This is a genomic window from Paenibacillus sp. FSL H7-0323 (genome assembly GCF_038002725.1).
Classification (GTDB): Bacteria; Bacillota; Bacilli; order Paenibacillales; family Paenibacillaceae; genus Paenibacillus_AQ; species Paenibacillus_AQ odorifer.
Map to the genome: position 1 here is coordinate 1499027 of NZ_JBBODB010000001.1, position 57671 is coordinate 1556697.

Sequence of the window (57671 nt, forward strand, 5' to 3'; positions counted from 1 at the left end):
TTATGAATATTTCAACGGGAACACCTTCCCTTAGTGGCGCGGTCATTCGGCATGGCAGCTTGGAAACAAGAGCTTATTTTGTCTAACCGTATAAACACAGTTTCTTCCTCCCGCTAATATGTACTCCCCCCGTTCAATATGAACATTATTACCTAGAACAGTTTTAAATAGATGTAACTCATTTTTGCATAACCCGGTACATACAGCAGCAGCTTCACAGATCGGGCAATGTTTCTCAATGAATAAAAGACTGCCATCATCCTGCTCCTTAACCTCGGCCATATACCCTTCACTTGTTCGAATCTCAGCCAGTTTCTCCAGCTTCACTCTAACGTCTGCTGTATCACCAAGATGCTGAAGATATTGTTCTTGCATATTCTTATTTCGAACAGCCAGCAGCTTGTCCAGCCCCTCATTTCCGAAAGCTTCTTTCATGGAATGGATCAGACTGACGGATAAATCCGAATATCCACTTGGGAAAAACCGATCGGCCGCGGGGGTTAAGATCCATAGCTTGGTTGGCCGCCCCATGGGACGGGACTCTTCTATATTAGTAACCAGCCCTTCTTCTTTCAGCGCATTCAAATGTTGACGAATAGCCATTCCAGATAGCGAAAACTGGGAGGAGAGTGCCATAACATCCATTCCCCCTTGTTGCTTTAACAGATCAATGATCGCTCTTCGGGTCTTGGTTGAGACATCCTTTTTGGTTTGATTTCGGCTCATGTTGCACCTCCTACTGAAACAACTAAATCTACATCACAGACTACATTTTAAACAAAAATGTTGACAAAGTCAAAGCTGAACTGTAGCTTAGACATTATAAATAAAAATGTTTACTAAGTGTCCGGATACGATGTATACATACCAATTTTCTTGGAGGTCACATTTCATGTCGTCTAATCATCAAAGTATTTTCAGCCCACGTTATTTTGCACTATCCATAGGTATTATTCTGTCAGTGATGGCCGTTGGATTCGAAGGCCTGTCCGTAACCACCATTGCCCCTTCAATTGCTGGAGATTTGAACGGCCTTAGCCTGTTTGGCTGGATATTCAGTACTTATCTGCTTGCGCAGATTATCGGAACTCTGGTCGTCGGTCGAATCATAGATAGAAGAGGACCTGCAGTACCGTTCACTATCGCACTTCTTTTGTTTATCGTTGGGTTGATTGCTGCCGCAACATCAGGCGATATGTATACCATGATAGGATCACGGGCCATGCAGGGTTTGGGTGCCGGAGCTATGATGACTTGTGTCTACACAGCAATATCCTTAAGCTACCCGGATGAATTACGCGCCAAAATACTCGGAGCATTTGGTACGGCCTATGTTCTTCCGTCCATGCTCGGTCCATACGTTGCAGGTCTTATCGCAGATCAGTGGTCCTGGCGGTTTGTTTTCTGGGGAATATTACCGATCCTGATGATTTCAGCACTGCTTAGTTTACCTGCGTTCACGAAATTAAAAACACCGAAGACGCAAGGGGATATCGGAGCTTCATCAACTTGGAATGCGTTACTGTTAACGATGGGTACAGGGATTTTCTTAGTTGGTCTAAGCATGCTTCCGAGCATTATGGGATTTGTTTTAGTCATTATCGGCTTAGTACTTATGATATTTCCGCTCCGCAAACTGCTACCGAAGGGAACTCTTACGCTTCGAAGAGGCATGCCAGCTATTCTGGCAACACGTGGGCTGTTCTTCGCTGCCTATACCAGCACACAGAATTTCTTGGTATTGGCTCTAATCGATGTGAAAGGAATAACGCCTTCTCAGGCCGGATTGATTGTAGCGAGTGCTGCGTTGAGTTGGTGCGTCATAGCGTATCTGCAAGGACGGTGGGATTCGGCAGATCAGGGCCGTGGACGGCATACGCGAATTATTCTGGGTGTATTGCTGCTTGCCATAGGGATTACTATCGTATTTTGGATACCCGTTGTGACCGTTACCGTAGCAGTTATTGGACAGATCATCGCTGGAATCGGCATTGGATTGGCGCATCCGATTAGCGGTGTTGTGGCGTTTTCTCAGACAGGAGAAGGAGGTGTCGGCAACACCTCGGCAAATCTGCAATTCGCGGATTCTTTTACACCCGGTGTAGTTATCGGGATCGGCGGTTCCATCCTTGTGGTTTGTCAGGCTGGCGGAATGTCACTCCAATCCGGATTAATTGTAGCAATGGGTTTCCATCTCTTGTTGATTGTAATGAGTTTATTTGCGAGCACTCGGATCTCATCAGTAGCTGAACAAATAGGAACGGGTATCCAATCTTTAGGTTTGAAAAACAAATAAACGAAGGAGGAGTTCACAATGATCATCGAGGTCAGTGACAAAGCATCAGAAAAAATCGCCGAAATCTTATCAAGTGCGAATATCCGAAATCCATTTCTAAGAGTGGGTGTTGATGAAGGGGGATGCAGTGGACTATCCTATACCCTAGTCGTGGATGAGCAGCAAGCAGAAGAGGATATTATATTAAATAAACAAGATTTTAGTATATTGGTTCACCCGAATAGTATTCCATATATTGACGGTCTTGAAATTGACTATGAAGAGAGTGGAATGGTAGGCGGATTCACTATGAATAACCCTAATGCAAAAGCTTCATGTGGATGCGGAGCCAGTTTCAGAATGGCCAATTATCGTGGCGAAATAAAAAAATGTGATTAAACAGCAGGAAGGAGAGAAGAGGAATGATATCATTTGCAGTATCCGAAAAAGCATTGGATTCATTTAAGAATGAATGGGGTTTGGAAGAGGGGCAATATGTAAGAATTTATGCAAAATATGCCGGTGGAGGCTCTGATGCTTTCACTGTTGGAATTAATGCAAGTGCTACACCGATCGATCCCGCATGGGTTCAATCCATTGGCGGATTTCATTTCTTTGTTGAAAAAACTGATGTTTGGATTTTACAGGATGAACTTCTTCAAATTGATTGTAATGAAAACGGCATATTTTCAACCAAAATCTCCTGAGCATCTTCTTGGGTTGCAATTTACAGTAGAATATCTACTACACTTCTAGCAATTTCGCATACTATTGTCTATACTGTTTTAAATAAATATCAGAATTGGATCTGATTTTTATAAGAAGCATGGTGCTAGGAAGCAGGTGCAGAGCATTGATAAATTTGGACAAATTAGCAAAGGCATTTACTAAAGGTGTCTATGAAATAGAAGATAGAAGCCGCTTAGTCATCCAGCCCAAAAGCTTATTAAGTGAATTCACCACCGTTAAGCATGGATTTCTATTTATCATTCGCGGGGGAGCCAGAATATGTGTGAATGGAACGGTATATGAATTACGGCCAGGATCAGTTTTTCATGCTGCTCCGGGCATGCAGATGGATTCGCAGGTTATAGGACAATCTGAGCTCGAGTATTACTCCCTTTTTTATAAATTGGATATGCCGGAAGAAATGAATAGTACTCACGAATTTGACTCTCATTTCAAGCTGGAGCCGGGAGCGAATCTAAAAATTATTGAATTACTAATTATGCTCCATCAGAATGCCCATCCATCCGGAGAAATTGGGAAGCTGCGTATCAAGGAGTTGTTCTTAAGCCTGATGCACCAGGTTCTGATTGCGTGCAGTTACAGAGAGAACGATCGTTCTCCGAATCAAAGAATGGTAGACGAAGCCCTTGCGTATATTAAACTTCATTATATGAATTCACTTACACTCGGTGAGTTAGCGGAACTGCATGCAATGAGTGCCAACCGCTTCTCTTACCTCTTTCATAAATATACGGGACTACGACCCATCGACTATGTCGTTAATTATCGTTTGGAACGGGCCTGTGAATTACTCAAAGCAGGTAATTTTCCTATCCGCGAGATTGCTGACCGTGTCGGTTATGACAATCCACTATATTTCAGCCGATTATTCAAAAAGAAATTCGGTGTTTCTCCCTCTGCCTATAAATAATGTACATAATGAGCTTCTTGTACTTGAACTACGTCTGCAGCTACTGGTGATAAGCCAGAAGTGCAGACTTTTTTTATTTAGATTAAATAATGATGCATGCTGGATTTGAGATTTGTACATTTGAATTTATTTAAATTTTTGATAAACTCACCTTTGTAACTGAGAATCATTATCAGTAAATTGATTTATAAATGAAAGGCTGGTAGATATGACAGAAAAAAGACCCAACCAATTATGTATTGGCCTGTCCTTAAATGCAACCTGGATGAAAGGAGACGGCTGGCGGCACCCGGATAGCGGAGTAGAAAAGATGGATTCTATTGATTACTATATTGATTTGGCAAAAATGGCTGAGAATTCAAAGCTCGATTTTCTTTTCAGAGCTGATTATCTGTATGTTAGCCCGCAGATGTTAGGAGATTCCTCAAATTTCGGCAGCCCAGACCCTGCATTGTTTTTTGCAGCGATAGCTCGTGAAACCGAGCGGATCGGACTGGTAACGACGATTTCCACTACTTTTAATCCGCCGTATGTTGTTGCAAGGCAGCTGCAGTCCTTACACTGGCTGAGCAATGGACGAGCCGGCTGGAATATTGTCACTTCTATTGAAGGCGCCGATAATTTCAGCGACTCACCTATGCCGTCACCGGAAGAAAGATATGCCATGGCTATGGAATTCACGGATGTTGTATGCAAGCTTTGGGAGAGTTTTCCGAATGAAGCGATTGTTATCGACCGTCAGTCAGGTATGTTTTCGGATAAGGATAAAGTGGCTGCCATTAATCATTCCGGGAAATTTTTCAGTGTAAAAGGGCCGCTTACTTTGCCTGCTCACAAGTCAGGAACGCCGCCGCTATTCCAAGCTGGGGCTTCGGATATTGGACGGAATTTCGCCTCATCTGTAGCTGATGCTATTTTTGCCGCAATGCCGGATATCGAATCGGGAGTGGAACTAAGGAATGATCTGAGAAGAAGAGCGGCTGAGCAGGGCCGTGATCCGGATGCTATCAAAGTTTTGCCGGGCTTATATTTTTTCCTGGCCGATACGCGCGAAGAAGCACTTGAATTACATAAGGCTGCACATGCGAATTTAAGCCTTGAACGCAGACATGCTTCGCTTAAATCGGTGCTGGGTCTTGATTTAAGCGGTTATCCCTTAGATAAGCGAGTAACTGCCGATATGTTACCCGATTCCAGTCAGGCCGTCCGCAGCCGGACTCATGCTGAGTTGTTACGGCGTTATATTATTAAAAATCAGCCTACAGTGAAAGAAATCTTGGACAGGCCGGAGGTTGTCGGATCTGCACATTGGGTATCTGTCGGGACAGTCGAGGATGTGCTGAACGATATTATTGAACGGTTTGAAGCGGGGGCTATAGATGGCTTCATCGCCCTGCCAGGCGGTTCGGAACAATCTATGGAGCTGTTTTTTGAGAAGTTGGTACCGCAGCTGGTTGAAAGAGACTTATTCCGGAGCGAATATACGGGTAGCACTTTCCGTGAGCATTTAGGGATTTAAAAAAGAGAAATGAGGCGATTGAACGATGCATGAAGAGGAATTGTTTGATGTTACGATTATTGGCGGCGGTCCGGCTGGATTATTTGCTGCATTTTATAGCGGACTCCGTGAAATGAAAACCAAAATTATAGAATTCCAACCTGTGCTTGGCGGCAAGGTGCATGTCTATCCGGAAAAGATGATCTGGGACGTGGGAGGCTTACAGCCTATTCTTGGCTCACAGCTTATTGAACAAATGGTTGGTCAAGGGATGACTTTCCAACCGGAGGTTGCCTTTAATGAAAAGGTCACATCCATCTCGAAAGATGAAGCAGGTTACTTTATTTTACACACGGCCGCAAACCGGAAGCATTTCACTAAAACTGTCATATTGGCCATTGGAGGAGGCATTCTGAAGCCGGTCAAGCTCGAAATCGAAGGTGCCGAAAGATTCGAAATCACAAATTTGCATTATACGGTGAAGTCACTTGCCCGCTTTAAAGAGAAGACTATCCTAATATCGGGAGGCGGCCATTCTGCTGTTGACTGGGCGAATGAACTGGCTCCGATTGCCAAAAAGGTGTTTCTGACGTACCGGAAAGAGAACTTAAAGGGGCATGAAGCCGATATTTCACGCTTGGCAAACAATGGCGTAGAGTGCTTGTTTAATACTTCAATCGAAAAGTTGATTGCCACACCGGATCACGAAAGAATAGGGACTGTACTGCTAAAAAGTAATGACAACGGAGAGGGATTTGAGCTGTCTGTCGATGAGGTCATCATTAATCACGGTTATGAGCGCGACAAAGAACTGCTGGTGAACAGTGAAATTAAAATGGATCTGTGGGAACACCGGATTTCAGGATCAGTAATGAGCGGGACATCCGTGCCGGGTATTTATGCAGCAGGTGATGTTCTACATCATGATGGGAAACTGCACCTGATCGCGGGGGCATTTCAGGATGCTGCCAATGCGGTAAACCAAGCCAAACAATACATCACACCGGAGGCAAATTCATCCGGGATGGTGTCTTCACATAATGACCTGTTCACGCAGAAAAACCGTGATTTAATGAAGCATTTATATAGACAGTAATGATAACAACTCAAGGGGGAGCCAAATGAAAAGACTATATGGTTGGATTGCATCCTTAATTATACTAGCAGGATTACTGGCTGGGTGTTCCGAAACTTCAGTCACGCCTACACCAGAAGTTGGCAAGATCGAAGAAGCAGGATGGCCAAGAACAATTGCGGATGCCAGCGACAATGGAGTGGTGCTCAAGACACGACCTGAGCGTATAGCGGTTCTGCATCCCTTGTATTTAGATTACTTTTTTGCTCTTGATACGCCTCCAATCGCATCAACTAACGCAGCGGAAGCGATGAAGGATTTTGCTACTTTACAGCCTTACGCTGGAACTGCTGAAATTATTGATTTGGGCAGCAACAATGCGAATCTGGAAATGATCATGGATGCAAAGCCTGATGTGATTGTAACCTTCAAGGGTTCTGTTGATAGCAATTATGAAGAGTTGAATAAAATTGCACCAGTCATCTTAATTGACTACACCGATACCTGGGAAAAAACGACGATGCTGTGTGCTCAGATTGTTGGTAAAGAGACATTAGCGGAACAAACCATTAAGGAAACCCAAGAAATGATCGCAAAAACAAAAGAACAGCTTAGTAGTCTTGAGAATAAAACCTTTGCTTTACTACGGGTCGACGGAAAAGCTAATTTTAATGCTCAAGGCTCTAAAAACACAATGTACTACAATCAAACAGTAGGCTTTGGGTTGTTGCCACCGAAGGGATATCCTGAAGAGGGAGGGGCCCTTTCTCTGGAAGGGATATACAGCATGAATCCTGATTATATTATTATCCAGCATGATATGGATATCGCAAAGGCAGCCATCAAGGACAAGGAAACTTCGAACGTGTGGAACTCACTGGAAGCAGTGAAAAACAATCATGTTCTTATCTTTGATAACTCACTCAATAGCGCAAGTATCCTGGCTGTCCGTTTGGCTGCAGATCATTTTCTGCAATTGGCGTCTGAACAATAAATTTATTAGTAGATCCCATTTACGTTGAAAATTCATTAATAAAAACGAAATTCGCGCTGATAAACTTTATAGTTTCTTTATATTTAAAAAAAAGACACGCACGATTTCACATATCGTACGTGTCTTTCGTCTTATTTTAAACTACTAAACACTATATTGCGTAGCTTACGCGTGATCGACATAGTACCAGCATCTTTTTTCTGGACCATAAATAGTATTGATAAATCATCTTGAGGACTGTTAGTAAAATAGGCACCTAACCAACCATCCCAACCATATTCGCCAATGCTACCAATGAACCCGGCTTTCGCAGGGTCAGTCATAATACGCATCTGATTCCCGTAGCTGTGACCACACAAGGTATGCCAATTATCGAAACCTTTCTGTTGCCTATTTGTTAATGATGCTGAGGTCAAAAAGTCAATTGATCTAGGTTTCATGAGTTGAACCCCGTTAAAGGTCCCTTGATTTAACAGCATCATTGTAAATTTAGCTGTATCATCAATAGTTGATGCTAAGCCCGCACCTCCTGATTCAAACGCTGGCGTCCGATCCATCTGATGAATGATACCAAGATGATTTCCTGAGTATAGTTTCAATCGTCCTGCACCATCATCCTGATATGTTTTGGCTAAACGGTTTCTCTTATCCTCTGTCAACCAAAAATCTGTATCCTGCATATCCAAAGGAATAAATAGTTCCTTTTTCAAGAATTGCCCAAACCGCATTCCACTAACTGCCTCGATAATTGCACCTAGTATATCTGCCGAAGCTCCATATTGCCAGTTTGAGCCTGGATCAAACGATAGAGGACCTTGTCCCATTCGACTGGCAAATTCCAACGTACTCATTGGATTTCCACTTAACAAACGGGAGTCCAATTCTTGAAAAAGTTCATATGAATGTTGACCAGCTAAATCAGGACCATCATAAAGAATTCCCGATGTCATATTTAGTAAATCGTGAATATTGACATCACGGCTCGCCTGAACTAATTTACCATAACTAACGACCAACTGGTTCTTGAAAGTAGGTATGTACTTGCTGATTGGATCAAATAAGTCAATTTCTCCTCGTTCTAGCAACATCATAATAGCAGTGGCAGTGACCGGCTTTGTCATTGAATATAGTCTATAAATTGAATCCCTTGTAATAGGGCGTCCCGTCTCAAGATCAGCCAATCCATCATTGTGATAAAAAGCTTCTTTACCATTCTTAATTACCATAATGCTTGCACCTGCGATTTCATAATTGTTTATACTCGCTTTTAATGTTCCTTTTAATTGGGCGATTGTGTTTATATCCAGCATTCCCCGAACAACCTCTTTTCTAAATAAATTTCACTAGCCAAGTAATAGATTAATCCTGTATTTATTTGTTAACCATGAGTAAAAGAAATCTCATACAAATCAATATACAGAATTAAAAAATACAAATATATATAAAATTCCCGCAGTTCAATACAGAATTATTATTATATTGACTTATAGCAAAGAGACGATAACGGTTGACTACCGCATGTCGCTCCACCATCTACAATTGAAAGAGGAACGTAGTAGAGACAAATAAACGAAATAAGCTGTTATTGATAATGGTTATCATTTATGATGAGGATTAGACAGATAACGGAGGGGTAGTCATTATGTACAAAAGCAATGAAATATTGCTTTGGGACCAAGCGACGGTCAAGTTATTGGATGTGCGCCATATTGAAAGGGTTCAAGGCGAAATTCTTCATAAGTACAAGATTCCTGCCAGTATATTTTTACTTTCGGTACAAGGGAGCGCTCAAGTTCAGTTAGATCACTCTGAATTTTCTTTTACAGGATTTCAAGTCCTGCATAGCGGGAAAGGGGCGATACTTAATATTGTTCCGACAAGTAAGAATTTTGTTTACTATATCATTTATTACCGTGCATGGATTCAAGAGGAGGATCTGTTCCAATCACAATATTGTTTTTCCCCTGATGCACCCATTTTACTTTATAACAAAATGCAATTGATGTATCAAAAATGGAACGAGCAAGAAGAGAGACTCAACGTAAAATCACTTTTTTATCAATTCATTCATCAGGTTTTAAAAGAATTACATAGAAAAGAGACTGAGGTGAAACAGACCAGTGTTGCAGTCCAAGTAATCACCTACATTCAGGAGTACTATGCGGAGCCAATTACATTAGATTCTCTTGCGGAAGTATTTAATTTCAGTGCTTATCATTTGTCATCCTTGTTTAAAGAGTACACAGGTATGAGTCCGATTGATTACTTAATTCGGTTTCGGCTTGAACTTGCAACAGAGCTTTTAATGACAACAGATGCTTCGGTCGGGGAAATATCAGCAAGCGTTGGTTATAAAGACGTATATTATTTCAGCCGAATTTTCAAGAAAAGAAAAGGTGTATCCCCTGCACATTTTAGAACAAAAGAGTCACAGCGGCCAAAAGTTGCTGAAAGTCCATTAAACTTCCCCACATCCTCTATTTTTGAACCCATCGTTCAACAGTATATTAATAATGATAATCATTATCATAATACGGAAAAAGGGGAATTACATATGTTTAAAATGACAAAATCTCAGACGACGGCTGCTTTACTGCTTTGCGGTTCTCTATTATTAGGTGCTTGCTCAAGTGGGACGGGTACTGCTACGAAGGAACAAAGTAATGGAAATGGAACCGTAAATCAAGCAACATCAGAAGATAGTACGAACACTCGAATAGTATCAACGCCTAAGGGAGATGTGGAAGTACCAGCAGAGCCGAAAAGAGTGGCGGCTGACCAATATATGGGGCATTTATTGAAATTAGGAATTGTACCCATCGGAGCAAGAACGTTTATGCTGGATGAAGGCTGGATGGAAAAAGCGGACATACCCAAAGAAACGATCGAGAAAATTGAGGATTTAGGGGATTTCCCTTTAAATCTGGAAAAATTAACGATGCTAGATCCGGACTTAATTATCGGTTCGATCGATGAGAACATAGAACAATATGAGAAAATTGGGACCACTGTTTTTCTGCCTTATTGGGAGGGGTTAAAAACAGCAGGGCCGCTTGTTAAATTTAGGAGTGTAAGCAAAATATTCGGAAAAGAAAAAGAAGCAGAAGAATGGATTACGGAATATGAACAGAAAGTAGCTGAAGCAAAGTCTAAACTTGCCGGGGTTATCAAGGAAGGGGAAACCGTTTCGATTGTTCAGTTTTCACAAAAGGCGGTATACGTCTTAGCGGCAAAGGGAGGAAACTATGGTTCTTCCACTATATACAATATGCTTCAGCTACCTCCAACAGAAAGTGCAAAAAATATGGCGGAGGGATTTGAATCGATTTCATTAGAAGTGCTTCCAGAATATTTAGGTGATTATGTTTTTGTTTATAATGGCGATGCGGATGCTACCAATAAAGCAATGGAAAGTAACATATGGAAAGGCATCCCTGCAGTGAAAAATGGTAAAGTTTATTTGTATGGTGATAATTATCATGATGAATTCGTAATGGAAGATCCTTTTTCATTAGAGCTTCAGCTTGATACGATTGTGAATTTGTTACTTGGTTATCAGTAAATTAGGAGAGAGCGAAACGGAGCATTTATCCGTTTCGTTTTTTTTTGCTAATATGCCGATAGTCCAATCCTTCATCATAAGCCTCAGCAACTGTGACTTTTTTCATAATACCCTTTCTATATTCGACCCGTTTTATAGGCCAAAAGTATAATTTTTACAGAAGTTTACATAAATCTATCTTTTTTTTAATTGTTTTGAGATAGGATAGTAGATGTCTAGCAGGTGGGTATTTATGGTAATTACTCACCGGACTATATCTTGAGGAGGAAGGGTATGAAGGAGAAGAATTCAGTTTGGAAAAAGAGGCTGATGAACAGCACTCTAGCTGTGGCGGTGGCCGTACCACTTCAGCTGTTCACGTTCGGAGCCGGTTCGGCGGTATTCGCAGAAGGACCAAACGATCCTGCGCCGTACATTGAGGCCAAAGTCGTCAATGAGCATGCAGGCCAGAAGATCCTGTTCGACAACACCCATGAGCAGACTGCGGGAGCAGCCGATTGGGTGATTGACGGCGCTTTTTCAGACTTTGGGAATGCCCTTGCCCAGGAAGGCTATTATGTCAAAGAACTCCGCAAGACGACTCCAATTACTTTGAGTGATCTTTCCGATTATGATGTCTACATCGTCGCCGAATCCAACGTGCCCTACAAAGCAAGCGAGCAGCTTGCGATGGCGGAATATGTGGAGGATGGCGGCAGTATTTTCTTCATCGGTGACCATTATAACGCCGACCGCAACAAAAACCGCTGGGATGGTTCAGAAGCTTTCAACGGCTACCGCCGTGGAGCATGGGACAATCCAGCCAAAGGCATGAATGCCGATGAGGTCGCTTCTGCAGCCATGCAGGGTGTGGTTAGCTCTGACTGGCTGGCGGACGAGTTCGGTGTCCGTTTCCGCTACAATGCGCTTGGCGACATTAACGCAACCAACGTCGTAGCTCCCGATCAAGCCTTCGGCATTACAACGGGCGTATCAGCGGTAGCTATGCATGCCGGTTCCACGCTGGCCATTCTAGACCCAACCCGTGCGAAAGGTATCGTCTACCTGCCGCAAACCAATGCTGCCTGGGCCAATGCCGTAGACCAGGGGGTCTATAACGGCGGCGGTGTGGCAGAAGGTCCCTATGTGGCAGTTGCTAAAAAAGGCGCCGGCAAGGCAGCCTTCATCGGTGACTCATCTCCTGTAGAGGATGCAACACCGAAATACCTGCGCGAAGATACCGGCGCCAAGAAAACAACTTACGATGGCTTCAAGGAAGTGGACGATGCCACACTGCTGGTTAACACCGTGAACTGGCTCGCCGAGCAGGAGAGCTATACGGATTTCACCCAGGTGAATGGCCTGACGCTAGATCAGCCGACAACACTGCTGCCATTCGAGGAGCCGGCGCTGTCCACTGAGCCGCAGCCGGAGCCTTGGGCTCAACCTAATGCTGGCTACAAATGGTATGATCGCAGCACCTTCAAAGCAGGCTCCTACGGCGGACCGGCAGCCACTGCAAGTGCGGTTTATAACTTCACGCACCAGGCTGTGCTGCCAAATGCACAGAATTTTCAGATTCGGGTGAGTGCAGATAATCTTCCTGCAGGCACAAGCGTATCCGGCTTCCAGGTAGGTGTCTACCAGGTAAGCAGCGGCGCCCAAATCGCCAAGATTCAGAACAGCGACGGTACCTGGCCAAGCAGCTACGGCTATAGCTCCTCATTCAATCTGACAGCTGATCTGAACGGTCATGCCTATAAGGATCTGACGATCCAGATCAAGCCGGGCACCACAGCTGCATCCAATCTGCGCCTCCGCCAGAACAGTACAAACCTCAAGACTGAATCGGTGACGCTGGGCAATGTTCCTGCTGAACCGCTTCCGGCTGAGGAAGATCCCATTCCGGCTACAATCTCTATCAGCGACTCCCGGGCTAAGGCAGCCGGATCACTGGTAACGGTGGAGGGGACCGTGACGACTGAGCCGGGTATCTTCGGCGGACAGTCCTTCTATCTCCAAGATGGAACTGGTGGGGTTTATGTCTTTCAGAGTCAGAGCGGCTTCCACGTTGGCGATAAGGTCAAGGTAACAGCGTCCACCGCATTGTACAACACAGAGCTGGAGCTGACAGAAGCAGTGCAAATTGCGAAGACGGGCACGGCGACACTGCCGCAGCCGATTGCGGCGAGTATGGTGAATGATGCCAACCAAGGCCAATTGGTTCAACTGAACGGTGTGACCGTGGCGAACATTATCAACGCTACGCCAAGCGGCTCCTTTGAATTCGACGCCGTCAATGCCGACGGGACAAGCAATCATGTGCGCGTGGATGCCCGGACAGGCATTACTAAGGATAACTTCCCTTATACAGAAGGACAGAAACTTAATATTACAGGTGTTTCCGCAATTTTTAAAGGCATCTACCAGCTCAAGCCGAGAAGCCTCGATGACTTCGCCGCAGCAGCAGAAGAGGGGGCTCCGGTAACAACGGCGACGCTTTCTGCCGAGCCTAATGCTTCCGGCTGGTTTAACCAGCCGGTCACCGTTACCCTGAAGGCGAATACAGATACAGCTAATGTTTATTACTCGCTGAACGGCAACAAGGAAGCTGAGTACAGTACACCTGTGGACCTGAAGGAAGATGGGCGGCATACATTGACATACCATGCTGTGCCGGCAAAAGGCAAAGCGGAAGATCTAAAGACGCTGAACCTCAATATTGATACGGCTCCACCGGTTGCCGAACTGAAAGAATCCGGTCATGAGGTGAGAGATGTAGAAGAAGGAGCACAGCTTTCCTTTGAATTGACTGCTGACGATGTATTGTCAGGTGTCACCTCGAAACAGCTTCTATTAGATGGAAGACCGATTGCCGAAGGCCAGACCCTGAGCGCCGCCGATTTAGGCGCCGGCCCCCACACCGTGAAATACATCGTGCATGACGCGGCCGGCAATACGACTGAAAAGAGCAATACGTTCCAGGTTATTGGCGGCCAGGTGATTGCGACTGGTAAGCCAGGACAAGCTGTGCTATCCTCCAACAGCAGCTATGCTAATGGACTTAGTGATGGTAACTATACAGTCACCATGAACCTATGGTGGGGTAATAACGGCACGAGTTACAAACTCTATGAGAACGGCACACTGATTGATTCCAAGACACTGAAAGATGTATCGCCGGCTGCCCAGACGGCAAGTACAGAGCTTCATGGTAAGGTGAACGGCACTTATGTTTACACTGCGGAGTTAATCAACAAATATGGCACGACCAAGAGCGATCCGCTTACGGTCACCATAAGTGACTCCGCGCCGGGCAAGCCGATACTATCCGAAGATAACTGGGACGGAGATGGCACCTATAAGGTGTCGATGAATCTGTGGTGGGGGACTAACGCTACAGAATACCGCCTGTATGAGAACGGGGAGCTCATCGACTCGCAGCCGCTGAATGCCCATACGCCTTCGGCACAAAGTGCAGCAACCACTATCAGCGGACGCACTGCCGGTGTGTACGAATATCGGGCGGAGCTGGTCAACGCGGCGGGAGTGACTGCCAGTGATACGATCAAGGTAACGGTCATCCGCTAAACAGACTGACAGTAACAATAAAAGTAAAAAACGAAGAGCGCCGGATTCCAGGCCGCTCTTCGTTTTTTACATTACCATTAGTTCAATTGTGCCTGCTAAAAGCCCTGGTTCGCACCAGGGCTGCAAATCATGTGGATTATAGGCCGCTATCATCGGTAGTTTCGTAACCATAGTCGAAGGTCTCGATAGTACCATCATCATATTGAAGTGTGAGCTGGTCAATAATTATCGTATGTATTGTATTCTGATATGTAAAATCACTGAAAATAAATAAAGTATCATTGGGCTCAACCGGCCCCACATATTTAAGCGAAAAGCTGCTCTTGCCGTTCAGCTGATCATTGGAAGGATCGCCTACTGGATTAAACGTGCTGATGTGGGCAGTGTAATAATTGATCCTTTTTCCAGTTAAGTTGTCAGCTTCCCAAGTAAGCTTAACAGCATCGGCAGAGTTCGTACTATACTTGAATTCTAATGGCGCACCAATCCCTTGACCGGATGGGGTATCTGCTACTGACAGATCTTCAGAGTCATCACCAACGGGTCCAGTATCATCGTCCGAAGGCATATCTTCCAAGACAACGGCTTCCGGGGAAGGTGAAGGTGAAGATTCAGTAGGATCTGATTCAATAGGATTGGATCCAGTAGTGTTGGATTCAGCAGCAATAGCAGCTTTATCTGCGGTACTAGGCGGTATTTCTTCGATAACGGGATTACTTGCCACAGTCTGCCCATTCAAGCGTGTTTCAACGCTAGGGGCCACGTAAATTCCTAAAAGAAAAGCTATCATGATGGATAAAACATAGATGAGGACTAGATTGAACCGACTCAAATACACACTTCCTTTATTGTTATTTTTAATATGAACCTACTTATAATGACATGATTCCTAAGGATTTGACAATATTATTGTGAAAAATAGTTGCGACTGTGCAGAGACCAAATGTTTAAAGATCAACTCATTTAATAGGGGTTGATTTTTTTATGTCCTACATAAAATAAATCAATTTAAGACTATTAATTTAAAAAGATTATGCTATAATCGTAATTATTACGATTAAGATTTTGGAGTTGAATGCCATCAATCGATACTTGTTGCAACGCTTATTGCAGCTCATCCCCGTGATGCTCGGCATCTCTTGCATTACCTTTGCGCTGATGCATTTAACACCAGGTGATCCAGCGGAGATCATGCTGCGTGCTGACGGCATCAAACCTACGCAGGAAGCTATTGAGGCGACCAGACATACACTTGGTCTGGATGGTCCTGTACATAAGCAATATTTTCACTGGTTGAACCGGGTATCCCATCTCGATTTTGGCTTATCTTACAGCAGCGGTCGTCCAGTATTCACAGAGCTGATGAGTCGTTTTCCGGCAACTATACTGCTCAGTGCCTGTTCCGTATTGTCCGCTATTCTTATTGCCCTGCCGATAGGAGTGGGGTCTGCATTATATCCGGGTAGAATGCTTGATCGACTGGGAAGAGTATGTGCAATGCTCAGTGTTTCAATGCCAGGATACTGGCTAAGTCTGCTTCTGATTTATTATGGTGCGGTGAAGTTTAAGCTATTTCCTGTGATGGGAATGGATGGGGTATCCAGTGTCATTCTACCTGCCCTCACACTAGGATTTGGTATGGCAGGAGTCTACATCCGCTTGATTCGTTCCAGTCTCCTAGACGTTTTGGGCAAGCGTTACATCACAGCAGCTAGAGCTAAGGGGCTGCAGGAATGGAGAATAATCATTCGGCATGCACTTCGTAATGCGCTTCTTCCGAGTCTTACCCTCCTTGGGGTTAACATAGCGGGGCTATTAGGCGGTTCCGTTATTGTTGAAACTATATTTTCTTGGCCGGGAATTGGTAAGTATGCCGTTGAGGCGATTTTTGCGAAAGACTATATTGTCATTCAGGGTTACGTATTATGGATGGCTGTTGTCGTTGTCCTGATTAACTTGACAGTGGATTTATTACATCTGCTGCTGGATCCGCGAATCAGGCTGCGGTGACGATTTAGAAGGAGCGGATTGTCATATTTCGTATTAGCTTATTTAAGAATAAGGGAGCAAGGTTAGGAGCGGGCATAGTACTTTTGTTCATATCCGTTGGACTCTTTGCCCCATGGCTCTCACCTTCCGATCCGCTGCAGATTCACATGGAACTCAAACTGGCTACACCTTCCTGGCAATACCCGCTCGGTACGGATCATCTGGGACGTTGTGTCTTATCCCGATTAATCTATGGGACCCGAACCTCCCTGAATGATTCGTTTATGGTGTTGATCGTTGTTTTTGCGATTAGCATCCCTGTTGGTTTACTGGCTGGTTACGCTGGCGGCAAGATCGATCATTTGATTATGCGGATCATAGATATATTGCTTGCCTTTCCCAGCTTAATCCTATCCCTTGCTATTACAGCCATGCTAGGTCCCAGTATGAAGAATCTGCTAATCGCATTTGCTGCTGTCTGGTGGACGGGGTATGCCAGAGTGATACGCAGTATGGTCCTTCAAATCAAGGAAAGTGAATATATTACAGCGGCCAAAGCGTCAGGCACTTCTCATTTACAAATTATTTTCAGGCATATTCTGCTGAACGCAGCCCGGCCTATTCTGGTTCTTGCTTCTATGGAAGTGGGTACGATTATGCTCTCCATTGCGGGTTTGTCCTTTCTGGGTTTGGGAGCTCAGCCGCCAACACCGGAATGGGGAGTAATGCTGAACGACAGCCGTGCCTATATTCAAACGGAGCCGCAATTGATGCTATTTCCGGGAATGATGATCATGCTGGCGGTTCTGGGCTTTAATCTGTTGGGAGAAGGCTTGCGACAACCAGAGCGTGCTTTCAATTCTGTAGTAAAGTGGGGGGCCAGAATATGATGGCAGAGTCTCCACTGCTGAAGGTCAGTCATTTACGCACCTGCTTTCACACAGGCAGTTATAAAGTTACAGCGGTTGATGATGTCAGTATCGAGGTGAAATCCCGGCAGATTGTCGCACTTGTAGGTGAGAGCGGCAGCGGTAAAAGTGTTACGGCAATGTCCATATTAGGATTAGTAGATTCTCCAGGCATAGTTGAGAGTGGAGAAATCTGGCTTAAGGGTAACAATCTACGTGAGTGCTCCAGCCGTCAGTTACAGAAGCTTCGGGGAACAGAAATGGCTGTTATCTTTCAAGATCCTATGAACGCGCTGAATCCGGTACTTACTATTGGCAGGCAGATCATGGAGACGATTAAACTGCACAAGCGTATATCGGGAAAAGAAGCAAAGCTGCTTGCCATGAGGCAGATGGAGCAAGCAGGGCTCAGCGAGCCTAAATTGCTTTTCAATAAATATCCTTTTCAAATTAGCGGTGGTATGTGTCAAAGAGTAATGATCGCCATCGCCCTGGTATCCGGAGCACAATTGCTAATTGCAGATGAGCCTACAACGGCATTGGATGTAACCATTCAAGCCCAGATTCTTAAAGAGCTAGACCGAATCAGATGGACGAACAATGTCGGCATCCTATTAATTACCCATGATCTTGGCGTTGTTGCGGAGCTTGCAGATTATGTATATGTGATGAAGTCCGGGAAGATTGTGGAATCAGGCAATGTGTTTGAACTCTTTTCTAATCCCGTGCATCCCTATACTAAATACTTAATGGAGTGCAGATAACAACGGTAATATTACATTTTTCAGGGACGTGGTGATCTTGAAGTTATTGGAAGCGGTAAGCCTGAACAAGAAATATGGGATGGAAAGGGGGTGGTTCACACGTAAAGCCAGAAGTGTTCATGCCGTCAACAACCTGTCTCTCAGTCTGGAGAGCGGTGAGACCCTTGGTTTAGTGGGGGAAAGTGGCTGTGGTAAGAGCACTTTGGCCAGACTTCTGCTGGGACTGGAGAAACCCTCCTCCGGAAGAGTTATGTACCGGAACGAGGATTATACGGATTGGACCTTTAGCGAAATGCGCATGATCCGCAGGAAGATGCAGATGGTGTTTCAGAACAGTCTGGCTTCATTTAATCCGTTGTTTACGGTAGAGCAGATTATCGGGGAGCCTCTTCAGAACTACGGAGAGAGGAAGGCTGGAGCCCGCAGGGCCACGGTAGCAGACACACTTGAGCTTGTGGGACTTGAACGGCAGCATATTCACCGCTATCCGCATGAACTCAGCGGCGGACAGCAGCAAAGGGTCGGAATTGCGCGCGCAATCGCCTTGCGGCCGGAGCTGATTATCTGCGATGAACCTTTCTCAAGTCTCGATGTCACCCTGCGAAAGCAAATGATGGATCTGCTGCAGGAGTTGAAGCATGAGCTGGGATTATCCTATGTATTCATTACACATGACTTGTCAGTTGTAAATCGTTTTTGCGACAGTGTGGCTGTGATGTGTCAAGGGGAAATTGTAGAGAAGCAATCGGGTGCAACCATATTGCAGCAAGCAGACCACCCCTATACAAGAACATTGCTCTCCTCGGTACCTGTGCAGGACCCCCGCTTAAGAAAGAAGAGACTGGGAGAGGAGTGGCAACCCAGCCATTCCTATGATGTTAAGTAGAGAAAGGATGTACCAAGAATGAGAACGAACCCTAAGACAAAAAACCTATTATCAAAATCGTTATTCTTTATGCTTCTTGTAATAGTTGTGTTGATATCAGGTTGCAGCAACAGTAATAACAGCAATTCTACGGCTAGAGCCAATAATACCGCCAATAATGAAGCTGCACAAGGATCTGAAGCTCAGGACAAGACAGTCACTGTTGCTATATCGTCTGATGCCGGTATAGACCGATTGGATGCCGGTGCCTATGATGGTTCGATGAATGTGCACGCGATGATATATGAGGGGTTAGTGGAGTATGGTGAAAAAGGCGAAATACTGCCGTCGCTTGCGGAGTCTTGGGATATTTCAGAAGATGGGAAAGTATATACGTTCCATCTTCGCCATGACGTCAAATTCTCTGACGGTACGGAGTTTAATGCCGACGCAGTTAAATTCTCCTTCGAACGCTGGATTAAGGATCCAGCCAATTCGTTAAATGTAGCAACTGCGATGCAATCCCTTGTTGTTGTGGACGAACATACGATTACAATGACATTCAACAAAGCGTATTATCCCTTCTTAACCGAGTTATCCTTTGCAAGACCGGTCCGAATTATCAGCCCTTCCGCTGTGGAACCCGCAGGAGATATTACGGGTAAATTCATCAAAGCGATTGGAACTGGCGCATGGATGGCAGAGAGCTACAAAACAGATCAGGAAGCCATACTCGTCAGAAATCCGAAGTATTGGGGAGAAATGCCGAAGCTGTCGAAAATTATTTTGAAGGTAATCCCAGATCCACAGTCCAGAGTACTAGCGCTGCAAGCTGGAGACATTGACATTGCCGGGGGACAAATGGGAAAGATTCCAGTCGAAAGCGTGCCAGTGATTGAAGCTGATTCTTCACTAACTTTGCAAAAAGCACAAGGAACAAACTCTCATTTCATGATCTTTAACTACAAAACGCCCGCACTTCAAGATCTGAATGTGCGCAAAGCTATCAATTTGGCAATTAATAAAAAAAGCATTGTCGAAGATCTTATGGACGGTATCGGCAGTGAAGCTCAAAGCCTGTTCCCGCTGACAGTTCCTTATGTGACGGAGTCCAATAATACTTGGTACGGCTTCAATCCGCTGGAAGCGAAGCAACTGCTAGCAGCTGCCGGTTACACGGATTCGGACGGAGATGGAATTGTACAGAAGGACGGAGCGCAGCTTGAGCTTAACTTCGTGCTGCAGCAGGCTGAATATCCCGAATGGAAGTCCATCAGTGAACTGGTTCAGTCTGAGTTAAAGGAGATTGGCATTAGAGTGAATCTTCAGGTTCTTGAGCCGAATGCTTATTATGATGTCTTATGGACAAGCAAAGCCTATGATCTAATCATGTACCGGACTTATGATGATGCTTATAATCCGCATGCATTCTTGCTGTCCCTATTTCATAAAACAGCTGACGCATCTGCTGTCGTATGGTCTGATCCTGGACTAGAATCACTGATTGACACAGCAGTAGGAACAACCGATATTCAGGAACGTCAGACCGCATATGACTCCATTTTCTCCAAATTGTATCAGGAGGCTATGTTTGCAGCTATTTATTTCCCTGACGATATCTTGGCAGTAAATAATAGAGTGACTGGATTTAAACCGGGGTACTCCACCTTTATGCCGGTCTTCTGGAATCTACTCGACATAGGAGAAAAATGATGTTAAAAGAGATTTCGAAATACTGGACATCAAGCTCGGAGAGTTATGACAAAGTCATACAGACTCAATTCCGCAGCAAAAAAACCATAAACCTCTGGAAACAACTGCTTATTAAAGGGTTGGGAACAACTCCCCAGCAAAAGGTGCTGGATGTGGGAACAGGGCCTGGCTTTTTCTCCATACTCTTATCACAGATGGGTCATCTGCCTACAGCGGTGGATACCTCTCAGGGAATGATCGATAGAGCTTCACGAAATTTTGAGAGTTATGGATATAAAGTTCCAGCTTATGTCGCTGATGCTGCCGATTTGCATATGGAGCTAGAGAATAGCTTTGAGGCAGTGGTCTGCAGGGATGTAGTATGGACGCTTCCTGATCCACAGAGGGCTTATGCTGAATGGTACCGGATTCTAAAACCGGGCGGGACCCTGATTGTTTTTGACGGCAACTATTTGTATAAAGAGAGCAAGACTGTATTCCGTAGACTTTGGTATGCCTTGTCCTGGACACTGATTCTGCTCACAGAACAAAGAATCCACCAGCGAAGCAGTCAAGATAAAAGCCTGCTAAGCGAGTTGCCATATGTTAATGTATTACGGCCTGAAGCTGACGAGACAGCGCTGAAACAGGCCGGGTTCCGAACCATAGATGTTCACCGGAACTTTATCCCTGCCTGTGCGATGCCGCTAGATTATTTGAAATACGGTTACCAGAATGTAAACCGGTTCATGATACTTGCCAAGAAGGAGTGAATGATAAATGGGTATACAACAAGAGGTGGAAATGTATTGGGAAGGCGAAGCCGAGCTGTACAGCGAAGGCATTCAGAAGGAACTCAACGGATTCCAGCGGGAAGCCTGGCTGAAGCTTATCCTCACTAATGCACCGCAGAAGGAAAGACTGCATGTCTTAGATATTGGCTGCGGTCCTGGCTTCTTCTCTGTGATTCTTTCGAGTGCCGGGCATCTGGTTACTGCGATCGATTGTACCGACAATATGCTGGAAGAAGCACGTGCCCACTCCATTCGGGAAGGTGTAACCGTTACTTTCCGCAAGATGGATTCGCACAAGCTTGACTTTGCTGCGGAGAGCTTCGATCTGATCGTGTGCCGCAATGTCACCTGGAGCCTTACCGATCCGCAGTCAGCCTACAAAGAGTGGAGAAGAGTACTTAAGCCTGGGGGACGGCTGCTGGTTTTTGATGCCAACTGGAATCGCCATCTCTGGGACGAAGAGATGCAGCAAAAGCGAGTAGAGGATCAGCAAACCTATGTAGATAAGGGCTTTGGTGAACTCCCGCATCATAAGGACATAGAGGAGACAGACCGTCTGAGTCTTGTATTGCCGCTGACCAGAGAATGGCGTCCCGAGTGGGATATACGGACTCTCAAAAAAGAAGGCTTCGCTAATATTTTTGCTGAAGAGAATTTGAACGCAAAAATTCTGGATGAGAAACAGCAAGTCTTAAACCGGTCAACACCGATATTCATGATTTGTGCTGAGAAATAATAGAATAGTGAGAACCTACACATATTAAATGAAGTATACAATAAAAAGCAGCGATCTCTAATGAGAATCGCTGCTTTTTGAGTAAAGGACAAGAACATTATTTCATTTCCGATTTGATGTTAATCTAAAACTTCTTTTTTTTGGGCTTGTTCATATTCCGTTCATATTGTCGTCACGAAGGGTACATCTTGATTGATTACACTTTGAATATGTCGTCAAGGCGGCACTTCAGATACAGGGACAAGGAAGGGAAGAGATGAACGTGGCAAATAAGGTGGAATTAAAAACAACAGGGACTAAGAGCCACAAGAAACGGAACCTATGGTTAAAAATAATCGGAGGTATTGTAGGGGCGCTCGTGTTGTTCATGGGCATCGTTTTTATCGTTGATTCTATTAGCGATGGGGTAGAGAAAAAGAAAATCGAATCGTATGGCCAGTATGTCAATGTGGATGGGAAAAAAATGAATGTGCTTATTCAAGGCAGCGGAGAACAAACGGTTGTACTCCTACCGGGACAAGGAACCCCGACGCCTGCACTTGATTTCAAATTGCTGATCGATGAAATTACCCCTAATTATAAAGTCGTGGTGGTCGAGCCTTTCGGTTATGGTTTGAGCGATGAAACCGAGAAGGAGAGAACGACTGAGAATATAGTAAGTGAGGTTCACGAAGCAGTGCAGCAACTGGGTTTAGACCGTTACATTCTAATGGGACATTCCATCGCGGGACTTTACGGAGCGACCTATGTGAACACATATCCGGATGAAGTTCTTGCTTTTGTCGGCATCGATAGCAGCGTTCCCAATCAACCCGGAATGGATGTCAAATTACCTTTGAACGCCATGAAATTTCTTCAAAAATCAGGTCTAATGAGATTGGTCCAAAAAGTGAGCGGAGATCCCTATGAATCGCTTGCGTTCGATGAGCATACCAAAGAACAGATGCGTTTGATTTCGAATCAAGTCGCGACCAATCCAACGTTGATGAATGAACTGGGCCACCTTGGTTCCAATTTCAAAAATGGAGAAAAAATCACAATGCCAAATGACTTGCCGCTGCTTCTCTTCGTTCAATCGAATAACGAGCACAATAAACAGTGGATTCCGCTGCATGAGGAGCAAGTCAAACAATCCGCACAGGGAAAAATGATCCCAATGGAGGGGTCCCACTATCTGCATCATACAAAATACAAAGAAATCGCTGAGGCATTCAAAGAGTACATGAAACAAATTCAAATTCAATAGTAGGGTTGATAATTAAACTGCGGAGCCGAACTTGGTTCCGTGGTTTCTTTGTTTTTTCATTTATAAACACGTTTTTTAAACCTTATTCCTGGGACATTGGAGTATGGTATACCTCAAGACAAATTTTGGTCATTTCGTCTATGGATTTTGCAAAGTCTGATTGTATCCATTTAAGGAGAACATTATAGAGGGCCCCCGCTTTAAAGTATATTCGGTACACATTCTCGTCGCTTTTGTCATGAGCAGTAGAAAGCATCATTTCATTCAAGCAATCCAGAATTACATGATCAAACTTTGCACTCTGAAGTGCTTTGTAAATGTTCCGCTGCTGAAAAATAACTTCAAAAAGCACTTTGATAAATTTTTGAGGTTCTTTAGCTTTGCCTGTTAATTCATTGGTGTAAGGTAAGAGTTTTTGATTAATTTCGAAAATAAGCGAATCAACCAAATCCACCAGGATCTCTTGCTTGGAGGAATAGTTGTTGTAATAGGCTGTTCGAGAAACCCCTGCGCGCTTCACAATATCGGTGATGGTGATTTTGTCAAAAGGCTGTTCCTGGATCAAGAAGACTAATGCCGTACAGATGGCTTCTCTTGTCAAACGGTTGGTTTCTTTATTGGAACGATGCTGAGAGGTATTTGGACTGTATAATTCATGATTTGAGATGACATTTCCCCTCCATTTGTACATTCTGATGTTCGTTTCATTGTTTTTCATGAGTATTTTCAATATGCTAAAACCATAAGGCATTACAAATGTAATGTCAAAATAATCGTTAGTTAAAATGGGAGGGCGTCATGTTAGAAATCTTATATAGACGATTGTCAGCGGTGCTGCTTTTGATCCTAGCACTATGTGCTACGGTATTCATTGGCAAAGAAACGGTAATCTCAATCGTGACCATCATCTTTTTATTAGCAGAATTAGGCATCTCTTTTTTACTATTAAAGAAGCGTGAGAAGTTACATGTAGTATTTATTAGTGCGATGGTGGCAGAAGGGTTATTCTTACTAACAAGAAATTTTTGGCTGCTTGCGTTTTCTATCCTCTTGCTGATCATAGCGGGCATATGGAGAGGACTCTTGGGGCAAAAGGTAAGCAGAAGAGTTACTCCGTTTCTAGTGGTTCGTAAAGTGTTATTCAGCATTGCTGCACTTATCGTTACTGCACTTTGGGGTATTGGAGTCTATGCAAAACCTATTACAACACCTGTAGCATTAGCTGCTGATACGACAGTGACGATCGATGAACGTAAATTGGATTCTGCAGCAGTGATGCTCAAAGATATTGAAGTAATGAATTCTTTTGGAAGCCGTACAACCGGCTCTGAGGGTCACAATCAGTTTATTGCTTGGCTGGAGCAACAGGTAACGGATATGGGGCTGCAAGTATTTCGTGATCGCTATACTTTTGACCGATGGGAAGAAAAGAACAGTGCTTTAATGATTGATCAGCAGGCAATTCATGTCTCTTCAGCTTTTCCCTATTCCGGGGAAACTGACGAAAAAGGTGTAACCGGGGAGCTGGTGTATACGAAGCGTGGTGAATATGGCCAGGCCAGCGGAAAAATTGCTGTCATTGAAATTGAGAATTTCAGAAATTTTCCAAGTGGGATCGTTATGAATATGCGGGCTTCATCTCCAATGGACAACCAAATTGCCCCAAATGAAGGCGATCTGGTCCTCACTACAGCATTAAAAGAAGCTAAATTGGAGCAAGCGAAGGAAATGGGCGTAAAAGCTGTTGTTTTAGTCTGGAAAGGGGTATCTGACGATAAGGTTGAAGAGCAATATGTGCCTTTTACCACCGATTATGCTGGAATCCCTGCGATTTGGGTGAATGAAACGGAAGGGAAAAAGGTGATCAGCGCAGCTCAGGAGCATAAAGAAGGTACGGTTATTTTAGAAGCGGAAATACAAAAAGATGCCCCAACAGAATCCTTTTATGTGAAAATTGACGGTAAGAATAAAGACGAAGCAATTATCGTAAATACTCATACGGATGGGATAAATGTGGTGGAGGAGAATGGCGCTGTGGGCATGCTGTCTATGATTCGTTACTTACAGCAGGAGCAGCCGGAACGTACGATGATATTTGCTTTTGTGACAGGGCATTTTAGATTACCGGAGTTCAAAGGGTCCTCTCAGGCGACTTCCACCTGGATGGAGGGGCATCGAGAGCTGTGGGATGGCAAGAATGGCCATTTAAAAGCTGTAGCTGGAATTACGATTGAGCATTTAGGCAGCATGGAGTGGAAGGACGATGATACGGGTCACTATGGTCCAACTGGACAAATAAGTACAGAATATACCTATGCGGGCAATGAAATGATGGCAGCCATTTGGCTGAAGGCTATTGAAAAGACAGATAGCACACGTACTGTATTATTGCGTGGACATAACAAGTTTGAGTTTGGAGAGAGTCAGCCCTTATTTGAAGCAGGGATACCGGTGATTGGTTTCATTCCAATGCCCGACTATCTGCTCGTGGATAGTGACAACAGAGAGATGGACAAATTTGATGCAAAGCTAATGCATACGCAAATTGTATCGTTGCTGAAATCGGTCAAGCTAGTGGACGGAACGGAGACGACTAAGCTTGGGAAGTCAGATGGGTATTCTTTTTTCTACGGTCGTACTAAATGATATTGGCAGATCAAGATTTGTCATGACGAAGATGACATTAGCTTTAATTCAAAAAACACTGATGATTTGAGTCAGTGTTTTTTTGTTGCAAAAGGGGGATATATTACGGCTCAAAATGAGAAAATATCGTTTTTTTGCCAGCATCGAAGTAGGAGGGAACTTGTGACATCACATATACACTAATCAATCAATAGCTCCTTCGGGTACTTTTTGTGTTATTCACTGAGTTGTCAGAAAGATTTGACCCTTTCTTGAACGTTTAGGGATTAAGAGATATCTGTGATTGAATTACTTGCAATTTAAGATAAGATGATTTTAATTATTAGGTCACATTATAATTTTGACTGCTCAGTATCAGATAAATCGGGCTCGCCAACTCTTGCTTTGTGAATTTTTTCTCTTTTTACATAGCAAAGAACGATGAACGTCATACTAAAACGAACAGGCAACGATGTCGCTGAACCTTGCTAAACCTGATATTGAATGCAGCCAACAGTTAGCAGGCCTAATCATAGAAAAATGAACAGTGTTTTGAAGGGAGCAGTAAAGAATGGCAATTGATACGGTGCTATGGAGCAGGCTGGTGACAGGCTTGACTCTCGGGTTCCACGTTATTTTTGCGACGATTGGCGTCGGTATACCGCTAATGATCGCTATAGCAGAGTTTATCGGGATTCGGAAGAAGGACCCCCATTATACACTTATGGCAAAGCGGTGGTCTCGAGGATTTGTCATTTCTGTGGCGGTTGGTGTCGTGACCGGTACAGCGATTTCACTACAACTGGCCCTGGTATGGCCGAATTTTATGAAACTGGCTGGGAATGTCATTGCACTTCCGTTATTCATGGAGGTGTTCGCGTTCTTCTTTGAAGCTATCTTCTTGGGCATTTATTTGTATACTTGGGGTCGGTTCAAAAATCCGTATATCCATTGGCTGCTGACGATACCGATTGTCGCCGGGGCAGGCATGTCTGCCGTTTTTATTACGACGGTGAACGGATTCATGAACCAGCCTGAAGGCTTTGTCATGGAAGCAGGCCAATTCACAGCGATTAACCCGGTGCAAGCGATGCTGAATACGGCGACGTTCTCCAAAGTGTTCCATGTATTAAGCTCGGCCTATTTGACTGGAGCTGCCTTGTTAGCCGGGATTGCAGCCTTCGCGATGCTGAGAAAAGGTGTGTCCGCATACCACAAAAAATCTTTAAATCTAATGATGGCAGTCGTTTTACTATTCGGTTTGCTGAACACGTTAGCCGGTGATGTGTCCGCCAAGTTTTTGGCCGAGCATCAGCCAGAGAAGCTTGCAGCGGCAGAGTGGCATTTTGAGACGAGCAGCAGTGTGGATTTGGTGCTATTGGGATGGCTGAATGCAGAGCATGAAGTTCTAGGGGCTCTTCATCTGCCGAAGCTGCTCAGCTTCCTGGCCTTTGGAGACTTTAATGCAGAGGTGACGGGGCTCGAGGAATTCCCCAAGGAAGAATGGCCACCGCTTCTCGTTCATTATCTGTTTGATTTAATGGTCGGAATTGGATTTACTCTGCTCGCGATTTCGTTTCTATATTTTCTGTTTGTGTTCTGGAAAAAGCGTAATGAGCTTAACAAGTGGATGCTTCGCATCATCGCACTGAGCGCCCCTCTCGCTTTTCTGGCTGTTGAGCTGGGATGGTTTTATGCAGAGATTGGCCGACAGCCGTGGATTATCCGTGGATATATGCGTGTTGAGGAGGCTGCCACGTCTTCACCGAATGTAAGAATTATATTCTTCGCCTTATTGCTCTTGTACATCGTACTCGGCAGTATGTGTGTAATCGTGCTGAGACGCTTGTTCAACAATAATCCGGCAGAAGCTGAGATGGAGAAATGGATGAAGGATCATCCTAATCAATTTACGGAAAAGGGGGGCACTGAATGATGAGTTACGAATTGATTGGCATCTCGGTGCTCTGGCTGTTTTTGTACGGCTATTTAATTATAGCTTCCATTGATTTCGGAGCGGGCTTCTTCGCCTTTTATGCACGTTTAACAAAGCAGGATCATCTCATTAATCGTCTGATTTCCCGATATTTATCACCCGTATGGGAGATTACAAATGTATTTTTTATCTTTTTCTATATTGGCATCGTCGGTTTTTTTCCGGACACAGCCTATTATTATGGCTCCGCGTTACTTGTTCCGGGAAGCATTGCGGTGATTCTTCTTGCGATTCGCGGTTCATTCTATGCTTTTGAAAATTACGGTTCCAAGAAAAACATAGTATATCTTTTTTTGTACGGAGCTACAGGTTTGCTTATTCCAGCATCGTTGTCAGTGGCGCTAACTTTGTCTGAAGGCGGCTTTATCGTGAAGCAGGGGGAAACGGTTTCTCTAGATTACTGGGCGCTGTTTACCAATCCGTTATCGTGGAGTATCGTTGGACTGGCAATCGTGTCCGTTTTGTTCATTAGCGGCTCATTTCTGACATTTTACGCTTCTCGGGCGGAGGATCATTCCGCGTTGAAGCTGATGCGCAACTACGCCCTGTTTTGGAGCACACCGACGATAATCCTCGCACTGACAGCATTTATCTATTTGGGTCAACACAATGAGCGGCATTTTCAAAATATGATGGATTTATGGTGGTTGCTGGCACTTTCCGTTGCTTTCTTCATGATCGCGATGTGGCTATTATATAACGGACGCCGTTACGGATTAGCTTTTATATGCGTCATGTTGCAGTTTTTCTGTGCCTTTTTCGCTTATGGGATTGGGCAATACCCTTATATTCTTGATCCGTATATCACGATTCAGAGCAGTGCAACTTCACCGGCAATGGGCTTAGCGTTAGTTATTGTGTTTATCGGCGGTCTATGCCTGTTGATCCCATCCCTTATTCTGGTCTTCAAACTCTTCCTGTTTGATGCGGATTATGTTAAAGGGAAAAAATAAAGCTGATTAATCCATTACGGTATGTTTGAGGTTTCCCTACAAGCCTATAGATAAAGGAGGTGTGATCTGTGAAGAGGAAATCCAGTCTGATTTCTCAACAAATGTCTTCACAAAGGAAAAACATGGCTCTCCTCGCAATCATTTCACTAGCGCTTGGTATAGCTATTGTGAGTCAGGCTGGACTGCTTGCTGAAGCAGTCCAACGGATTTTTGTCGAGAAAGCTTCATTTTCATCGGTTATCCTGTTGCTCGGCATACTTCTAGCTGTTATGGCTGTGCGCACACTGTTGTCTTATGGAAACGGTATAGTTGGCTTACATATGGCTGCCACTGCTAAGACAAATATGCGCGCTGCCGTGCTGCAAAACTTGACTCATGCCTCCATGCCTTCAACCCTTCGTGGACAGACAGGAGGAAAGGTCAGTGTTGCTCTGGATGCTGTGGATGAGGCCGATAGTTATTTCAGTCAATACATGCCGCGTATGATGGAAGCTGCTATCATCCCGGTTCTGATTTTGGTCGTTACATTTATCCAACATGCCAACACAGGTTTCATTCTATTGTTTACTGCTCCGTTCATCCCGCTGTTCATGATTTTGGTAGGGCTGAAAACGAAGAACAAATCCGAAGAAAAATATGCGCAACTGGCTGAGTTCTCAGGGACGTTTCTGGATTCTCTTCAAGGACTGGTGACATTGAAAATATTTGGACGGGCTTACCGTCAGCAACAGGAGATCGAGCGCAGTAGCTTGGGTTATCGTGATGCCACAATGGGCATTTTGAAGATTGCGTTTACGAATACCTTCATGCTGGAATCGATCGTAATGCTTAGCATTGGCATTGTCGCTCTTGAACTGGCCATCCAGTTGCTCGTTTTCAAAGCTATGACGTTCCACACCGCCTTTCTCGTTTTGCTGCTCGTTCCCGAGTTTTACAACCTGTTAAAGAATACGGGAACGGCCTTTCACAGTGGCCGGACAAGTATGGGAGCGGTTCGTAAGGTGGAACAGATGCTTGAGGAAACGGCAGGGGGGAGCAAAAACCTGAATAGCAATGAAGGCGCAGGGACATCCACTGGAATCGACGTGATAGCCAACATAGATAAGGTTGGTGATAGGACCGACAGAATAAGCAAATTGGAACTTACCCATTCTGGAGACCTTTTAATACCGCCGTCCATCGTAATTGACCAACTCCGGTTTCAGTATGCTCCAGATTCATTCAAGCTTGAGACGGGTCGGATCCAGTTTAAACCGGGAGAACATATTGCGATTGTAGGTAAAAGTGGTTCCGGTAAAACGACTTTGCTCCATCTCATTGCCGGTCTGCTGAAACCAGAATCTGGAACGCTTCTGGTGAATGGAAGTCCACTCTCGCAATACGATGAAACTGAATGGTTCGAACATGTTAGCTACATTACGCAGCATCCGTATATTTTTGCAGGCACATTTTCTGAAAATATTGCGATTGGTGCTCGTGGGAGCATCTCCAGGGCAGAAATTGAGCGGGCGGGGGAAGAAGCAGGACTCGCTGCGCTTACAGCCCAATTAGAGCATGGATTTGATACCTTTGTTGGTGAAGGAGGCCGGGGACTGTCTGGTGGGGAAAAGCAACGGCTTGCCTTAGCACGCGCTTTTTTGAAGCGTCCTGCTATCATTTTGTTTGATGAACCCACAGTTGGACTGGATTTGCACACCGAGCGGGTACTGCAACGCTCCATAGCCAAACTGGCAAAAACGGCTACAATGATTACGGTAGCTCACCGATTATATACGATTCAACAAGCCGACAAGATTTTGTTTATGGACAATGGAGTGTTGGTGGACTCGGGACGACATGACGAGCTTCTGGAGCGCCTGCCTCAGTATGCCGAGATGATTGATGTAGAGCGGAAAGGGGGGATATCCTCATGAATGAACTGGCTGTTCTGTCAAAGGCGATGATTCAGGAGCGCAAGGATATCATTCTTTCGATTTTGGGTGGATTTATCGCCGGCATAGCCGGTGTGGCACTCTTTTCTGCGAGCGGATATCTGATTTCGCAAACGGTATTTGCGCCACCGCTTTATACTTTAATTGTACTCACCTCCATGGTCAAACTGCTGGGTCTGCTTCGGGCGGCGAGTCGTTATGGAGAACGCTTGTATTCTCACCGGGCGACATTCTCCATGCTTAGCCGTTTACGTACATCCTTTTTTGCCAAGCTTATTCCTTTAACGCCTGGTATATTGAACAAAAATCGAAGCGGGGATCTGCTTGCGCGGATCGTTGGGGATGTGGAAAGTTTGCAAAATTATTTTTTGCGAGTCGCTTATCCTCCGATCATGGTCGTCATGGTGTTTTTGGCTACGGTGCTGTTTACTTCTACCTTTTCGATCTGGATTGCCGTTTTGTTTGTACTAGGTATGCTGATAACGGCATTCGTTGTACCGGGAATTGTGTTACTCGGGCAGCGGAGAATACATGGACGCGTTCGTGAGCAGAGGGCGCAGCTGTCTACGGAAGTTACCGAAGTGTTGTACGGTTTCCGGGATTTGAAAGTATACGGTCAATTGGCACAACGGGAGGAACAGCTTCAGCACGCTTCCGCTGTATTGGCAACTGAACAGCAACGAGCAGCCGGGCACTTGTTGCGCGGGCAATCGATGCACACTTTTGTTACGTTTCTCGTTTCCTGGGGAGTGCTGACGCTCGGCGCCTATTTAATTATGGAAGGAGCGCTTGCAGGCGTATTTCTTGCCATGTTGGTCATGGCATCCCAAACCGTATTTGAAGAAGCGGCGGCTATGGCCACATTACCTGCGTATAAAGAGGACAGCGAACACGCAGCCAAACGACTGACGGAAACAGTTCAGACCTTTGATGAGCAGTCCTCGCAGCCAAGTGGCACATTGTCTGTTGATCATGCCGTTACGATGGAGCTATCCGATGTTACGTTTCAATATGAAGGGGAGTGGAGACCGGCGCTCAGGGATGTATCCCTGCACATTTTACCTGGTTCCAAAACGGCGATTGTCGGGCCGAGTGGATCAGGAAAATCAACGATTATCGAATTGCTGCTCAAGCTGCGAACACCAACGGCCGGTGATATACGGTTAAACGGCATTTCGGTGAAGGAACTGGATGAAACGAGCATTTGGCAAACGGCTACTGTAGTGTTTCAGCAAAGTCATTTCTTCCGGGGAACGATCCGGGACAACCTGCTGCTGAATGGAGAAGAACATGCAGACGAACAATTGTTGGATGTGCTAGCAAAAATGCAGCTGCCCGATACATCGTTGACCGATATGGTGTATGAAAAAGGGGAGAATCTGTCAGACGGCGAGAAGCAGAGGTTGGCTCTGGCGCGAGCGATGCTCCGTAAAGGACGGGTATGGCTTCTGGACGAACCCACTTCATCGCTGGATTATGTGACAGAGCATCATGTTTTGAAGCATCTCTACGCACAGGCGGCTAATGATACGCTTCTCCTGATTTGTCATCGGCTAACCGGATTGGAAGAGATGGACCAGATTGTGGTCATGGACCAAGGCAGGGTAGTCGAAACGGGGTCCTATTCGGAGTTGATGGGGCAAAAAGGCTATTTTTATGAGATGAAACAAATCGAACAGCAAATGATCGGAGAAGTTGAGGACTGATGATTTAGTGACCTCGACTTCCCTAAACTTCATCTCCTGAAACTATCTTACTTAAAAAAATCAGAAGTAACCCGCAGGAAACAGTTCTACAGGTTGCTTCTGATAAATTCTAAAAACTATACCCTCGCCTTGTTTTCAAAGTAACCTATTCTATAAGCCTCGCAAAGGTCTAATAACCCTACCGATTTTACCCACCTTACCGGGTAACTTTCTTATGCTCGATCTATCCAATTTGAATTTCAGAGATCCTTTTTTTGACAATATAGCATTTCTTAATTTTGATGAATTATTGGTTCTATTCGTAAAAGTTAAAGTATAATTCTGAGAATTCCCAACTTTGAGTTCACGGAAGCCTACCCTGTTACAGCCTGTGCCCTGGCATCTTTCTATCCAACACATGTTGAAGACCGCATTAGGAATATACGTGTAGAAATTACCGCTCCACGTATTTCCGGAATTGTCATACGCGTAATAATAGTAACTTTGATTTGCGGATGATCCAGTTACTATAAGTGAACTTCTGCCTGGGACTAATCGGTACCACCCTTTTTTAACATAAGTGGTAGGGCTACAAGTCGGATCATAGTGAGCAATAGCAAGCCAAATATAGTTAGAGGTATTATTTTGTACATAAAGACTCATTTATATCACTCCATTCAATAGATTTAAACACAATGTTAATATATGTAAAAATATATAGAAGTGAAATAGACAGATTGAGCGTTAAAAAAAGATAGGCTGTACAAGGGAAACGTAACTATTAAATCAAGCGGACTGCACTAAATTGATAGGTGGTTTACGGAAAAGGATCGTACAAGCTCCTTGCGAAGCTCGATTTAGATTGTAATGATTTTTATTGCTGTCACATTTTAGGTTGAGCTCTTCGTTGTATAGAGTGAAAGGGGGGGAGACAGCTTGAATGATACGGAGTTAAATCAGATCATTGCAGATGTGTTGGATGGGAACACAGAACAATTCGAGAAAATCATGGAGATTTATCAAAAACCGATTTTTCTCTACTGTTATCACATGCTGGGCAATTATGCCGAAGCCGAGGAAAACGCACAGGAGGTATTTTTGAAGACCTTCCGCACCTTGAAAAAATATACCCAATATCAGATGGATTTTGGCGCCTGGGTATACAAGATTGCCTACCATCAATGTATCGACATCCTTCGTAAGCGAAAGTTGGTGAAATATTTGCCTTTCTTTTACCAAGATGAGAAAGAAAATAATGAAGTCGATTTGCATATTGAAGCCAACTATTTTGATGAATCCGTACATCAGGCCATGGCAAAATTATCGGCGGAAGAGCGTAATTTGTTAATCTTACGTTGTGTCGAGGATAAAAGCTATCAGGAGATTGGATTGATTCTCGGTAAAAACAGCGCCAGCCTTCGTAAAAGGTACGAACGTACATCTGCAAAATTTCGAAAGTATTACGCTCAAGTGAAGGGAGTGGGAGTGTATGAATATGGACAGGGATCGGGATTTGAAAAAACTGTTTGATGACCCGCGCATTCCCGACGCCGACTTGACAGGAAAAGTAATGAGAATATTACATGCTAAGCCAAAAGAAAAGGAGAGGTTTTTTATGAAATATAAAGTTGTTTTGACTGCGTGTGTAGGGATGATGTTAATGGCCTCCACAGGTTATGCGGCAGTTCAATATCATTCTTTGACGAATAAGGATGGCGAAGTCGTATATGAGACTAAATCGACGAAAGATTACGGAAAAACAGAATCGAAAGATGATATAGAGCGTTACAAGGCATTTTATGAACTTAAGGATAAGGTGCTAAAGAACGGGGAAGCTGGGCTGTTCTATATGGTTGCCAATAATCCGAATCATGAAACAATTCTTGGAACGAAGGTGACTATCTTCCAAGATCTTTCTCAATTGAGAGATAAGATTACGGATAAATCCATTAAGATCGCAGACAAAGTCAATGGAAATTATACATTCCAAAAGGCGGACGTAATCTTTAAAAATGCTCAGGAAGTGAATCCTCCTTCTTCGGAAGAAAAAAAGAAAATGGCAGAAAAGCTGAGAAAGCAGGCGGAAGAATCCAATCAGGGATATGCCATGATGCAGGTTGAAATGACAGATCAGTTTTTCCTTCTCTTTGCTACGTATCAAAATGGCGAAGATAAAATCGGGGTTAATATCACTAATCTGAGTGGAAAGAGCGATCCTACAATGTATATTGACGAGAAGGTTGAATTTAAGCAGGAGAAGGTTCAAGTGAAGGGAGTAGAAATGCTGCATACAGAATTTGCTCCTTCGCAGACGCACGAGCTGAAATGGGTATACGAGAGCCCAGACAAAAAGCTGAAATACGCCTATACTTTACGAGGTGACCTAAATAAAGTAAGCAAAGAAACCCTAATGAAACTTGCCGAAGGCTATTTGGAATAATAAATACAACAACAACGGGAATCTCCTCCCATCCAATTGGGGGGATTCCCCTCTAGTAAACCATAGTCCTTCTTCATTTTTATCATAATCGTTTCTAAGCACCGATTTTAATTCCGTGGAACAATGCAAAAGAACGGCCGCTGTTCGCATCATTTACGACAGGGCCGTTTTTTGTTTTCATAGGTTAGCTGTAAATTGCTATTCTTGCCAAACACTCATAGGGTCCCATGGCTTGATCTGATTGTCATATTTTCCAGCCAAAAAAGCTTTCATGTCTTCCAGCTTAGCAGGCACCTCGTTCCAAACTGGAAGGGGTGGTAACCCTCGTTTGCTTTTCAATAGGATATCCACTGTAACATACAAGCGTTCTGGCTGTATCCAATGAAGGAAGCGGGAAATATCCATTTGCTTGGTCAGAGACAAGGAATCGATTTCATCATTGTAATGCTTGTTGAACTCGCTGATCAGGTTCAAGAGGTAGTCTCTCTGCTCCTTTACGAAATCCAAGCCGCAAATGGCGCCATGTCCTGGAACAACGATTTCGGGTTTAATTTCATCAATAATGCGATCAAGCACTTTAACCCAATTGAGGGTTCCCTCTTCACTGTATGCCGTACATCCGTTAAACACGACATCGCCAGCGAACAGCACTTTTTCTTTTGGCATCCACAACAGCAAGTCACTATCAGAGTGGGCTGGAGCTACGTTGTAAATCATAACTTCCGTATCGCCAAGACGGATGTTGATATCGTCCTTTATCTCAATATTCGGGAGCACCCATTCTACGCCTTCCAGGTCAAATCCTTCAAATTCCGCTGCAAAAAACCGCTCGCCCGGAGTCGATTCCGGAGAATTCTTTCCTCTTCTAATGACGCTGTCCATCCAAGCGATATTTTCGGTGAGACGCTCTCTGGAGGCTTCCTTGTGCATAATAATACAAGCATCTTCAAACACTTTGTTTCCCCAGGCATGGTCGCTGTTATAGTGCGAGTTCACCACATATGCGGGAGAGCCGCCGTTGCTTACATCCATAAAAGCCTCCCGCATTTCCCGCGCATGGAACAAATCGAAAAACGTGTCATACACCAACCCGTCACCCTTGTTGATGAATCCGGCATTGGCCCAACTGATCCCACGATACGGCGAAATACCAGCAAAGACGCCATCTGCGACTTCAAAAAATTTAACGCGAGGTTTTTGGATAATACGTCCATACTTCATAAAAATTCTCCTTTACGTATATGTTTTTGGGGTAAAGCATGCCTTTATTATAGAGAGTGGAAAACATAATTGCAAGCATGTACTTGCATGCATTTGTTCCATGTAATATGATGTAACAGAACAACATCACACTACATGTATGGAGGCGCTGCAACATGAAGCTAGTAACCTTTCAAACCAAAATATCCCAGGAACCTTTGTTTGGGCTTGTAATTAACGAGAAATTTGTCGTGTCTTTTGCCGCAATCATGAAAAAGCAGGGAACATTCGTTGACAGTCTTGAAAGTATGGACAGCTATCTTCATTATTTGCCGGCAAGTTATGATGCCGCTAAGGAATTAATGCAATATGCGGTCGAACAGTCGCATCAATTTAATGAAAATGAAATCTGCCCGATTGTAGCGGTAAACCTGCTGCCGCCAGTTCCAAATCCGGCTGCGCTTATCGATTTCGGACTGACACCAAGACATCTGAGAAATGCTGGCGTAAATCTGCTGCAAAGAGAATATACAGGGCCGGAAAGAGAAGAGCTTAAACAAAAAATTGCTGAAAAATTCCAGCAAGATCCGAACAAAGTAACTTTCAGTTATTACAAATGTAACCATAATGCATTAATTGGCGATGGAGATACGATTCATTGGCCTTCGTACTCTTCCTACCTGGATATTGAGCCGGAGCTGGCCTTTGTTACAGGGATGGAGAACTGCATTGCAGGTTATGTTATTTTTAATGACAGTACTGTCCGCGATGTGCAATGGCCGGACTTCCAGGGGCTGACCGGACCGACGCGCTGCAAAGATTTTGATCGCAGCAAAGGAATAGGGCCATTTCTGGTTACGCCGGATGAAATCGACAATCCGCTGGTACTGGATGTGAATGTATGCATCGGGGAGAGACTGCACTGGAAGGGGAGCACATCCGAGTATGCTGCACACCCTGCAAAAGTGATGGAGGAGGTTCTCAAAGTTTTCACGCCGCTCCCGGGCACGATTATAGGAATGGGGACGATACCGGATTGCTGCGCAATCGAGACCGAAGAATGGCTGTTGCCCTCTGACCGAATCCAGATTACATTTGATAAATTAGGCACGCTCACGCAATTGGTGCCTGATCATGTCAAGATTACGGAACCAAGCCGCTGGGAAAAAAGAAGCGATTTGCCTTAAAAAACGTTTATCAAAATGATGAACCCCAACCCTGCTGCATATGCAAAACTTGTAGTAGAATAGGATTAACATATGCAAAAGGAGAAATACAATGCAAACTTCAGACAGAATCATTGAAGCCGCGACACAGCTCATCAAAAAGAATGGCTATCGGGGAGTAAGCACCAAAGCCATTGCAACGGAAGCTAAAGTCAATGAATCTACGATTTTTCGGCAATTCGGTAGCAAGCAAGGCATATTGGAAGCCATCATTGAAAGACATTCGGATATTCCGCAATTTGAGAAGCTGTTAAAAGAGGAAGCGACCGATAATCCGGAAGTCGATCTGCTGAATGTAAGTCAGCAGTACCGTTTGTTTTTCCATAAAAATGCGGACATCATTTTGATTGGCATCCGCGACAAAGGAATGCTTCCCGAATTAGACAGAATGCTCGCCGATCCGCCGGCGAAGCTTCACTCCTTGCTGGTTGAATATTTTGAACGCTTGCAGAAGAAAAAAGTTATCGCCAGACAGGATGAGCGTCTTGTCGCAATGTCTTTTCTCTCGATGTGCTACGGATTTCAGATGAGTGAACTGATTCACCGGCAATATCAATCCCAATTCGTCACCGAGGAAGAGTTCTACAAGCATAGTGTCTCATTGTTTGTTAAAGGAATTTTGGCTCAGTCATAAGCATTATTGATTTATCCCATTCATCTAATGGAAGAGCATGCAGCGACGGTTGATGATGTGGTGATTATTTTTAGTAATGGAAAATAAAATACGTGGATGCATTATATAGAAACTGACCATTAATTAAGCCCAATTTTTTTAGGGGCTTTTTTTTTGGGGACTCAGGATTGTATTTAGTCTATACCCAAACTTTCGAGTCAGAGTTATTGTACGAGCTTAAATGCAAGACAATCATGCCTATTGCATTGGAATTATCCAGGGCTGTACTTACTTAATATCTTATAAGAAATTCTTGAAATTACAGAAATTTATCCAGTAGGGGGATGCTATTATACAAATACAAATAAAGACGAGGTGATGATATGCAAGCAAAATTGGCAGCGGACGCCATTCCCCTCCCCAAAAAGCGGAACTCATGGATAAGGACGATAAAAAAGTATAAAGTGATGTACGCTCTCTTGTTCCCGGCATTAGTTTACTTTGCCGTATTCAAATACATTCCTATGGCGGGAATCATTATTGCCTTTAAAAACTATAATCTGGCTTTGGGACTATGGGATAGCCCATGGGTGGGATTTAGAAATTTTACAGATTTTATGAACGGCGTTTATTTCTGGGACATCATGAGAAATACGATTATCATATCCCTGTATAAGCTGTTGTTCGGTTTCTCAGCTCCTATCATACTTGCTTTGCTGCTCAATGAAGTTTATACCCAATGGTTTAAGAAAATCGTTCAAACGATCACTTATTTACCCCACTTTCTATCATGGGTCATTGTTTATGGAATGATGGTGGCATTATTAGCCCCAGGGGATGGTCTTTTTAACATGATCTTGAAGGAAACTGGAGTTGAACCCATCTCATTCCTAACGGAACCTGCCTGGGGTAGACTGCTGATCATCTTATCTGAAATATGGAAGGATATTGGATGGGGAGCGATATTGTACCTTGCAGCATTAGCAGGAATCGATCCAAGCTTATATGAAGCGGCTAGAATTGATGGCGCTTCCAAGTGGAGACAGCTATGGCATGTAACACTTCCCGGCATTCGAGGCGTGATGATTCTGATGCTGATCCTTAAATTAAGCCATATTCTGGATGCTGGTTTTGACCAAATATTCATGTTTGCCAACAGCTTTAATCAGGAGAAGATCGACATTATAGACACATGGGTATACCGTGAAGGGCTCGAGCGACTTAAGATTGGCTTGGCTACTGCTGTGGGATTATTTAAAGCGGTCATCGGATTTGTTTTAGTGTTGGCAGCGAATAAGCTCGCCAAAAAATTCGATGGGCAAATTTGGTGAGGTGGTTATCAAAATGATCAATTTGACAATCGGAGAAAAGGTCTGGCAAGCATTCGTTTATTTTATTCTTATTTTGCTAGCTCTACTTTGCTTACTACCCTTTCTATATGTGGTTGCTGTTTCAGTAACGCCAGAATCGGAAGTGCTAAGAAGAGGAATTGTTATTATACCAGAAACCTTTACCTTTCTAGCCTATAAAGAAGTATTCATTTCTCATGGTATTGGGCAGGCGTATAAAATCACATTGTTTCGAACGATTGTGGGCACTGCTCTCAATGTGTTCTTTACGGTAATCGCGGCATATCCGTTATCCAAAAAATATTTGCCGGGTCGCAGCCCATTTTTACTATTCATTGTCTTTACCATGATGTTTGGGGGAGGATTAATTCCGACTTATTTACTAGTCCGCTCTCTGGGATTGCTAAACAGTCCGTGGGTACTGATTATTCCAAATCTCATTAGTGCATTTAATCTGGTGATCATTAAAGGCTTTTTCGAGCAATTGCCTGCTGAAATCGAGGAATCAGCGAGGGTAGACGGTGCAAGTGAACTTCAGTCGTTATGGCGGATCATTTTACCTCTGTCCTTGCCCGTCCTTTCCACAATTTCTTTATTTTACGCAGTCGGGCATTGGAACAGTTACTTCGATGCTATTGTTTATATCAATGATTCCAACTTAATGCCGCTTCAAGTGATCTTGCGCAACATCCTGCTTAACGTCGCAACACAAAGTGCTGATTCGCTTGCCAATACCGGAGCTGTTAGTACGTTCGCTATACAAATGGCAGCAGTTGTCGTAACTACAGTTCCGATTTTGATCGTTTACCCATTTATGCAAAAGCATTTTACCAAAGGTGTGCTCTTGGGATCGGTTAAAGGTTAAAAAGATATTCCAACCTGAGTTGTTACGGGGAAACCGTGATAATATAGAAGCAAAGGAGAGGTCATTATGCAACGTAAAGCGATTACATTTGCTATTCTGACAGCAATGGTCGGTGTGGGAACAGTATTGTCAGGCTGTGGGGAACAAAAAGAGGTTACATCGACAGCTTCGGGTAATTCACAAGGCCAGTCTAGTCCCTTTGAAACCAAATTGAAAATTTCGATGTTTAACCAAGGAACTTTCAATGCTGCTGCTCCGATTCCTCCCCGTGAAGAAGATATCCAACGCCAAATGTTGGAGAAAGCAGTAAATATCGACTTGGAAATGATGATTCCTCAATCAGGGCAAGCAACGACTAAATTAAATACGCTCATTGCTGGCGGAGATATTCCAGATTTGATCTTTTTAAAGAGCCGGGCTGATCTCGCGCAATATTATGACCAAGGCGTTCTTGCGGATTTGACACCGTATCTGGATCAATTCCCTGAACTGCAGAAACGTTTTAGCAACGACTCCTGGGAGGCGATGTCCTATCAGGGAAAAACCATTGGGGTTCCAGGTTATGATAACGTAAACGGTATTAGTCGAAGCTTCTTTATCCGTAATGATTGGCTGAAAAAGCTGAATATGGAAGTGCCAACAACACCTGACGAGCTATTTGAAGTTATGAAAGCCTTTACAGAGAAAGACCCGGACGGCAATGGCAAAAATGATACGTACGGATTCATAGGCGGTATGAATAAAGAAGGCAATCTGCAAACCTATGGCTTCGATAGTTTGATGTGGATGTTTGGAGTCAATCCTCCCTCAGCCATTGATGTGAAAGACAATGAACCGGTGTTCCTGTTTACCGACCCAAAAATGAAAGAAGCGCTCGCTTATATCAATAAAATGATGGAAGCTAAAGTTGTAGATCCAGACTGGGTGACGATGAATACTCCCGATTTATTGGACCAAAAGTTATTTAAGGGTAAAGTTGGCTTTATGATAAGAGATGCCCGCAGGCTGGAACCAGATTATCAGCAAAAAATGAAAGAAATCAGTGGAGAGGTGCCGGAATGGATCGTCATTCCTCCAATGACAGGTCCTTATGGTGATCAAATTGTAGAGAGAAAATCGTTCCAAGGCAATTCATGGGCCATATCCAAGAAAGCGGATAAGGACAAAATCATTCGGATCTTGTCCATGCTGAATTATCTCTTTACGGACAAAGAAGCATATCCAAATTTTGCATACGGAATTAAAGGGATTCATTGGGATTTGGTAGACGGCAAGATCAAAAATAAAACCTCCGAATTATCAAAGGAAATGAAAGAAAAGTACTTATGGGTCGATCATTATAGAATGCCGCGTCGTGGTGATGATGCTGAGTACTTCAGCTTCCAGAATCCGAAGACGGCAGAAGCTTTTGAGAACAATCAGAAATACGTGGCGGCTACGTTGCCCGGGAATTTATTGACTGAAGACCCGAACGATTCATTGGCTGCTGACCGCCAACGCTACATTAATGAAAGCTTGGTCAAATTTATGACTGGCAAAGAACCTCTTTCGAACTGGGACAATTTCCTCAATACATTGGAAACTAAGTTTGACATGCAGAAGTATAAAGACTCAGTAATCAAGCAATTTAAAGAAGCAGGCTTAATCAAGTAAATCAAACGAAGAGAGCGGCTATAATTAGCCCCTCTCTTTATTGAAATATAAGAAAGTGTAAGTTTTACTTTATACTTTATCCTTCTATTTTTCGAAGAAACGCTTATCGTCCTTAAAAAGGACGCCGAAGGCGTTTCTTCTTATCATATGCTATTATTTGTTTATTACAGATTTAAAAGGAAGATGATCGATGCGAAGAAGAATCAGCTTGCCTTTAAAACTATTTTTTATCGTGTTTGCATTTGTGTTAAGCTGCATAATCTTGATAAGCCAATTGTCTTATCGCTATGTCCAAAAGGAAATTAGAACCTCTGACATTTATTATACCAACCAAATACTTGATAAGATTGATCAGTATTTCACAGTTAATTTTTCCTCCTTCCAGACGATGCTGTTCTCGGTCGAGTCATCGGTGAAAGCCAACATTGACAATCCGGACGTGATTAAAAAGCAATTAAGAGAGCTCTATGAACTCAACAGTAATTACGTCAGTAATATTTATTTGATCAAAAGCGATTTATCTATTCTAGGCGGAAGTACACCTACCCGAATATTTGATGAACCTTTAGCTGAAAGAGAACCATTGTTTGATGCAGCTGACAAGAATAGAAGGATTACATTTGTCAGTGATCCTTACAAATCTAAATATTCCGGCTGGACAGTTACGATGGTCCGATATCTGAACAGTGCTCCGTTTCCTATGGCCATTGCAGTAGATTTAGATCTAAATGCCATTGAAGATACCTTGTTCAAGATTAATAAAAAAGAACAAATGAATTTGGCTCTAATCACCGCATCGGGAAAAATCATTGCCGGATTTTCGGAAAATAAAGGCCCCCTGAATGTTCAAGATCATACTTTTTCAATCGGTGAAACGTCAGCAGAAGAAATTCTGGATACTACAGAAACAAACCTTCAACTGCACACCAAGGAGGGGATTCAAGTCTCCCTTCTAAAAAAACCGACTGAAAAATTCAACTGGACCATCATCTCAATCAACGATGAATCACGCTTGAAAGCTGCTTTATCCAGATTGGAAACCTATTATATCGAGCTTCTAGCTGCTGGTTTTCTCTTAAGTCTGTTCGTTTCCTTCTTTATTGCCAAATATATAAGGAACCCGCTCTATGCACTCAAAACAAAAATGAAGCGGGTGGAGCAAGGCTCCCTCACAACTACAATATCGATTAACCGAAATGATGAGTTTGGAGATCTCTCCCGAGCATTCGATCGTATGCTGCAGCAAATTGTGGAACTGATTCGGGGAGCAGAGCTTCATAACGAACTTGAACGAAAGCTGGAAATTCAAGTGCTGCAGTCTCAAATAAACCCTCATTTTCTGTATAACACGCTTGGTTCTATCAGCAATGTCATACGACTCGGACAAATAGAGAAAGTAGATGTGGTGATCGAGTCTCTCATTTCAATATTGGAATATGGGATAGCTGACGCTTCGGAGAAGGTATCACTGCGTCAGGAATTGCAGAATGTATCAGACTATATCGCGATCCAGAACATCCGCTATAACCGAAACTTCCAATTAATCGAAAATATCGAAGCAGGGCTAATAGATTTTCCGGTTTTTCGAATGCTGTTGCAGCCCCTTGTGGAGAATAGTATCTTCCATGGTTATAACGGAGGGGGGATCGAAGGCCCTATTACTATTCATGCGTACAGGGAGGGTGGCAACGTCATCATAGAAGTAGTTGATCAGGGCGAGGGAATTCCAACTGATAAAATAAAGCATATTTTAATTTCAGAACCGGGGGATGTGGAATTGAAAAGGAAAAGAATCGGGTTAAACAATATTCATGACCGAATTAGACTTCACTACGGAGAACAGTTCGGGCTCCAAATCATAAGCATACCTAAGGAAATAACCCGGGTTCGCGCCTTATTCCCAGCAGGCTTGTTTAAAGGAGATGCATGATGATGAGAGACTACACCTGCTTCATTGTTGACGATGAAGATCTAATCATTCAGAGATTGGAATTGTTTTTTCACGAGCGCTCCCTTAGGGATAAGCGATTTCATTTAGTGGGAAAAGCGAATAATGGGCTGAAGGGGATAGAGGAGATCGTAAAGCTTAAGCCGGATATCGTAATATCTGATATCGTCATGCCGCGAATGGATGGGATTTCCATGATTGAGCAGCTAAAGCCAAAGCTTCCCCATACCCAATTCATTCTTTTGACCGCTTATTCATCCTTTGAATACGCCCAGAGAGCTATTCAAGCCAACGTATTGGAATACATTGTTAAGGTTCCGCTCAGAGATGCGGATTTGGATCGAGCTTTAGATAAGGCAGCAGGGATTTTAAATGAAGTTAAGAAAAAAGAAGCGGAATTTCAATCTTTAAACGTATCCGTGCTTGAAAATAAATATCGAGTCCGCAAGCAATTTTTTAACGAGCTTATCAGAGGCGAAATCCCTTCTCATCGGGCATCAGATTTTGCCAATCGTATGCAGTTCCATTTCTTTCAAGCCAACTATCGCTGCTTTATTGTCGAAATGAATATGTATGAAAGTTTCCGAAATGATTATTCAGCGTCTGATCAGAACATATTGAGGTATGCGATTACAAATATAATCGAAGAAACGGTGATGAATGGTGGCAGTGGTGTAGCTGCGGATCTATCCGATAATCGGTTTATTGGCTTTCTATCCTGGGAAAATAATCGTAGTGATCTGGAAACGGAATATGATTGCCAGACATTGGGGGGGCAGATTGTCTCCCATTTGCATCAATATTTGAATCAAAGGGTATCCGTCGCTTTTGGAGGTCCACACCGAGGCTGGGAATCCATCAAACAAGCTTACACGGAAGCACAAAATGTGAGTGATGATTTCTATTATCATACAGAGAAAGTAGTAAAAACACCCATGCATCGGTTCCATTACCATAATGACAGAAAAGAAGAATTTCAGCAGAAATTGGCTGATTTTCTTGCTGGGGTGAAAAGAAAGGTTTCCAAGGAAGAGCTGGAGAAAGCATTTGCTGATCTGAACCAATTTGTTACGGACCATAAAATCCATAAGTCCATCATGGCGCCTATGTTAAGAGACTTGTACAGAGACATTATTGTGAAGTTTAAATCGGGGAACAAGTTGGCCACGGAAGTAGCAGAGTTTCCCATAGAATTTTTAGCTTTTCGGGAGCAGCTTGCCTATATTGGCGACTTTACCTTCGAATATGTACACGCTGGCCAACTTTTACATCGTATAGAAATCATGAGTGCTATGCGGTTTATAGAGAAAAACCTGAAACAGCGATTAACGCTCGAGGCGATTGCCGAGGAAGTGAATTTAGCTCCATCGTATTTTAGCAGCTTATTCAAAAAAACAATGAACGAAGGCGTTATCAGCTACATCAATCGTAAAAAAATCCAATTAGCTCTCGAGCTGTTAAATGTACAGGATTATTCTATATTGGAATTGTGCGAAGAAGTTGGAATTGTGAATGAAGGTTATTTTTGCAAATTATTTAAAGAATATACGGGTGATACTCCTAAGCAATATCGGATAAAAATGACACGGTATGAATCCAATTAAGGTTGCAAAAAATGTGTGATTTTTTCGCGAAATCATGTAAAAAAAAAGGGAGCAAAAGGATTACCATGATAGAAGGATCTAATCATGGAGGTTATCAAAATGGAGCTTATTAAAGCAGATGTAACCGTCGTCGGCGGAGGTATTGCTGGGATATGCGCTGCTATTGCTGCCGCACGCCAAGGGCTGCAAGTGTCACTTATTAATGATCGACCGGTTCTTGGGGGAAATGCGAGCAGCGAGGTCAGGGTTCATATCAACGGGTCGGCTTATCTCGGAAACAGTCCATCCTATTATGCACGCGAAGGAGGGTTGGTGGAAGAACTCAAGTTGAAGATTTTCCACTATAATCCGTTATACAACAAGAAGCTGATGCTTTCGCTTTCGGATACGGTCTTGTTGGATATGGTCTATGCTGAGCCTAACATTTCTCTATTTCTGAATACATGCGTGCATGAGACGGGCATGGAGAACGGCAGAATTAAATGGGTGGATGGTCTTCAATTGGCTTCCGAAAGGAAATTCCGTTTTGAAAGCCGAACCTATATCGATTGCTCTGGAGATGGAGTTGTCGGATATCAGGCAGGTGCTCTCTTCCGATGGGGGAGAGAAGCGAAACATGAATACAAGGAAGAATTGGCTCCTGAAGTGGCGGACCATTACACCATGGGCGATACGATCCTGTTTCAAGCCCGTGACGTAGGATATTCCGTTCCATACAAAAGACCTGGCTTTGCGTATGATATTACGAAGTTGGCCTTTTTCGATAGTATCAGAAAAGGCTTAAACCATCGGGCTTTTCCAAGAAAAATCAACGGGCTTGGCGGATTGTGGTGGCTGGAATACGGCGGACATATGGATATTATCAAAAATAATGAAGACATCGCGTTGGAGCTGCGGAAATTGGTATACGGGATTTGGGATTATCTCAAAAATAGCGGTGAATTTGATGATGTAGACAATCTCATTTTGGATTATGTATGCCCGATCCCGGGAAAGCGGGAGTCGAGGCGGTTTATTGGGGATCACATGTTGTCTCAGAACGATCTCACAGCAAAGCCGCATTTCGAAGATGCTGTATCCGTCGGTGGATGGTATATGGATTTACATGCTAATAAGGGCATCTACGATGAGGGACCGGCTACAGCTTGGAATTTCGTGCCTGGATTGTACAATATCCCTTTCCGCAGTTTATATTCACGAAATATTCCTAATCTCATGTTCGCTGGTCGCAATATAAGTGCTACCCATGTGGCTTTCGGATCTACAAGGGTTATGGCAACCTGCGGTTGTATGGGGCAGGCGGTTGGAACGGCTGCTTCGTTGTGCTCGAAATATGAGGTAGACCCCGCGGCCATAGTCGAAGCTCATATGGGGGAGCTGCAGACGCTATTGCTTCGAGACGGACAAACCATTGTAGGCCTTCAAGAGGAATTGGATCCTTACTTCGCTGACGGATTAACTATTCGTGCCTCGTCTCAGCGCAGCTATGACAATCTTCATCCAACCGAAGAGATTTCCTTGGAGAAAGGGTTATGTTTGGTCTTGCCGATTCAGACATCCGTGGCTGAAAGCGTACGGTTCAAAATTAAAAATAGCTCCAATCATTCGGAAACTCTACATGTGAAGCTTTTTGGCGGGGAATGGAAGGAAAACTACATTCCAACCAGCGAGTTGAGAGACTACCACTTGGTTATTACAGCCGGTCATGACGACTGGATTACGCTAGACTTGGACTGCAAGAAACCGGCTGACGACAAAATCTACATCATATTGGAGGGCACGGCGAGCCTTGCCATATACGGTAATGAAGAGAAATTGACAGGAGCGGTCAGCTTCCACTATAGGCCGGAAGAGCCGTCCAGGCTGAAGAAATTCAATAAGAGCATTTGCTTTAAGGACCTGATGCCAGCTCAGAATATGTATAGTCCTGAGAATGTTGTCAATGGCTACTCCAGACCTTATGGCCAACCGAACGGCTGGATTTCTGAACATTCGGAAGGACAGGAATGGTTGGAATTCTGTTTTGCAAGCCCCAAAAATCTGGACGAAATCCATCTTGTTTTTAATTCGCAGCTGGATTTGGAGCATTTCAACGACCCGATTGAGTCCCTTATCCAAGATTATGATATGACCTTGACCTTAGAAGACGGAACCGAGAGGACAATCATAACTCGTGGAAATTATCTCACGTTGAATAAACATAAGATAGATGCGAATGGTGTAACCCGAATTCGGATTAATTTCGGAGCAACTTATGGTTCGCCTTATTTTGAAGTGTTTGCTGTGAAATTGTTTGCTCCTAAAATCGATAAATGAGGACAGGTGAAGTCACGATGAAGGAATTATTCCCTCGTAAAGGGCTCCCCAATATAATTCAAAAATTGGAAAATGGGGATACCGTAACAATCGTCTATTTCGGCGGCAGTAATACACGTTCTGAAGGCTACAGGGTTATGACGGCGGATTGGCTTCGTAAGCAATATCCTAAGGCGGATATCCGCTCTGTGAATGCAGGCATTGATGGGACAGGATCGGATTTGGGTTGTGCCCGTTTGGAGACAGATGTACTGCGTCATCGACCTGATCTAGTATTTGTTGAATTTGTCGGTAATGATGGCGGAGATCCCGAATCCAAGGCGCGGATCGAAGGGATTGTCCGTCAGATCCGCAAGCGGAGCCGGTTTACTGATATCCTGTTCGTTTATACGCTGAAGGAGCGGGATGTGGCCTTATTTCAGTCTGGAGAATACCAGAAGGGGGCTCTAATGCAAGAGGAAGTGGCCGACTATTACGGTATTCCTTCGATTCATCTGGGCGTAGCGGTCAGTCACTTGGTGTCGGAGGGAAAACTCGTTTTCACCTCAAGGGAAGACGTGTCCATTTCCGGAGCCGTTGTTTTTACACATGATTCGATCCATCCGACTATTCCCGAAGGACATCAGATTTACACGGATACGATCACCCGGTCATTTGAGAAAATTAGAGAACTTCAGGATCATCCAGGAAGGTCAGTACATCACTTACCTCAGAATCCGTTGGTCCCGGCTAATCCTTGGGAATATGCGAGCATGCTGCCATTGGATAGTCTTACCGATTTTTCCGCAGGATGGTCTTACATGACTCCCGATGATTGTGCTTTAGTACGCGTGTACAATTGGTTGTTCCCCGGCCTGTGGCGAGCAGTCGATCCTGGAGAGGCTATTACGGTGCAGTTCGAGGGAACTCATATCGGGTTATTCGATATCGGGGGGCCTGATTCTGGCAGATTGAAGGTGTCGGTGGATGGTGGGGAACCCTTTATTGTCGATCGATTCACACTACACAACGATCATAATCGTAATCAGTATGTATTCTTGCCGGAGCTCCCGAATGGGAAACATACGGTGCGCTTCGAAGTCGATACCGAAAAGACAGACAAAGCGGCTGTATTTGAGGCATGCGGCAATGAACGAAGTATTGAGCATGTTCGGCAGCATCCAGATTGGTATGATCAAACGGTGATCCAGCTTGGGAAGTTGTTATTGGTGCAGCCGCCATTATAATTAATCATAAGGTTTTCTCCAATTGAAAGACCTATATCATACTGACTGCAGTTGAGCAGCCAGTTATGATGTAGGTCTCTTTTTAAAGGAAGACAATGTCGTTTCTTCTTGCTTAAAATCTTATAAGAAATTCTTGAAATCAAAGAAATTTCACAGTTATGTGACATGCTATGATAAAAACGACGGAGCGGGATTAGCCAGAAGAATACGGCTGATTGCTTCTTTATGATCTTCGAACAAAGGAGGGTTTTATTATTTTGAAAGCGTTATCAACTTAAGGGAGGCTGTGAGTTGTATGATAAAAAGGAAGCTGTTTTTCTTAATCGTTTTCATCGTGACGATATTAGTTCCTTTCAGCCTAGACGGAATAAGGACCGCTTATGCAGAGACCTTACCGTATAAGACGATTATTATCGATGACGGGAGCATCACGATCAATGATGTGGTGACACCTGATGTGGGTAACGAGAACAACGGATATTCGGCTCCGAATTGGACCACAAGTACAGGGGTGAAGGGGTATGATAACTCCAGCTCCAAATATACGAGTACAGCAGGCAGAACGATATCATGGAATCCACGATTGGAAGCAGGAACGGCGAGAATTTCGTTATACAAGCTTAACTGGGAAGATAAAGCGGATAGCAATGTAAAAATTGAAATCGTCCACAATGGAACGACGGATGTTCTCTTTATGGATTTGAGACCTTCATTTGGCGCTTCTGTGGGATGGGTTGATTTGGGAGAGTACTATTTTTCCGGAGTTGGTAACGAATTTGTTAGATTAACTCGGTCTACCAGCACAACCAGCACGATACTTACTCGTGCAGATGCGGTCAAGTTCGAAGGGAATATTCAGCAAAAAGAGCCTCATAAGACGATCATCATTGATGATGGAAGCCTCACGATTGATGATGTCGTCACCACTGATGTAGATAACGCAAATAACGGGTTCTCCGCTCCTGATTGGACTACAAGTACGGGAGTGAAGGGATATAATAATTCCAGTTCCAAATTTACCGATGCAGTAGGAAGAAGCATCACATGGAATCCGCGATTAGAAGCAGGGACGGCGAAAATTTCATTCAACAAGCTTGATTGGGCGGATAAAGCAGACAGTAATGTTAAAATCGAAATTGTTCACAATGGGATTACGGATGTTATGTTTATGGATCTGAGACCCTCGTCGGGGCCATCGGCCGGATGGGTTGATTTGGGGTCCTATTATTTCAGTGGTGATGATAGCGAATTTGTCAGACTGACTCGAACACAACCTACGACCGGAAAAATCATTACGCGGGCCGATGCGGTCAAATTTGAAGGGAATATACGGCAGCAAGCTCCGCCGTTGCCTCCGCTGCGCAGTCGTACATTGGCGAATCTCAGTTACACGGAAAAAGGCAGCATCGAGAATGCCAGCTATAAGGCTACCTTTTATGAAGCTGCTTGGGATGAAGGCAAAACCATCGTTCGTGATATGTTCTACAAGGATACGGATACGGGGAACTGGATGCCTGTTAATAATGTGGCGGAAAGACTTGAAGAACAATGGGTCTTATTGGATGGGAATGCGGGGAGTCGAACCAATTATTACGATACGATGAACAAACGCTGGATTACATTCGACGAGATCAATTTCCCAGACAGCCACACGGCGATATTAACCGATTCTTCACATGAAAGCGATTACGATTTACAAGTGAACTGGTCTATGTCAGGGGACAAACCTGATGTTTCCTTCGCCTTTACACCTCGCAAGGATGGCAATTATGTAATCGGTTATCAGTCCTTCACAACAGAGCAAATCTCAGACGTCAATGAAGTGTTAAATGGTTTCAGATCACACGCCAAAATGGTAGGTTCAGTGGAATCAACAAGCTTAAGGGAACTAAGCGCTCCGATGAGTCTAATTGAGAAGAATGACGGTTCGGGGAATCCATTGACATATGGGGTATTTGTACCGTCGGATGAGCTTCCGGTTGAATTTGAACCGACGGGAGGCGTTACGAAGCAAAGGCTTGGCATGAGCCTTGTCAACAACGAAGGCAGCGTGCAGCCAATCTTGTACGCTCCTCAATTAGGGACCTATTCTCAAATGAACGCAGAAAGCACTTATCAATTTCATATGGGACTAATCACTCAAAAAAGCAAATTGTATGAGTCCTACGCGGATATTCTTCGCAAAGAGTACGGTTATTCTGCTTACCGGGAAAATGTATCAGATCAGTCGCTTACTGACGCGATGTTCAATATGATCGATTTACTTAAGATAGAGCCGCAAGGGGATGACTCTGTTGATTATGTCCCGTCACCCAGCGGGTGGTGGAGCCGTGCCAAGGGCTTTATTGACATCGAAAACGAGGATAGCGTTCGAACAAGCTCGAATGCAGTTCTTTTGGGGGCTTACTATTTGACTGGGGATGACCAGCTCTACGATACGAGAGCATTGCCGTCCGTCCAGTATGGCTTATCGCGAAATGGTATAGGCTGGTCGCCTACGCAAAAGCCAGTATACGGTGTGCCGTCGTTATGGAAAATGGCAACCTTGCCGTTTGATTTTTCAAGCGTAACCGCTCTCAATCAGATGATGGGTACTTCGGCAGGAATTGGAGCACTGGCACAGGAAGAATACCTCGTGCGTGATCCTGACCAGAAAGACCGGGGTCCTGTCATTCAACCCCTGATGATGTATCGTATGACGGGAGATACGCAGTATTTACAGGCTGCCAAGGATGCAGCCGACAGCTATATCATGCAGCAAATTGATACGCCTGCATCCGTCAATGTGAGTAAAAATGAGTTCATTTATTATTATAGCAAGCTGTGGATGGAGATCTTGGAGCTTTACGAGGAAACTCAGGATCCCAAATACTTGAATGCTGCTTATAAGGAAGCCAAACGGTATGCAACGATGTTTGTTGCTCGTCCGGTTCCTGAAGGTAGAGTTACGATTCCGCAGCCTGAGACGTATAATTACGCGGAGTCGTTCCATTGGCCGGAAAGTGGTAAATATCAATATCCTCGGATCAAGCTCCCAGAAGATGTAGCCGGAGGCGTACAAGCGGATAGTTGGCTTGTTTCTCCCAATGGATTGACGTTTGAAGCGGGAAGTACAACTGGCTATTATCGGATGAATGCTCAGGAAGCTCCATTCATGCTGAGATTGTCGCTCTATACAGGTGATAAACTGCTGCAGGATATTGCTCATAATGCAGTTATTGGACGATATTCAAGTTATCCAGGTTATTACTATAAGGGCTTCGCCGTTAGCCAACTTGAGCCAGAGTTTCCTCTGGAAGGCCCAAGCGGGGCTACATCCATCTATTATCACCATATCCCGGGACAGCTCGGGCAAACGATGGATTATTTGATCAGCGAACAAACGTTGAAATCAAATGGTAGTATTACATTTCCTTCTGTTTTTGAAACTAATTTTTTATGGTTCAAATATCACCTCTATGGAAATAAACCAGGGATTTTTTACGGTAATTCCGACGTTTGGCTCTGGATGCCCAAGGGGATTATCAAGACCAACCATCCTCAATTGAACTGGATAACGGGAGAGAGCGGGAATAAATTCTACATCGGGTTAAGCAACGAATCATCAGCTGAAGTCCAGACTCCGATCGAATTGAATGCGCAAATCATTGGGTTCAACCCGGCACAAGATTATACCGTAACCATCATCCGCGACAATGGCACACCAGAGCAAGCGGTTATGAGTGGTGGAATCATTCAAGCCACGGTTTCAAGCAAAGGAATAACCGCTATCATTGTAGAAGGACTCAACATTGATGTTCCGCTGCACCAGGTCAGAACTGCTGATACATCGGATGCAAGCTATTTCTTCGATATCCACAGTCCAATAGATGCGGTTAAAGGTATCCTGATCGTCAAGCCCGACGAAACGGCCTATGATGCTTATGTGCAGGCAAAAACGACAAAACCAGCGACGATCCATTATTCCTTGGATGGCGGAGTAACGTATACAACCATTCCAGATACGATCTATCCGATGGAATGGTCGATACGGGTAAACGATTTATCCCAAACCTTCACTTATTATGTGGAATCGGATGGGAAACAGACCCGCAAGCGGACACTCTATTTGCCTGATCAAGTACAAGAAACTCCAGTTCAACCGGATTGGCAGGAGAGTTCATCGATCATTGTGGATAATACGGAGGCAGAGACAGAAGGCGTCTGGATACGGGATACAACGGCTAACGACTATTACTATGATAACTATGTGTACGCCAAATCGACTGCCGGCACAGCGACAAGCAGAATTAAATGGCGGCCTGAGCTGCCGGAAAGTGTTACTTACAGTGTGTATTACAAGCTTCCGCAAATAACCGCTACAAGTGAAAATTGGGCAACGAATGCCTCATTTACCGTTTATTATAGTGGAGGCTCCGAGACGGTTACCGTTGATGAGACAACGGCCAATGGGACTTGGGTGCACCTGGGAGATTATCCTTTTGCAGCAGGCGATAGCGGATATGTCGAATTAACCAATAAGGCCAACAAGTCACGGGTAGTTGCCGATGCGATGATGTGGGTGGATCCAAACAGTATGCCGCAATTGGAGTCTGTGGTGATCCTGTCGGATCGGGGTGAACTGCAAATGACTCAAACCGCACAACTAAGCGTAACCGGCTATTTGGATAACGGTCTGATTGGTGATCTATCACAGGCAAATGTGCAGTATTTCGTTGATCGAACCGATCTGGCTGAAGTGGACAGTAGCGGTATGTTGACCCTTCTAAGTCTCGACGGAGAAACGGATCATATTGAGGTATGGGCCACTGTAACGATTGACGGGGTGACCTTAACAACACCTTCTATGACAATTGCGATCAGGGACTTAACGGTTATTGTCGACAGCACGAATACGACTGGGTTATACACGACAGAAGGATCTTGGAGCCAAAGCAATTTAGCTGGATACAAAATTGGGGTTAAGTCCCGTTATTCTACCGTTCAAGGTTCATCAGCGACGTGGAAAGGCCAGTTCCCAGAGGGGAAATATACGGTCTCCATTTACAAGCTCGTCCATACGACGGCAAACGATAACTATGTCAAAGTGGAAGTGAAGCATCAGTCGGTTACCGAGGTTACGTATATTGATGCAACCGTCGGCTCATCAGGTTGGGTTAATCTAGGAACGTTCGACTTTACTGGAGACGGCAGCGAGTACGTTCGTCTAACCAGGGTTACTCCGACAACGGTAGATCCGCCAACTCAACCTGCCGATATGATTTATACGAGGGCTGATGCAGTCAAGTTCGAACGGCATTCCGTTAGCCCGGAATTGCTTGCAAATGGGGTGCCAGGTAAACCGATACTTTCGAATAATAGCGGTGTTGCGACAGGTATAAATGATGGCAATTATGAGGTTACAATGAATATGTGGTGGGGAAACAATGGCTCACTGTATAAGTTGTACGAGAATGGTCAATTGATCCAAACGAAGTCACTGGCCGATGTTTCGCCAGCCGCCCAGACTTCCATTATTCCTATTCAAGGAAAGCCGAATGGAACCTATGTGTATACATGTGAGTTATCGAATTTGTATGGAACGACTTCATGTGATCCACACACCGTCACCGTGGCTGAGGCGAATCCCGGCAAGCCTGTGTTGTCTAGTGACAACTGGGATCAAGATGGCGACTATAGTATTACTGCTAATATGTGGTGGGGCACGAACGCAGTACAGTATCGATTATATGAAAATGGCGAACTTATTGAAACGCAATCTTTATCTTCACAAACACCAAGTGCTCAATCGGCCATTTCACAAATTTCAGGGAAATCTCCTGGCATCTATCAATATCGCGGTGAGTTTATGAATGGAAGTGGAACAACGGAAAGTGATACGATACAGATTATTGTAAAATAAACTTATGAGCTGAGTGGATGAGAACAATCCATTCGGCTTTTTTATTTCCTGGAATTTAGTATAGATCTATACAAAAAGCTAATCTTTCAAGGCTCTCAACTGGGTGATATCTACATAATACTGCTCATGCTAGATTAGCAGGGCGTTTTCAACCAAACGTGGTAATTTGAACATGTCAAATTTGTTCTAATTCAGTCTAAATAAGCGCTTACATTAGGGGGTGGCTAAACTTACAATAATGTCTAACCATTTAAATTTGGGAACTTCTCCTGCAACGGCGAAGAATTTCACTATCATGGCTTTCATGCAAAGCTAGGTTGAATATTGGAGAGGAGGCTGTCATGGGGATTACAAGACGAAAACCAACAGTGATTATCTTGTTTACCGCTCTGATTGTTCTTGCTTTACTCATGTTGGGCTTAACTAACAAAAAGTTGGAACTGCCTGAAAATTGGATATTTACAGTAGATGGATACGCCGTAACAGAGGAAGAATTTCAATCTTTTGTCAAAGAGCAGAGAGCTATAACGGTAGACTATTTCTTCAGAACTTATGGGGCCCAAGTAGATGAGGGCTTCTGGACACATCAATACGGCAAAAATCATGAAACCCCCTCTGAATACGCCAAAAATTCTGCGATGACAGCATTGCTAATGTCCAAGCAGGAGCAATTTATTGCAGACAAGCGAGGAATCGCCCCTTACCAAAGCTTTGATGAGCTTAAATCCGACATGCAACAAGAAAATGTTAAGCGAGCTAAGATGGATGATTCAGGAGAGACTTACTATGGGTTGCCTCAGTTTGATTTATATCAATACATGCAATATTTAAGTGGCGCCCGTTGGCCGGATTTGATAGAAACCCAGGTAAAGAAAACGAAAATGAGCGACGCCCAGTTACAAGTTGAGTATGCATCAAAAAGTGCGGATTATATTCGTGTAGCTGATAAATTAACGGCTGCGTTAGCGACAGCGGGACAAGTCAAAGAAGAGAAAGTGCTAAATCGTTTAGATATATCCAAAGAAGATACCGAGTCTCTTAAGTTCTGGGAGTCTTTAGCTGCTGCTTCTGTAGGTGAGACAGTAATCGGTAAATATATGGGTGAGGATGTCGTTGCTACATTAACCACAAAACCGGAAATCACCAAGCTTAAACTGGAAGAAGTGAAAGATTCCATTCTATACGGATCGGCGGAGTCTGACTTGCGAGCGTTAGTTGCAAATACGAATGAATTGAAGATCGTGTATAACGGTAATCGATTCAGTGAGTTAGTAGTGAACTAGAATAGTTAGTTTTTAAGTTTATAAAAATCTATGTCTATTGAGACTTCCATAGATACAGATTTTTTATAAAGTATAAATTTATTAATTTCAAAGGGAGGAAATTTTGGAATGATACGATGGAAATGGATGCAAAAAGCTTTGTCGATAGTTACAGCTACAACGTTGGCATTCCCTGGTCTGTTCGGCTTGGCACCTTCATCCGAAGTGTCAGCTGCGGGAGGGAGCGAATCTTTTGACTCCGTTGTACTAGAATTGACACAAGCGGCAGGTCAAACAGGTAGGGTAAATCTTACGTATAAAGGTTCACCTTTAAGCAGTCTGGTTAAAGGACCGGTTATTGACGAGGTAAGTTATGATTCCAGCAATTCACAACTTTTAACTGTTAATAATCAGGGGAACATTACGTTATCTAACGGTTATACATTTGCGTCGCCAGATGCTCCGGGCGTCCCGGTGACAATCACGGCCAGGGCGGGTTTTTACCCTGACTCAGAAGTGTTATTCATGGAGGACTTCGAGAACAACAATGGTCCGATGACATCTATGAGCAAATTAGGCTCGTCATTCACGCTGTCCGATGCACAGTCCCGCTCTGGATTGAAAGCGATTACACCTTCGGATGATACGAATAATGAAAAGGTAGCTCAAGATGTGGCATTGCCGGCTGGCAGCAATTATAAGATGACGGCATGGTATTTTGACCCGTATCCTAATGAGGAGAAGACTGCGACGGATAGAACGCAATTTGCTATTGTAGATGGTAAAAATGCCACCTTTGCCGGGACATTCTATCAAAGTTCAGAGGCAGATATTATTCATAACCCAACGAAATATACTTGGGCTTATGCACCATCGTCAGCGGGTACAGCAGGCAACCGTTGGAAAGATAGCGGGGCTTTACGTTCCACAGGCTGGCATAAATTCGAGTGGCTTATTACACCAAATGGTGCGACGTTACAAATAGACGGAACATTAATATCCGATTCAGCGCAAAGTGATATTTACAGAGCTATGAAGAGCGGTACAACCATTCAGCCTAAAATAGCGGGAGGATGGAACAGCCAGACAGGGAACAAAGCTTATATTAAAAATAAACATCTAATCGACGATTTTTATGTTGTAAAAGATGTGGCTACAACAACAGGAACCAGAACATTAACAGTGAATTTGGTGCCTCCCGGCGGATTGCCAAATTTAGAAATAAGCACTCAGCCAACAGCTGCAGAAG

General features: G+C 44.0%; 42 protein-coding genes (1 of these 42 cut by a window edge). 36 read left to right on the plus strand and 6 right to left on the minus strand.

Annotation, left to right across the window (positions count from 1 at the left end; all coding sequences use genetic code 11):
- Positions 1–42: 42 nt before the first annotated feature.
- Positions 43–726: a helix-turn-helix transcriptional regulator gene (locus tag MHH89_RS06910; protein WP_076278535.1), complete on the minus strand. Its 684-nt coding sequence runs from the start codon at positions 724–726 to the stop codon at positions 43–45.
- Between the two features lie 166 nt (positions 727–892).
- Here MHH89_RS06910 and MHH89_RS06915 point away from each other — a divergent pair, with 166 nt between their 5' ends.
- The 7 genes from MHH89_RS06915 to MHH89_RS06945 all read left to right on the plus strand — a co-directional run bounded on the left by MHH89_RS06915 (position 893) and on the right by MHH89_RS06945 (position 7502).
- Positions 893–2296: an MFS transporter gene (locus MHH89_RS06915; protein ID WP_341086680.1), complete on the plus strand. Its 1404-nt coding sequence runs from the start codon at positions 893–895 to the stop codon at positions 2294–2296.
- A 21-nt stretch (positions 2297–2317) separates the two neighbouring features.
- Positions 2318–2674: a HesB/IscA family protein gene (locus MHH89_RS06920; RefSeq protein WP_076130520.1), complete on the plus strand. Its 357-nt coding sequence runs from the start codon at positions 2318–2320 to the stop codon at positions 2672–2674.
- Between the two features lie 23 nt (positions 2675–2697).
- Positions 2698–2982 carry a HesB/YadR/YfhF family protein gene (locus MHH89_RS06925; protein WP_076099150.1) on the plus strand — a complete coding sequence of 95 codons (285 nt, stop codon included), beginning with the start codon at positions 2698–2700 and terminating at the stop codon, positions 2980–2982.
- 155 nt (positions 2983–3137) lie between these two features.
- Positions 3138–3935: an AraC family transcriptional regulator gene (locus MHH89_RS06930; RefSeq protein ID WP_256717454.1), complete on the plus strand. Its 798-nt coding sequence runs from the start codon at positions 3138–3140 to the stop codon at positions 3933–3935.
- A gap of 208 nt (positions 3936–4143) precedes the next feature.
- Positions 4144–5454, plus strand: coding sequence for an NtaA/DmoA family FMN-dependent monooxygenase (locus MHH89_RS06935; RefSeq protein WP_341086682.1), 1311 nt, complete (start codon positions 4144–4146; stop codon positions 5452–5454).
- A gap of 25 nt (positions 5455–5479) precedes the next feature.
- Positions 5480–6529: an NAD(P)/FAD-dependent oxidoreductase gene (locus MHH89_RS06940; protein ID WP_341086683.1), complete on the plus strand. Its 1050-nt coding sequence runs from the start codon at positions 5480–5482 to the stop codon at positions 6527–6529.
- A 25-nt stretch (positions 6530–6554) separates the two neighbouring features.
- Positions 6555–7502 carry an ABC transporter substrate-binding protein gene (locus MHH89_RS06945; RefSeq protein WP_341086684.1) on the plus strand — a complete coding sequence of 316 codons (948 nt, stop codon included), beginning with the start codon at positions 6555–6557 and terminating at the stop codon, positions 7500–7502.
- Between the two features lie 131 nt (positions 7503–7633).
- Here MHH89_RS06945 and MHH89_RS06950 read toward each other — a convergent pair whose 3' ends face one another.
- Positions 7634–8812, minus strand: a complete 1179-nt coding sequence (locus MHH89_RS06950) for a serine hydrolase domain-containing protein (protein ID WP_341086685.1) — start codon at positions 8810–8812, stop codon at positions 7634–7636.
- 332 nt (positions 8813–9144) lie between these two features.
- Between MHH89_RS06950 and MHH89_RS06955 the strand changes: the two genes are divergently transcribed.
- Both MHH89_RS06955 and MHH89_RS06960 read left to right on the plus strand, forming a co-directional pair.
- Positions 9145–11064 carry an AraC family transcriptional regulator gene (locus MHH89_RS06955; RefSeq protein ID WP_341086686.1) on the plus strand — a complete coding sequence of 640 codons (1920 nt, stop codon included), beginning with the start codon at positions 9145–9147 and terminating at the stop codon, positions 11062–11064.
- 273 nt (positions 11065–11337) lie between these two features.
- Positions 11338–14634: a chitinase N-terminal domain-containing protein gene (locus MHH89_RS06960; protein WP_341086687.1), complete on the plus strand. Its 3297-nt coding sequence runs from the start codon at positions 11338–11340 to the stop codon at positions 14632–14634.
- Positions 14635–14770: 136 nt separating this feature from the next.
- On the opposite strand, the gene MHH89_RS06965 is transcribed toward MHH89_RS06960, so the two are convergent.
- Complete coding sequence (locus MHH89_RS06965) at positions 14771–15466, minus strand: hypothetical protein (RefSeq protein ID WP_076307858.1); 696 nt, start codon at positions 15464–15466, stop codon at positions 14771–14773.
- Between the two features lie 239 nt (positions 15467–15705).
- Here MHH89_RS06965 and nikB point away from each other — a divergent pair, with 239 nt between their 5' ends.
- The 8 genes from nikB to MHH89_RS07005 all read left to right on the plus strand — a co-directional run bounded on the left by nikB (position 15706) and on the right by MHH89_RS07005 (position 23628).
- The gene (gene nikB / locus MHH89_RS06970) at positions 15706–16644 is read left to right on the plus strand and encodes a nickel ABC transporter permease (protein ID WP_341086688.1); all 939 of its coding nucleotides are present in this window, start codon (positions 15706–15708) and stop codon (positions 16642–16644) included.
- A gap of 32 nt (positions 16645–16676) precedes the next feature.
- A complete protein-coding gene (gene nikC, locus MHH89_RS06975) occupies positions 16677–17513 on the plus strand; it encodes a nickel transporter permease (protein ID WP_341088796.1) in 837 nt (278 codons plus the stop codon).
- A complete protein-coding gene (locus tag MHH89_RS06980) occupies positions 17510–18295 on the plus strand; it encodes an ABC transporter ATP-binding protein (RefSeq protein WP_076126508.1) in 786 nt (261 codons plus the stop codon). Before nikC ends, MHH89_RS06980 begins: the two co-directional genes overlap by 4 nt.
- Before the next feature lie 37 nt (positions 18296–18332).
- Complete coding sequence (locus MHH89_RS06985; protein ID WP_341086689.1) at positions 18333–19181, plus strand: ATP-binding cassette domain-containing protein; 849 nt, start codon at positions 18333–18335, stop codon at positions 19179–19181.
- An 18-nt stretch (positions 19182–19199) separates the two neighbouring features.
- Positions 19200–20873 carry a nickel ABC transporter substrate-binding protein gene (locus MHH89_RS06990; RefSeq protein WP_341086691.1) on the plus strand — a complete coding sequence of 558 codons (1674 nt, stop codon included), beginning with the start codon at positions 19200–19202 and terminating at the stop codon, positions 20871–20873.
- A complete protein-coding gene (locus tag MHH89_RS06995) occupies positions 20873–21625 on the plus strand; it encodes a class I SAM-dependent methyltransferase (RefSeq protein WP_341086694.1) in 753 nt (250 codons plus the stop codon). The genes MHH89_RS06990 and MHH89_RS06995 overlap by 1 nt, the downstream gene beginning before the upstream one ends.
- Before the next feature lie 7 nt (positions 21626–21632).
- Positions 21633–22382 carry a class I SAM-dependent methyltransferase gene (locus MHH89_RS07000; RefSeq protein WP_341086696.1) on the plus strand — a complete coding sequence of 250 codons (750 nt, stop codon included), beginning with the start codon at positions 21633–21635 and terminating at the stop codon, positions 22380–22382.
- Between the two features lie 256 nt (positions 22383–22638).
- Entirely contained in the window at positions 22639–23628 is a 990-nt protein-coding gene (locus MHH89_RS07005; RefSeq protein WP_341086698.1) for an alpha/beta fold hydrolase, read from the plus strand.
- Positions 23629–23710: 82 nt separating this feature from the next.
- Here the strand turns inward: MHH89_RS07005 and MHH89_RS07010 are convergent, their stop codons facing one another.
- Positions 23711–24346 carry a TetR/AcrR family transcriptional regulator gene (locus tag MHH89_RS07010; RefSeq protein WP_341086700.1) on the minus strand — a complete coding sequence of 212 codons (636 nt, stop codon included), beginning with the start codon at positions 24344–24346 and terminating at the stop codon, positions 23711–23713.
- A gap of 80 nt (positions 24347–24426) precedes the next feature.
- On the opposite strand from MHH89_RS07010, the gene MHH89_RS07015 reads away from it, so the two are divergent.
- The 5 genes from MHH89_RS07015 (at position 24427) to cydC (ending at position 32839) form a co-directional block, all read left to right on the plus strand.
- Complete coding sequence (locus tag MHH89_RS07015) at positions 24427–26274, plus strand: hypothetical protein (RefSeq protein WP_341086702.1); 1848 nt, start codon at positions 24427–24429, stop codon at positions 26272–26274.
- Between the two features lie 550 nt (positions 26275–26824).
- Complete coding sequence (locus tag MHH89_RS07020) at positions 26825–28189, plus strand: cytochrome ubiquinol oxidase subunit I (RefSeq protein WP_076126520.1); 1365 nt, start codon at positions 26825–26827, stop codon at positions 28187–28189.
- The gene (locus tag MHH89_RS07025; RefSeq protein ID WP_076126522.1) at positions 28186–29202 is read left to right on the plus strand and encodes a cytochrome d ubiquinol oxidase subunit II; all 1017 of its coding nucleotides are present in this window, start codon (positions 28186–28188) and stop codon (positions 29200–29202) included. The genes MHH89_RS07020 and MHH89_RS07025 overlap by 4 nt, the downstream gene beginning before the upstream one ends.
- 68 nt (positions 29203–29270) lie before the next feature.
- Complete coding sequence (cydD, locus tag MHH89_RS07030; protein WP_076281797.1) at positions 29271–31115, plus strand: thiol reductant ABC exporter subunit CydD; 1845 nt, start codon at positions 29271–29273, stop codon at positions 31113–31115.
- Positions 31112–32839 (plus strand): thiol reductant ABC exporter subunit CydC, encoded by a 1728-nt coding sequence (gene cydC, locus MHH89_RS07035; RefSeq protein WP_076279705.1) that lies wholly within the window; start codon positions 31112–31114, stop codon positions 32837–32839. Before cydD ends, cydC begins: the two co-directional genes overlap by 4 nt.
- A 150-nt stretch (positions 32840–32989) precedes the next feature.
- On the opposite strand, the gene MHH89_RS07040 is transcribed toward cydC, so the two are convergent.
- Positions 32990–33481, minus strand: a complete 492-nt coding sequence (locus MHH89_RS07040; RefSeq protein WP_076277361.1) for a DUF1036 domain-containing protein — start codon at positions 33479–33481, stop codon at positions 32990–32992.
- Between the two features lie 273 nt (positions 33482–33754).
- Between MHH89_RS07040 and MHH89_RS07045 the strand changes: the two genes are divergently transcribed.
- Together MHH89_RS07045 and MHH89_RS07050 are read left to right on the plus strand one after the other, a co-directional pair.
- A complete protein-coding gene (locus MHH89_RS07045) occupies positions 33755–34348 on the plus strand; it encodes an RNA polymerase sigma factor (RefSeq protein ID WP_076277362.1) in 594 nt (197 codons plus the stop codon).
- A gap of 85 nt (positions 34349–34433) precedes the next feature.
- Positions 34434–35258 (plus strand): hypothetical protein, encoded by an 825-nt coding sequence (locus MHH89_RS07050; protein WP_076126537.1) that lies wholly within the window; start codon positions 34434–34436, stop codon positions 35256–35258.
- A gap of 198 nt (positions 35259–35456) precedes the next feature.
- On the opposite strand, the gene MHH89_RS07055 is transcribed toward MHH89_RS07050, so the two are convergent.
- Positions 35457–36479 (minus strand): MBL fold metallo-hydrolase, encoded by a 1023-nt coding sequence (locus MHH89_RS07055; RefSeq protein WP_076279706.1) that lies wholly within the window; start codon positions 36477–36479, stop codon positions 35457–35459.
- Positions 36480–36634: 155 nt separating this feature from the next.
- On the opposite strand from MHH89_RS07055, the gene MHH89_RS07060 reads away from it, so the two are divergent.
- The 12 genes from MHH89_RS07060 to MHH89_RS07115 form a co-directional block, all read left to right on the plus strand.
- Entirely contained in the window at positions 36635–37645 is a 1011-nt protein-coding gene (locus tag MHH89_RS07060; RefSeq protein ID WP_076279707.1) for a fumarylacetoacetate hydrolase family protein, read from the plus strand.
- Between the two features lie 91 nt (positions 37646–37736).
- The gene (locus tag MHH89_RS07065; RefSeq protein WP_076279708.1) at positions 37737–38318 is read left to right on the plus strand and encodes a TetR/AcrR family transcriptional regulator; all 582 of its coding nucleotides are present in this window, start codon (positions 37737–37739) and stop codon (positions 38316–38318) included.
- Between the two features lie 362 nt (positions 38319–38680).
- Positions 38681–39628: an ABC transporter permease gene (locus tag MHH89_RS07070; protein ID WP_036677080.1), complete on the plus strand. Its 948-nt coding sequence runs from the start codon at positions 38681–38683 to the stop codon at positions 39626–39628.
- Positions 39629–39641: 13 nt separating this feature from the next.
- On the plus strand, positions 39642–40511 hold the full coding sequence (locus MHH89_RS07075; RefSeq protein WP_036677077.1) for a carbohydrate ABC transporter permease: 870 nt from the start codon (positions 39642–39644) through the stop codon (positions 40509–40511).
- 66 nt (positions 40512–40577) lie between these two features.
- Positions 40578–42164 (plus strand): extracellular solute-binding protein, encoded by a 1587-nt coding sequence (locus MHH89_RS07080; protein ID WP_036677074.1) that lies wholly within the window; start codon positions 40578–40580, stop codon positions 42162–42164.
- Positions 42165–42354: 190 nt separating this feature from the next.
- Complete coding sequence (locus tag MHH89_RS07085) at positions 42355–44094, plus strand: sensor histidine kinase (protein WP_339243592.1); 1740 nt, start codon at positions 42355–42357, stop codon at positions 44092–44094.
- Positions 44094–45716, plus strand: a complete 1623-nt coding sequence (locus MHH89_RS07090; RefSeq protein WP_076190273.1) for a response regulator — start codon at positions 44094–44096, stop codon at positions 45714–45716. The genes MHH89_RS07085 and MHH89_RS07090 overlap by 1 nt, the downstream gene beginning before the upstream one ends.
- Before the next feature lie 84 nt (positions 45717–45800).
- Complete coding sequence (locus MHH89_RS07095) at positions 45801–48032, plus strand: FAD-dependent oxidoreductase (protein WP_341086705.1); 2232 nt, start codon at positions 45801–45803, stop codon at positions 48030–48032.
- Positions 48033–48049: 17 nt separating this feature from the next.
- Entirely contained in the window at positions 48050–49258 is a 1209-nt protein-coding gene (locus MHH89_RS07100; protein ID WP_341086707.1) for a GDSL-type esterase/lipase family protein, read from the plus strand.
- Between the two features lie 295 nt (positions 49259–49553).
- The gene (locus MHH89_RS07105; protein ID WP_341086708.1) at positions 49554–55160 is read left to right on the plus strand and encodes a golvesin C-terminal-like domain-containing protein; all 5607 of its coding nucleotides are present in this window, start codon (positions 49554–49556) and stop codon (positions 55158–55160) included.
- 341 nt (positions 55161–55501) lie between these two features.
- Positions 55502–56443: a hypothetical protein gene (locus MHH89_RS07110; protein ID WP_341086709.1), complete on the plus strand. Its 942-nt coding sequence runs from the start codon at positions 55502–55504 to the stop codon at positions 56441–56443.
- A gap of 108 nt (positions 56444–56551) precedes the next feature.
- Positions 56552–57671, plus strand: partial view of a stalk domain-containing protein gene (locus MHH89_RS07115; protein ID WP_341086711.1) — the 5' end (the start) only. It continues 5678 nt past the right edge of the window; the window shows 1120 of its 6798 coding nt (coding positions 1–1120); its start codon is at positions 56552–56554; its stop codon lies beyond the right edge, outside the window.

Bases quoted from the DNA above. Each gene is read 5' to 3' on its own strand.
- MHH89_RS06910 (WP_076278535.1), bottom strand. From the start codon at position 726: ATGAGCCGAAATCAAACCAAAAAGGATGTCTCAACCAAGACCCGAAGA.
- MHH89_RS06915 (WP_341086680.1), top strand. From the start codon at position 893: ATGTCGTCTAATCATCAAAGTATTTTCAGCCCACGTTATTTTGCACTA.
- MHH89_RS06925 (WP_076099150.1), top strand. From the start codon at position 2,698: ATGATATCATTTGCAGTATCCGAAAAAGCATTGGATTCATTTAAGAAT.
- MHH89_RS06935 (WP_341086682.1), top strand. From the start codon at position 4,144: ATGACAGAAAAAAGACCCAACCAATTATGTATTGGCCTGTCCTTAAAT.
- MHH89_RS06940 (WP_341086683.1), top strand. From the start codon at position 5,480: ATGCATGAAGAGGAATTGTTTGATGTTACGATTATTGGCGGCGGTCCG.
- MHH89_RS06945 (WP_341086684.1), top strand. From the start codon at position 6,555: ATGAAAAGACTATATGGTTGGATTGCATCCTTAATTATACTAGCAGGA.
- MHH89_RS06950 (WP_341086685.1), bottom strand. From the start codon at position 8,812: ATGCTGGATATAAACACAATCGCCCAATTAAAAGGAACATTAAAAGCG.
- MHH89_RS06955 (WP_341086686.1), top strand. From the start codon at position 9,145: ATGTACAAAAGCAATGAAATATTGCTTTGGGACCAAGCGACGGTCAAG.
- MHH89_RS06960 (WP_341086687.1), top strand. From the start codon at position 11,338: ATGAAGGAGAAGAATTCAGTTTGGAAAAAGAGGCTGATGAACAGCACT.
- MHH89_RS06980 (WP_076126508.1), top strand. From the start codon at position 17,510: ATGATGGCAGAGTCTCCACTGCTGAAGGTCAGTCATTTACGCACCTGC.
- MHH89_RS06990 (WP_341086691.1), top strand. From the start codon at position 19,200: ATGAGAACGAACCCTAAGACAAAAAACCTATTATCAAAATCGTTATTC.
- MHH89_RS06995 (WP_341086694.1), top strand. From the start codon at position 20,873: ATGTTAAAAGAGATTTCGAAATACTGGACATCAAGCTCGGAGAGTTAT.
- MHH89_RS07000 (WP_341086696.1), top strand. From the start codon at position 21,633: ATGGGTATACAACAAGAGGTGGAAATGTATTGGGAAGGCGAAGCCGAG.
- MHH89_RS07005 (WP_341086698.1), top strand. From the start codon at position 22,639: ATGAACGTGGCAAATAAGGTGGAATTAAAAACAACAGGGACTAAGAGC.
- MHH89_RS07010 (WP_341086700.1), bottom strand. From the start codon at position 24,346: ATGAAAAACAATGAAACGAACATCAGAATGTACAAATGGAGGGGAAAT.
- MHH89_RS07015 (WP_341086702.1), top strand. From the start codon at position 24,427: ATGTTAGAAATCTTATATAGACGATTGTCAGCGGTGCTGCTTTTGATC.
- MHH89_RS07020 (WP_076126520.1), top strand. From the start codon at position 26,825: ATGGCAATTGATACGGTGCTATGGAGCAGGCTGGTGACAGGCTTGACT.
- MHH89_RS07025 (WP_076126522.1), top strand. From the start codon at position 28,186: ATGATGAGTTACGAATTGATTGGCATCTCGGTGCTCTGGCTGTTTTTG.
- cydC (WP_076279705.1), top strand. From the start codon at position 31,112: ATGAATGAACTGGCTGTTCTGTCAAAGGCGATGATTCAGGAGCGCAAG.
- MHH89_RS07040 (WP_076277361.1), bottom strand. From the start codon at position 33,481: ATGAGTCTTTATGTACAAAATAATACCTCTAACTATATTTGGCTTGCT.
- MHH89_RS07050 (WP_076126537.1), top strand. From the start codon at position 34,434: ATGAAATATAAAGTTGTTTTGACTGCGTGTGTAGGGATGATGTTAATG.
- MHH89_RS07055 (WP_076279706.1), bottom strand. From the start codon at position 36,479: ATGAAGTATGGACGTATTATCCAAAAACCTCGCGTTAAATTTTTTGAA.
- MHH89_RS07060 (WP_076279707.1), top strand. From the start codon at position 36,635: ATGAAGCTAGTAACCTTTCAAACCAAAATATCCCAGGAACCTTTGTTT.
- MHH89_RS07065 (WP_076279708.1), top strand. From the start codon at position 37,737: ATGCAAACTTCAGACAGAATCATTGAAGCCGCGACACAGCTCATCAAA.
- MHH89_RS07070 (WP_036677080.1), top strand. From the start codon at position 38,681: ATGCAAGCAAAATTGGCAGCGGACGCCATTCCCCTCCCCAAAAAGCGG.
- MHH89_RS07075 (WP_036677077.1), top strand. From the start codon at position 39,642: ATGATCAATTTGACAATCGGAGAAAAGGTCTGGCAAGCATTCGTTTAT.
- MHH89_RS07080 (WP_036677074.1), top strand. From the start codon at position 40,578: ATGCAACGTAAAGCGATTACATTTGCTATTCTGACAGCAATGGTCGGT.
- MHH89_RS07085 (WP_339243592.1), top strand. From the start codon at position 42,355: ATGCGAAGAAGAATCAGCTTGCCTTTAAAACTATTTTTTATCGTGTTT.
- MHH89_RS07090 (WP_076190273.1), top strand. From the start codon at position 44,094: ATGATGAGAGACTACACCTGCTTCATTGTTGACGATGAAGATCTAATC.
- MHH89_RS07095 (WP_341086705.1), top strand. From the start codon at position 45,801: ATGGAGGTTATCAAAATGGAGCTTATTAAAGCAGATGTAACCGTCGTC.
- MHH89_RS07100 (WP_341086707.1), top strand. From the start codon at position 48,050: ATGAAGGAATTATTCCCTCGTAAAGGGCTCCCCAATATAATTCAAAAA.
- MHH89_RS07105 (WP_341086708.1), top strand. From the start codon at position 49,554: ATGATAAAAAGGAAGCTGTTTTTCTTAATCGTTTTCATCGTGACGATA.
- MHH89_RS07110 (WP_341086709.1), top strand. From the start codon at position 55,502: ATGGGGATTACAAGACGAAAACCAACAGTGATTATCTTGTTTACCGCT.